Origin of the sequence: Macrococcus sp. PK, from assembly GCF_022501545.1 — a bacterium.
GTDB classification, from domain to species: Bacteria; Bacillota; Bacilli; order Staphylococcales; family Staphylococcaceae; genus Macrococcoides; species Macrococcoides epidermidis.
This window is the reverse complement of the sequence record NZ_JAEPRF010000020.1, coordinates 1-56312: the sequence shown is the minus strand read 5'-3', so window position 1 is coordinate 56312 and position 56312 is coordinate 1. Positions and strand designations below refer to the sequence as shown.

Below are 56312 nucleotides of genomic sequence, written 5' to 3'. Positions count from 1 at the left end.
TAAGGTTCAACTTTAGGGGTGCACTTCAAATCGAACTTCAAGCTTTTTTGTCAAGTTATGTTTTATGCGATTATTGATTAATCATTAATTTTCATCTGTTTTTTAAGTAACGGTACTAAAGGTCTAACAATAATATAGAATAGAATTGTCAGTAATAATCCTTTAATAATATTAAAAGGAATAATACCAGCTGTTACGATAACCTGAATGTTCTTGACAACATCATTCAAATTCATAATCATGCCATACATTGGTAATAACACGAAATAGTTCAGAATACTCATCACAATCGTCATTACGATTGTAGCACTGATAAATGCTGGTATTATCTTATTAAATCTTCCTTTTGTAATAACATACAGTATTAAGATAAACGACGTCCCTGCTAAAAAGTTAGCAACAGGACCAACAGGATCAGTCATATTCATTACGAAGTTAAGTATGTTCTTAATGAACTCAATTAGTACTGCACCAACAGGTCCAACAGTAAAAAGTGCAATAATTGCCGGTAAATCACTGATGTCAATCGTTAAATACGGTGGTAAGAAAGGTACTGGTACTTTTAAAAACATCAGTATGAATGCAATTGCACTTAATAAACTGATCAGTATCAGACTTCTAGTTCTATTCAATTTTGTCATAAATTCTCCTTACTTCATCTTTGAATCAGGAGGACAAATTAACTTGACGAAACTCTGACCTCCATCTTCTCCCATCCAGACTGTACTGTCGGCTTTGGAATTACACCAAATCAGCTGCATAATGCAGGTCGCGGGCTTTTACCGCCGGCTCGGAATTTCACCGACCCCGAAGATGAATGTGTATTATTGGCGTTTGCCATAAATCATTGTACCAAACTATTGCGTCGTGTCAACTAACGGAATCGAAATAGTGAATGTTGTGCCAACACCCTGCTCACTTTCAACATTAATTTCGCCATGATGTTTTTCAATAATAGCTTTTACGATAAATAATCCTAATCCAGTACCGTGCTTACCACGTGTTCTCGCCTGATCAACTTTATAAAATCTATCAAATATATGATTGATATGTTCTTTAGCAATCCCTACGCCAGTATCAGAAACTTTGATATACAGGTTATTTGTATCATTGTATGTTGAAATTTTTATAGTGTCCCCACTCTTTGTATAACGCATTGCATTATCCAGCAGGTTTGTAATGACCTGGAATATCTTATCATAATCAATTGCTACATCTTTTGTATGCTGTAAATCTAATTGCAATGTTGTTTTATGTTCTATAGCACTCTGCTTAAAGTTCTGAATATTTTTTTCAAGTAAAGGCGAAATATCCATCATTTCTTTATTTAACGTTGTTTCTCCAGCATCAATACGCGCAACATTTATTAACTCATTAACCAGCCTGTTTAATCGTTTAGATTCATCGAGAATAATATTTAAAAACTCATCAACATCTTCTTTTTCCACCACTATGCCGTCTAAAATTGCTTCAGTATATCCTTGCAACATTTGAATCGGTGTGCGTAATTCATGAGAAACATTTGCGATAAACTGCTGTTTCATTATATCTATCTTTTTCTCTTCACTCATATCACGAATAATTGCGACAGCACCATTATTTTGTCCCTGTGTCGTATTTTTGACGGGTGAGATGATGAGTACATAATGCTTATTAAACGTAGAAATTTCATGATATATTGTTTCATCAGATTGCATTACCTGATTCACGAGTTTACTTAATACATCTGTGTCTTCTTGTGAAATATCATCTAAAAATTTCTCTGCCATCGGATTTTCCAGTTGTTTTTCAAGATCCATATTAAAGCTTAAAACGCCGTCTTCCATTGCATTGATTAAGCGATCTCTTAAATTACGTTCCTGTGAAATTTTACTGATATTTAATGTAATCTCCTGTTCCATCTTATTAAACGCAAGTGCTAATTCACCAATCTCATCTCTGGAATATACAGCTATTTTATTATTACGCTCACCTCTTGCGAGATTAAAAGCAGCTGACTTTAATTGTAACAATGGTTTTGTAATCTTATTGGATAAGAAAAAAGCAAAGATTGTAGTGAGTATCAGTAATAACATAGCCACGATAAAAATAATGAAAGTAATATAATTTTGTGCATCATCCATAGAATTAGCATCTTGATAAATAAATATACCGCTATCTTCATGATTAAAAGCTTGAGAAGGATAGCCAATCAGAATAAACTCATGTCTATTATCCTGATAATTTACTTTAATATCTTTAACAACATATTCATCTTTAACAAAAACTTTATCGAACGCATCATTTTCCTTGATTTCATCGACCATTAATTGTTTTAACGGATCTTCATATGTAACATCTAAATCAGATTTATTCTGAACAATAATAATACCTGCAGGATTTTCTATTAATTCTTTCACATAAGTTAATGCATCACTTTGATCGTGATGACTCGTTAATACGAGCTCAGCTTTTTCAGCTTGCTGCTTAAGCGTATGGCCAGACTCGCTTTTCAAATACGAATTAAAGAATCCCATTAAAGAAACAGATAATATAATTAAAACTGCAGTCACTATAAATAATATAGTTAACCACAGTTTAATTACTACGCTATTAAAATAGCGCATTATTCTTTCACCTCAAACTTATAACCAACACCCCATACAGTGTGAATCATATCAGCAGCTTTCGGTGAAACTTTATTTAATTTTTCTCTAAGACGTTTAACATGAGTATCTACTGTACGTAAATCTCCGTAAAACTCATAATGCCAAACATCTTTCAGCAATTGTTCACGGTCAAAAACTTTATCCGGACTTTTTGCTAAAAATAATAATAATTCATATTCTTTTGGTGTCAATTTAACTTCCTGATTTTCAGCCATAACACGATGTGAATCATTATCAATCACTAAAGAATCAAATACAATTAAATCTTTCGCGTGTGAATCTTGTTTTAAATACATCGTTGGCTGTGCACGTCGTAATATCGCTTTAACACGTAATACTACTTCACGAGGTGAAAATGGTTTAACGATATAGTCGTCAGCCCCTATTTCAAATCCTTCAACGCGATTATGTTCTTCACCTTTAGCTGTTAGCATAATAATTGGTGTTGTTTTTTCCTCACGAATTCTTCTGCATACTTCAATACCGTCCATTCCCGGCAGCATTATATCAAGTAATATACAATGAAAATTCTGGTTTAAAGCGAGTTCTAAAGCTGTTTCACCATCACTTGCTTCTACTGTCTCAAAACCTTCACGTTCAAGATACATTTTAGCTAGTTTTCTGATTCTGTCTTCATCATCAACGATCAATATCGTATGTTTCATGTCGATTACTCCTTTAATTTAAGCGTATGAGTGCAGTCCTGCAATAATAAGGTTTACTGCAATCACATTGAATAAAATGATTGCCATACCTACAACTGCAAGCCAGGCACTTTTCTTACCTTCCCAGCCTCTACCTAAACGTAAATGCAGGAAGATAGCATAGAATAAGAATGTAATCAATGCCCAAACCTCTTTAGGATCCCATCCCCAGAACCTACTCCAGGCAATTTGAGCCCATATACTCGCAAATAACAAGCCACCTAAAGCAAATAATGGGAAACCAATAATTACTGATCTATAGCAAATTTCATCCATTAACTGAAGCGATACTTTATTCGTTAAAGGTTTAACTACAGCAAATAATGTTTTTCTTAACACTAATCTTAACAGTCCATATAAAATTGTACCAATGATAATAGACCATGCTACTGTATTTAATTTTTGAGCGTTAATTACGGGCGGTAATTCAATCCCTGTATCGAATCGTTTAACTTCTTTATAATCTTGTTTCGTGCCTTTAATTCTCTCAACAGGAATACTATCTTTAAATGTCACTAATCCGGGTAAATGATATTCAGCAATTGTATTATTATCATTTTTATCATAGTAATAATAATCTTCCTGATAATGAACAATACCTTTCATAACGATCGTTGTTAATATAAAAGCTATCACTAGGGTTATGAAGTACATTACAACCTCTAACCAAAAAGCATCTTTTGACTTTTCATTCGCATCAACATAACGTAATAAATAGATTAATCCTGCTACTGAACTTACAGATAAAATACCGTAACTGATTGTTACAGTAATAACATGAATCGCTAACCAATTACTTTGTAATGCAGGAATAAGTGGTGAGACATCACGCGAGAACATACTCGCATAAACAATTACAAGCATAGCGATTGGCAATGAGAACAATGCTAATATTGGCGTATGATATAAGAAATATAGTACTAAAAATCCACCGACCATCATGATACCGAACATCGTCAGGAATTCATACATATTACTTACCGGGGCATGTCCTGCCGCCATCCATCGTGTAACAAAATATACGAGCTGCATAATAAACCCTATAATCGTTAAGATTACTGCAATTTTTTCACTTTTCTTCGATTTCGCTTTAATACTTGCTGAGAATGGTAATATCGCGATTAAATATAAAATAAATGCAGCATACAGTGAAGTACTACTGATATTTAATAAAGCTTCATTATTCATTTTCTTCCTCCGTATCCGCATATTTATCGTTAACTTTCGGTAAATTGAAAGGTTCTAACATACTGTTAATGTCTTTAGAATACCCATAATAATTTCTATTTGTATGTGCTGCTAATTTAAATCCATCTTTCGTTTCAATCCAGATACGACGATGGTGAATATAAGATCCAATGGCAAGACCTATTAAAAATATTGAAAAACCAATAAATAGAATAGGTAACGTTAAATCTTTCTTTACTGTTAAATAAGTACTCGTTTTATTCGTCGCACTCACAAATTTTACAGCATATTGATTATTTTTAGTGATGTCCTGTGAAGAACGTATTTTTAGTAGGCTATATTCTGGTTGTTTATCTTTATCTTCAACTCCAAAGACGAATGCAGGATTATTTGGAATCGGTGAACTTGTTAATAACGTTCCGTTATCTGCAATACCATTGAAATCTGGTGCATAGTTTTTCAGACTGACTGTTAAGTCTTTACTAACTTTGTATGCCTTGTCTGGATTATCAAGAGCTACTTCAAATGTCTTGCCGATCGATTTACCTGTCTTAATGTTTTCCACTTTAAACGTCATTGTTTTGAGCTGTGATTGATCAAAACTATTTTGATACAATGCAAAATTCGAAAACTTAACCGGATGATTTACCTTAACGCTATCATCTTTAATTTGTTCTAGTTTCGGTTCTGCTCCAACAACAGATTTATCAGCTTTATTTTCATAGATGGTAACTTGTGATTCATAATTTTTAGCAATTTTGTTCATTCTGGCATCTGCTGATTTACCATTAATGTTTGAAATAGATTCTGCATCGTATTGTTCAAAAATAAACTTATTATTTTTGATATAATACGTATTTTCTGTTCCTGGGATACTTTTTGTCTCACCTTCAGCAACACCTACAAATTCATCAACGTAAAGCGCTGGAATAAATCGAAGCATTGCACCTGCTAACAAAATTATAAGCCCGGTGTGGTTAATGTATGGACCATAACGACTTAAACGGCCTTTTTCAGCTAATATTGCTGTACCGTCAGTTCTAACTTTATATTTCCTCTGCTCTAAAGCATTTACAAGAGCCGCCTGATCAACCGTTGTCGGTACATCTAGTGTCAACCTTTGACGTTTAAAGTACGTTGGGTGCTTCTTAACAGTCTGACGTGTAAGCGATTTATGTAATGGAATGCCTCGGTCTATACTTGCTGCAATAATTGAGAATGCTACAAGCGCAAGTAGTATGAGATACCACCAAGATGTATATAGGTTATCTAATCCAAGTTTATAATAGATATATCCTAAAGTACCGTATTTATCTTTATAGAATGTCGATGGATCTTCACCTACGGGAATAAAATATTCCTGAGGAAACATTGTCCCTAGTGCAGATGCTAAAACCGTTAATACAAGTAATATTACACCAACTTTAACGGAACTGAAAAATATCCATACTTTATCCAGCAATGTTTTATGCTTTGTCTTACTTCTCACTGCTTGACCGTCATATCGCATAACATCTGTTGTTTTCTTTTTATCATAGCTGTCATTAATCAAACGTCCGCAGTTTTGACATAATTGAGTACCAGGAGGGTTTACATGACCACAAACACATTTAATCGATTGTTCCTGCATCGTCATCCTCCTTTTAAGGTTTAACCATTTCCATATATTTCTGAATATCTTCTTTTGACATTTGGCCTTTATGGTGTGCTACAATCTTCCCATCTTTATCAATGATATAAGTATTCGGTAGATCATTCGCATTATATGCTTTCATTACATCACCATTATCTAAACCTACTGGTAAAGTTACTTCTTCGTCTAATGCACTGAAGAACTGTTTAATTTGTTGCGGACTGTCCTTAACGTGAATCGTTAATACTTCAACACCTTGATTTTTGTACACATTATGTGCACGGTTTAAATCCGGCATCTCTTCTAAACAAGGCTCACACCAAGTCCCCCAGAAATTAAGTACTAGTCCTTTACCACGATAATCTTTTAAATTTACTTTATCGCCATCTAATGTTTTCAATTCAAATACTGGCGCATCATCACCGATTTTTACAACTTTTTCACCATCTTTTGTTACAGAAACATAGATGATAAAAATAATTGCGAGCAATATGAGAAAAGTCACTACATATTGAATCCATTTTTTTTGCTGTTTCGCCATTCTTAACCCCTTCTCTATTCAAAATGTCACATTACATTATATCATTTACGCAATGATTATCTGTGACAACTATGTGAATTTTATGATTTATTCAAACTCATATTACGTAATGTTTTGACTTCATGCGGTGTAAGTTCTCTGGCATCTCCTGCATTTAATCCTTTAAGCGTCAATGGTCCATATTCAATACGAGATAATTTCACAACCTCATGTCCGAAATGGGCAAACATACGACGTACTTGGCGATTACGTCCTTCATGAATTGTTATTTCTACTAAAGTAGTATCCTTTAATTTGTCCTGGGACTTCACTTTCACAATTGCCGGAGCCGTCTTTCCATCTTCAAGCATAATACCACGTTCTAATTCTTTAACTTGTTCTCTTAACAGAAATCCTTTTAATTTAGCAACATATTTTTTCTTCATCTTGTATTTCGGATGGGTCATCTGATTGGCAAAGTCACCATCGTTTGTTAGTAATAATAAACCACTTGTCTCATAATCAAGACGACCAACAGGAAATATTCTTAAGTCCAGCTGCGGAAAATAGTCAGTTACAACTGTACGACCTTTATCATCAGAGACACTCGTAATCACACCTGTTGGTTTGTGGAACAATAAATATATCTTTTCTGGATTTTCTAAAGGAATGCCTTCTACTTCAACACGGTCTTTTGAACTTACCTTTGTACCAAGTTCAGTTACAGTCTCGCCATTAACGGTAACTTTACCTTCTGTAATCAAAATTTCTGCTTTACGACGTGAAGTCACACCACTTTTAGCGATGACTTTTTGTAATCTTTCTAATTGTTCTCCCATTTTATTCATCCTCTTCATTTAAATTTTTAAAGAATAATTCCATTTCACTTGCATCACTTGTCATCATCTCATCTCTCGGTAAATCATCTAAAGATGTAAGACCAAATGTCATCAGGAAGAATTCAGTCGTTGCTAATTGTCTTGCACGCTCACCATGTACTTCTATACTTTTTACCAGACCTCTTTCAATCAATGTTTTTACAGGTCCATCACTATTCACACCACGCATCATTTCAATATCATGACGCGTTACAGGTTGATTATAAGCAATTATTGCTAAAGTTTCGAGTGAAGCCTGCGTTAATTTCTTTTCATTTGTAGCAGTAACCAGATCTTCCAGGTAAGGATTTAAAGTCTCATTGGTCATCAAAAAGTATTTTGATCCTAACTTTTGTATTTCAAAAATTTCATGATTATACGCACTTACAATATCAGATAATTGTATTGGTGTAAGTTCCATAATCTCTGCAAGTTGTTCAATTTCAACACCTTCATCACCTACTGCATATAATAGTCCTAGTATGATATTAATTTTTTCATTCGACATAGTTTTTTCCTCTTTCAATCTCAATTTCACCAAAATCATTAGATTGATATACATTGATCTTATTATTTTTTATAAGTTCCAGAATGGCCAGAAACAAAGTTACAACCTGTGTTTTTGTTTCAGAAAATGAAACAAAATCATCAAAAGTAATTTTCTTTTTTTGAGATAATGCATGTGTCACTGTCTCAATCGCTTCTTCCATGGAGTAAGTATCTCGGGCTACACTAACAGATTCACTGGCAATCTTTTTACGACGTTGCTTTGCTTTCTGATATGCAGTGATTAAATCGGTAAGTTCAATGTGTATCGGTGTTTGTTTTGCATTCTCGAAATGAGACAAATCATTGCTACGTTTGACAAAATATTTTTCATGTGACTCCTTTTTCGTTTTTAAAATATCAGCATATAAACGGTAATTTTGATATTCTAATAATTGTCGCATCAAATCTTTACGTGGATCTTCGATGATTTCACTTTCATCTACATTTGTATCGGGTAATAATGTTTTACTCTTGATTCTTAATAACTCACTTGCCATTACTAAATAATCACCATGTTGATTAATATCTAGATCGTCAACATTTTTGATATAATTAATATATTGTTCAGTTAAAACTTTCATTGATATATCATAAATATCTATTTCATATTTCTGAATGAGATGAAGGAGTAAGTCTAACGGACCTTCAAATGAAGCTAATTTTACTTCGTACATATATTCACCTTACTTCTGGAGGATTTCTTATGCATGCATTATTCAAACAAGCATTTTCTGATTATATTATTCAATTTCATATGCATCGGGATTATTTTGAATGTCATGAAATTATGGAGGATGCCTGGAAACAAAAATCACCTTTCACTAAACAGGATCCTGAAGTGGCACTTATAATGCTCGCAACTGCCATGTATCATTTAAGACGTCAAAATAAACGTGGTGCCACTACATTAATCAAAAAAACGATACTGTTACTTGAAATGAATTCAAACTTCTTATCTGAATATCTCAATATTTCTGTTTTAATAGAGCAATTATCTGCTATTCAACAGAATTTAACTTATCAACCTATCACACTGCCTGTTATTGATGCAATAGATACTAATTATTACTGCGAACCTACACAAGCAATCATTCATAAGCATAAACTGCGTGATAGATCTGAAGTCATTCATGCGAGACAACTTGCTTTAAACGATAAATATCCAGTACAGGATACCCCAAATGATACACATCAAAGCGATAAAACCAAATAATATCCAGTTATTTTTATTTTGCTTTGGATCATTTTCCTGATTAATCTGAGTATTTATTTCATGCGTGTCTTTTGGCGCAAAAACTTGTTTTTTTCTATCATTTTCTGATTTATGTTTCTCTTGATTTCTTTGAATTTGTCTTTGTTTACTCATATTTTCTCCTTATGCTCTAGGATGTGTATTTTTATACACTTCCCTTATTTGTTTCTTACTGATATGGGTATATAGTTGTGTTGTTGAAATATCTGCATGACCTAACATTTCCTGAACAGCACGTAAATCTGCACCATTTTCTAAAAGATGTGTTGCAAAAGAATGGCGTAATGTATGTGGCGTTAATTTTTTGTCAATACCTGCTTCAACTTTAATTTGGCGCATTATCTTCCAGAAACCTTGTCGTGTAAGTCGTTTTCCATGAAAATTTAGAAATAGACTGTCTGTCATTTCTTTTTTGAGCATCTTATAGCGCGTAGACTGGATATACGTCTCCAACAATTTAATCATGTGATCTCCAATAGGAATAATACGTTCTTTATTACCTTTACCGAACACACGAACAAATCCCATGATTGTATTCACATCATCTACGTTTAAATTTATTAGCTCTGATACACGCATACCAGTAGCATATAACAGTTCAAGCATTGTCTGGTCACGCTTTCCGGTAAGCTTTGATGTATCTGGTGTCGATAAAAATTTATCAACCTCTTCTATAGAAAGAATATCAGGTAGATTACGTTCATATTTTGGTGCTTCAAGAATAACAGTAGGGTCTTTAACCGCATATTTTTCTCTCAAAGCAAACTGATGAAATCCTCTAATAGTCGCTGAAACGCGAGCTAACGTTTTTGCAGATTTGCCCTGATCTTTTAAATAACCTAAAAATAATGTGATTGTATATCGATCGATGTTATCAATATTACCAATTTTCTCTTCTTCTAAAAAAGCTTGATAATGATTTAAATCTCTACGATAGGCTGCTATCGTATTCTTACTCAATCCCTTTTCGATCATTATAAAATGTAGAAATTCGTCTATTATTGTTTGCATATCAACACCTCAACTCCTAGTTTACCATAATAATTATATAATCAACTAAAAATATAAAAAAATACAGATGAAATTATCATCTGCATTTCAATTTATTCTGTTATTTTTTTATCAAGGTCTTCAGGTTGAACGCCTTTTTCAGTACATTTTTTACAAATACCATGGAAAGTTAAACGATGATCCATTATTAAGAAATGATAATCCGATTCTACTTTCTTTTCAACTTCATCCAGTAAATCTTCTTCTATTTCATCCACGTCTCCACAACTCATACATACAAGATGATGGTGAAAGTGTTTTGCACCTTCTTTTCTTAAATCAAAACGTGCAACGCCATCTCCAAAATTAATCTTATCAACAATCTTCAATTCAGCTAATAATTCTAAAGTACGATATACAGTTGCAAGACCAATTTCAGGTGCACGTTCCTTTACTTTTAGGAAAACATCTTCTGCACTCAAATGATCAGCTTCATTTTCTAATAATACGGTCACTGTCGCTTCCCTTTGAGGGGTTAATTTATAAGAAGCATCATGTAATTGCTCCTTTATTCTATTGATTCTCTCCTGCATTACTAACACTCCTAAAGGTTACGATTGATATATATAAAATATCAGTAATTGAGAATTAAAGCAAGAAAAATAATGCCTTTTTTAGAATTATTATAATCTAATATCATTTCATTGATAATAGCAAATATTGAATTGCTATTATCGTCTTCGCATCTTTAATCTTACCTGATTTAATCCAGTTATTAGCCTCTTCTATTGTTAACCAGTGTTTCAATACAAATTCATCTTCATCCGCTTCAAGGTTATGAGATTCTATAAGTTCACCAGCTTCAAATAGTGAAATGAACTCATTACAAAATCCGGGTGAAACATAAAACTCATTAACCAGTTCCATCGTCTTTGAAGTATAACCAGTTTCCTCTTCTAGTTCACGCAGTGCAGTATCACGTCTTGCTTCACCTGGGTCAACTTTACCAGCAGGGATCTCGATTAAATTTTCTTCAAGTGCTTTTCTGAATTGTTCTACAAGTAGTAATTTATTTTGTTTCATCGCAATCACTGCAACTGCGCCTGGGTGCAGTACAACTTCCCTTGTACTTTCCTTACCATTGGGTAATTCAACCTGGTGTCTCTCGACAATCAACACCTTACCGTCTAGTATCGTTTCTTTTGATCGTGTGCGTTCTGTTAGATCCATATTAATACACTCTCCTTTTTGTACATGTTAAACTATATTTATTATAACGAATGGAGGGAAAGACATGAAATTTAATACTACAAAAAGTGGCATAAAGTTTTCTGAATTGGGACTCGGTGCGATGAATCTCCCTCAGGATGCACTTGACAGTCAATATATTCTTGATCAGGCAGTGGATTTAGGTGTTACGTACATTGACACTGCTGACCTGTATCAAAAAGGACAGAATGAAAAAAATATCGGCCATTTCATTAAACATTCTAAAAAGCGTGATCAGATTACTTTAGCGTCAAAAGTGGGTAATCGATTTAATATGTTAAATGATGAAGTTGTGTGGGATCCTTCTAAAGTTCATATTACACAAAGCATTCATGAAAGTCTTAAACGTCTTGAAACGGATTATTTAGATTTATATATGCTGCATGGCGGTATGATTGAAGATAATAAGGATGAAACCATCGAAACATTTGAACAACTAAAAAAAGATGGTCTTATTCGTGCATACGGCATTAGTTCTATTCGACCAAATGTCATCGATTATTATTTAAAACATAGTAATATTGATACGATCATGATGCAGTTTAACCTAATTGACAATCGTCCTATTGATTTAATTGAATCTATACAATCAAAAGACGTGCAAGTTTTGGCTCGTGGACCATTGATGAAAGGATTATTAACTGAAAAATATGATGAAATATTAGAGAAAAAATTTGAATCAGGTATTTTAGGATTAACTCAGGAAGAATTAAGACAAAGTCTTGATGCAGCTACTACAATTGCGCCGTTACAACAGGCTGTATATCAATATTTAACTTCATACCCTGTTGCTTCAATTGTAAATGGCGCATCGAGTGTTGATCAGTTGCAGGCAAATGTTAAAGCATATGATACTTCAATTAAACATCCCATTGACAAACAAAAGCTTAACAAAATAGTTGAGGCATTCAAAAACTTACACTACGAGGATCATTTAGTATGAACAATAAACTACTAACAAGAACGTTACTCGGTGTATCACTCGCATCAGGTATTACTTCTAGCATCGTTGGATTGGTCGCTTCAAACTATGTCTTAAATTTTAAATTGCGTGACGTTGAAGTCATACGTCGACGTGAAATTAAAGCGAAACGATTAGATGTTGAAGCATTTAACGCAAAGCAACCGCTTAACGTTACTATCCCTTCACGCAATGGCTACAACTTAAGTGCTACTGTTGTAAAGCCATATGAACATAAGCACTGGATGGTATTCTGTCATGGTGTAACTGAAAATAAAATTACGAGCATAAAATATCTAAATATGTTTAATGAGCTAGGATTTAATGGTATTATCTTTGATCATCGCAGACATGGGGAAAGTGGTGGTAATCACAGCACATATGGCTATTACGAAAAGACAGATTTAGAATCTGTTATTGCATTTTTAAAAGAACAATATGGTTATGACATTACTTTCGGTGTCCATGGTGAATCAATGGGTGCAGTTACAACACTACTTTATGCTGGAGAATTAGCGAATGAAGCAGCATTCTATGTTTCAGATTGTGCATTTTCTAATTTTGCTCGATTATTGACACAAATCATAGAACAGAAATCATCATTTGGAAGTGGCTTTGTATTAACAGCCTTAAATCAGGTACTGAAAATGAGAACACATTTTTCACTGAAACAAGTATCACCGATAGATGTCATCCAAAATGTTGAGCAGCCTATCTTGTTTATCCATTCTAAACCAGATGTATTTATTCCTTATACGCACTCTGTCGATCTTTATAATAAGAAAAGTGGCCCTAAGATGCGCTGGTACCCAGAACATGGCGGACACGCTGCAAGTTATAACGTTAATCCAATTTCATATAAGAACAAAGTGGAACATTTCTTAACAACGTTTGACTTATTGCCACCGAAAAATGACAATACGCACATTAAAGCGAATGAAAACCATAAAATAAAAAAGAAGAAATAATAATGACATAACAAAAAAATAAAGACAAAATAACAAGTGTAGCTTACACCTGTTATTTTTTTGTCATAAAATATCTTTTAAATATTTTTTCAAATCTTCTTGGCGCAAGTGCGTAAGCCTTTAGACAAAAATCCAACCAAACTGGTAGATTAATTTCTGCTTTTTTATCAATCATTGCATTTACTATTTGCTTACTTAACTGATCGACATCAAGTTGTACCTGCTCTGCTAACTGATTCATTGGTTTACCCTTATTTGCCTTCTGAATAAATTGTGTATTTACTGGTCCCGTATTAACAGTTAAAAAATGAATATGACTTTGTTCCAGTCGTAATGCGTTCATTACATGATTTATTCCTGATTTTGAAGCGGCGTATATAGCACCAAATGGTGTCGTTACTTTGCCAGAAAGACTACCAATCGTAACAACCATGCCTCCTGGATTCATTTTATGTAGAACATGTTTCGTAAGAATAACGGTCTGCGTTAAATTGACATGTATCATATCTGCAATAATTTCGTCACTTTGATCAATTAATGATCCGTATTCTGCAAATCCAGCGCAATTGATTAGATAATCAAATGATCCCTGCCCATCAATCCATTTTAAAAATTGTGCGTACTCATCATCGTTAACCAAATCTACTCTGTGCACCACCAGATTATCATACTTATTTTTTAGAACATCTAGTTGTTCTATACGTCTTCCAACAGCAGTTACATGGACGCCACGTGATAATAAAATCTCTGTTAACTTCAAACCTACTCCACTTGTAGCACCTGTAATCAATGCATTTTTTCCAATCAATATGTATACCATCCTTTTATTTTAACAATTTATTTTGTGTCAAAATTGTGTTTTATCCACTACAATCTTATAATAATACTAACAAAGATTCCAGGAGGCATGTGACATGAAAATCGTATTTTACGGCTCAGGTAATATGGCGAGCGCAATTTTTACAGGCTTGATAGAAAGTAATACAGTAAAAGGTGAAGATATATACTTAACAAATAGAAGTGACATTGAAGAATTAAAAAGATTAAACAGTACATTAAATACACAATATAGCTATGACGATGTTGAATTATTATCAAATGCTGATTTTGTATTTTTAGCTGTTAAGCCTCATGACTTTGATTCGCTTGTTGAGCGTATTCAACCTCATCATAATGCACACAATAAATTTGTTTCTATGATGGCTGGTGTACCAATAAATCAAATCAAGACAAAGCTTCAGACATCAAATCCAGTTGCACGTATCATGCCGAATACAAATGCGCATGTACAGCAGTCTGTGACTGGTATATCTTTCTCTGATAATTTTGAGGAAAGTGATAAACAGCTTTTATTTGATTTACTTGATGCTTTTGGTACTTCAATTGAAGTTGAAGAAGATTCATTACATGATGTTACTGCAATCACAGGTAGTGGCCCTGCCTTTTTATACTATATGTATGAACAGTATATCAATGCAGCTAATCAACTTGGCTTATCACATGAAGACACTGATATTGCGGTACGTAAATTGATTATCGGTACTGCAAGAATGCTCGAAAATAGTGAACTGTCTCTAGATCAGTTACGTGAAAATATCACTTCAAAGGGTGGTACAACGAAGGCAGGACTGGATGCCTTAGCGAAACACCCTATCGAAGCAATTTTTGTAGATTGCTTGAACGAAGCTTTAAATCGCAGTAAAGAATTAGGAAAATAATTATAAGGATACATATAAATAATGCGCGCTCAGCTAATTGAGTGCGCATTATTTATATTTCAAAACTATCAAAGTCTTTCACAATTTCAAATACCATATCTGGATATTTATGCTGTATTACATCTTTCAATAATGCAATATCCTGTAAATCATAACGATTACTTACATGATTGATCAATACTTTTTTTGCATGCGATTGTGCAACAAGTTTTGCTACGTCATCAATATGACTATGGTAATATTTATGACTCAAATCCAGGTCACCATCTAAATATGTACTTTCATGTACGATAACATCTGCATTTTTTGCCAGAGCTATTTCTGCTTCACATGGCATTGTGTCACCAAATATCGTAATAATCTTACCAGGTTTATTGGGATTTCGGTAGTTTTTCGTTTCATAAATGATACCATCTACCTCAACGAATTCCTGCATTTTAAAATGTTGATAAATTGGACCCGGCTGAATGCCTGCTTCAATCAACTTATCCGAGATTAAATTACCCTCTGTGTCCGGAAACTGGATACGATATCCAAATGAATCTATACCATGTTTTAACATTCCTACATTCACCTTTATCTGATTGATATATAAGACGTCTCCATCAGCAATTTCGATGATTTCAAGCGGATAATTCAAGTGAGAACCTGAAATTAACAGTGTCGTTTCGATGTATGCTTTAATTCCTTTTGGACCAAATACTTTTAAAGGTTTATTTTCTCCACCTTGAAAGCTTCTTGACGTGAGAAGACCCGGTAATCCAAAAATATGATCGCCATGCAGATGTGTAATAAAGATATGATCCAATTTTCCAAGTTTAATATTTGTATGTAATATCTGATGTTGACAAGCTTCACCCGCATCAAATAACCAGAACGTATTATTTAACGGTGCAAGAGAAAGTATGATCGTTTGTGTATTTCTTTCTTTAGTTGGTAAACCTGCACTCGTCCCTAAAAAAGTTATTTTCATTTTTCTACCACCTTTTATTTCATCACGTCATTATAGCATGTTTTAATTGTTTTTTTAGGCATTGTATGAAAAAATAAAATAGACTTTAATAGAATCGAGGTATTTATTTTGGATATTGAAAAGCAAAATATTCCCTGTTTAATAACAATTTTCGGTGCAACAGGTGATTTAAGTCACCGCAAGTTATTCCCATCGTTATTCCACCTTTATCAGCAAGATAACTTGAATGAGCATGTTGCAATCATTGGTATTGGACGACGTGACTGGACGAATGAAAAATTCAGAGCTGAAATTAAATCATCTATCGAAAAATTTGTTAAAGATACACATAAAATCGATGAATTTATGGAACATGTTTATTACCAGTCTCATGACGTTAATAATAAAGAAAGTTATGACGCGCTGCTGACACTCACCGAATCTTTAGATGCACAATATAACTTAAATGGTAACCGTCTATTCTATTTAGCAATGGCACCAGAATTTTTTGGTACTGTATCAGATTTCTTAAAATCTAGCGGACTGACAAAAACAAAAGGATTTAAACGCTTAATTATTGAAAAACCTTTCGGTAAAGATCTTGCTTCTGCTGAAAAACTAAATAATCAGCTAAGAAAATCGTTTAAAGAAGAGGAAATTTATCGAATTGACCATTATCTTGGTAAAGATATGGTGCAAAACATCGAAGTAATTCGATTTAGCAATGCAATGTTTGAACCGTTATGGAATAATAAATATATCTCAAATATTCAAGTCACTTCTTCAGAAATTTTAGGTGTTGAAGACCGTGGTGGCTATTACGATAATAGTGGCGCATTAAAAGATATGGTACAAAATCACATGTTACAAATTGTTTCACTTCTTGCAATGGAGCCTCCTATTTCATTATCATCTGAAGATATTCGGAATGAAAAAGTAAAGGCACTTCGTTCTATCCGTAAAATTCAGCCTGAACACGTAAGAAGCTATTTCGTTCGAGGACAATATGATGTCGGTGAAATAAAGGGTGAAAAAGTAAAACGATATCGTGATGAAGAAAATGTAAATCCAGAAAGTAATACACCTACATTTGTTGCTGCTAAAGTTATGCTCGATAACTTTAGATGGGCAGGTGTGCCCTTCTACATTCGTACAGGTAAACGTATGAAGGAAAAAGAAATACGTGTGGTTGTTGAATTTAAAGAGATGCCGATGAATCTTTATTATCAAAAGGATAATCAGCTAGATTCCAATTTACTTGTTATTAATATTCAACCAAATGAAGGTATTGAACTACATTTAAATGCACGTAAATATATCGAAGGTATCGATACTGAACCAGTTAAATTATCATATGCGATGACGACACAAGATAAGATGAATACAGTCGACGCATATGAAGGATTAATTTATGACTGTCTGAAAGGCGATGCCACTAACTTTACACACTGGGAAGAATTAAAGGCAACATGGAGTTATGTGGATACTGTTGCTGAATACTGGGATGCACATCCTGCTCCATTCCCAAATTATCAGGCTGGATCTAACGGCCCTGTAAAAAGCGATTTGTTATTAAGTCGAGATAATTTCCACTGGTGGGACGTTTAATATTTAAATCAATAAAAACCTTTGAATCATAATGATTCAAAGGTTTTTATTGTGCCATAATTGTGTTAATATTTGAATTATGAATAAATTTATACAATCATCATTTGAACTTTACTCAGAGCAGGATTTTGATACATTGCTCAATATAAAGACTCAACCTTATCTTGAAACTTTTACAAATCATCATTCTAATCGTTATGAACCAACGATTTATCGTGATTTATTATCATTATTTAACATGATTAAAGAAGACTTAACTGAAGATGCATTGTTAGTAGATTTTGGCTCTGGATTAATGCGCGTTCCAATCTTCACTAACTTTGTATTCAAAATAAAAACGATAGGCATTGAATTGAATAAGCAGCTATATTTAAAAAGCCTTGAAAACATTAAAAATTATAACTTATTGCATCATCAAGAAAATGATGTTCATGCTCAAAATATTAATGCATTACAGTATCAATTTAGTGGTGAAGAGACACATTTATTTTTCTTTAACCCATTTTCAGTGTTCGTATTTCAAAAAGTGATGGAAAACTTAATGACATCATCTATAGAAAAATGTGATATCATTCTTTATTATGCAAAACCAGAATATGAAGTATATCTACAGGATATCATTCATTTCAATCTAAAATATCATATGCCTTTGCAACAAATAAATAATGATCCATCAGAAAAAATAAATATTTATGAATACACGAAATCTATTTAAAACATACTTTAAGGAAGATGTGAATTATGAATAATATTGACTTAATGCAGAAAACAATCGTATATATTGAAGATCATTTATTCGAACCATTTAAATATGAAACAATCGGAACATATTTAAATGAAAATCCAATGCATATAAATCAAACATTTACTATGATTACCGGCATGAATTTAGAAGAATATATATATCATCGTAAAATGACCGAGGCCGCTAAAAAGTTGTTAAATGGTAATTACCGTCTTGTGGATATCGCCAATCAGTTCGGTTTTTCAACTGCACATGAATTTAGTACTGCATTTAGCAATCACCATCAAATTTCACCGATTCAGGTTAGAACTAACCCTGAACAATTAAGAATGGTAGAACGACTCTACATTCAGCTTTCTGTGACGACGAAACCTCCGATGCCTTATAAAATGCAGACGATGGATAGTTTCAGAATAGTAGGCATACAAGAAATCGTTTCATTTAATGAATTAGGTAATCATTTTCTAGTGCCGGATATTGTCTATGAGTTAAAAGAAAAGGAAGAAATTAAATCATTATTATCATTTAGCTCAGACAAAAATATTTATGTAGTTGTTCAGCCTAATCCAAATGATATAGAAATATTTGTAGGTGTAAAGTCAGAACGTACTTTTGATTATGAAAGTAAACAAATCTATAACGGTGATTACGCTAAATTTGAGGCTCGTGGAAAGCTTGATTATGTATTTAATGAAATTTGGCAATCTGTCGAAAAACAAGTAGACTTTAATATACACTACGAACGTAATAGTCAGTATATTTATATTTTTCCTGATGATATGGATTTTGATAATAGTTTCAATAAAGTTGAACTTTGGATACCAACATTATAAAAAGCGCGCAAGACGTTTGTCTTACGCGCTTTTTGATATAAACAAAATTATTTCCAGTCTGTATGGAATACGCCTTCCTTATCTTTACGTTCATAAGTGTGCGCACCGAAGTAATCACGTTGTGCCTGAATTAAGTTTGCAGGTAAATCTTTTGATGTATAAGAATCAAAATAATTAATTGCTGCTGCAAAACTTGGTGCCGGTGTACCTGTAGTGATTGCAGTAGCTGCCACTTTACGTAAACTCGTTTGATACTTTTCTACAACTTCTTTGAAGTATGGGTCTAATAATAAGTTTTGTAAATCTGCGTTATTATCATATGCTTCTTTAATCTTTTGTAAGAATTGTGCACGAATGATACAACCTTCACGCCAGATCATTGCTAAATCACCTAACTGTAAGTTCCAGTTATAAGCTTCACTTGCAGCTCTCATCTGTGCAAAACCTTGTGCATAGCAACAAATTTTACTCATATATAATGCTTCACGAATTGCTTCTAAAAATTCAGCTTTATCCCCTTCGAAGTTTGTTTTATTTGAGTTGATATTTTGACTCGCAACAATTCTTTCGTCTTTTTGACTAGAGATGAAACGTGCAAATACACTTTCTGTGATTATTGTTAATGGCTGACCTAAGTCTAATGCGTTAATTGATGTCCATTTACCTGTTCCTTTTTGACCAGCTTTATCCATTACTTTTTCAACGAGTGGCGTACCATCTTCATCTAATTTCTTGAAGATATCAGCTGTGATTTCGATTAAGTAGCTATCTAATTCGCCTTCATTCCATGATTTAAATGTATCAGCGATTTCTTCATTTGACATAGCTAATACATTTTTCATTAAATCATAACTCTCAGCGATTAACTGCATATCTGCATATTCAATACCGTTGTGTACCATTTTAACGTAATGACCGGCACCATCCGGACCAATATAAGCAACACATGGTTTGCCGTCTTCAGCTTTAGCAGCAATAGATTCTAGAATAGGTCTAACAAGTTCATATGCCTCTTTTTGACCACCTGGCATAATTGAAGGGCCATGTAATGCGCCTTCTTCACCACCTGAAACACCAGTACCGATGAAATTGAATCCTTTTTCTGAAAGATATGCATTACGACGAATCGTATCGTTGTAGTTAGTGTTACCACCATCGATTAAAATATCACCTTGATCTAATAATGGAATCAAGCTTTCGATTGTTGCATCTGTTGCTTCCCCAGCTTTAACCATCATCATGATTTTACGTGGCTTTTCAAGGCTATTTACGAATTCTTCCAGAGAGTATGTTGGGAAAATATTTTTACCAACTGATTCTTTCATCATCTCTTCAGTTTTTTCCTTTGAACGGTTAAATACTGAAACAGTATTTCCGCGTGATTCTATATTCCACGCTAAATTTTTACCCATTACGGCTAAACCGATTACACCTATTTGTTGTTTACTCATAATATACCTCTTTCAAATGAATTTTCATGATTATTATAGCACATGTCTATATTGTTTTAACTAAACAAGCTTAATGATTTCAATTACTTGTTCTGTTAATTTATTTAATTCATCAATCGGCATCTTTTCATTTACCGTATGAATATCCTGATAGCCGACAGCTAATACAACAGTTGGAACAAACTTGTTAATAAAGTTAGCATCACTACCCCCACCGTTAGATACAACTTCTGGTGTTCTACCTACACGTTCAGCTGCTTGACTTGCAATCTCGATAACCTTGCTTGTTTTTTCAACATTGAATGAAGGATAATTAACTTTAACCTCAACATCAGCTTTACCACCAAGTTCTGCTGCAGCAGTTAGGATCGCTTCTTTCATGTGTGCAACTTGTGCTTCCATTTTACTATCAACTAAACTACGCGCTTCAGCAACAATATAACATTTTTCAGCGACGATATTTGTTCTTGAACCACCTTCAATCGTACCTATATTAGCAGTCGTTTCTGCATCTATTCTACCTAGTTTCATATTACTGATTGCACGTGAAGCAATGTTTATCGCACTCACGCCGTTTTCTGGGGCCACACCCGCATGTGCCGTAACACCTGTAATTTCAATGTTAAGCGTTGCGTTTGTTGGCGCCTGGTTTACAATTGTACCAACTTTACTACCAGCATCCAATGCATAGCCAAGTTTCGCATCAAATTTAGATCCATCCAATACACTAGCACCTATTAAATGAGATTCTTCTCCAACTGAAATAACAACTTCAATATCACCATGTGGGATTTGTTCTTCATTAATCGTTCGAATTGCTTCAATCATTGCAGCAATCCCCGCTTTATCATCTGCACCAAGAATCGTAGAACCATCTGTATGAATGACATTATCTGTAATAATCGGGTTTATGCCATTACCAGGTGTAACAGTATCCATATGACAAGATAGCAAGATTGTCTCCTGATCTGTTGTCCCTTTTAATTTCATAATCAGATTGCCCGCACCAAAACCTGTCTTGCTTTGTGTATCATCTTCAGTGACTTCAAAGCCAAGCTCTTCATATAATGTTTTTAAATGATTTGCAATCTCACGTTCATTACCACTCTCGCTATCAATCTTTACAAGTTCAATAAAAGTATCCACTAATCTTTGCTGGTTCATTGACAACACTCCTCAAAATATTATTTATATTTATCGTACCAAACAACTGTTCATCAATAAAGGATAAGACGTAAAATCAATTATTTGATATAATTAATAAAACGCACTTAAGAAAGGAAGTACAGAATGAATAACAAAACAGCACGCAAAGTCTTTATCATCGTCTTACTTGTATTAATTGTTGCAGCTTTAGTACTTAGCGCTGTATTACCATATCTTAATATGTAAAAAACGTTGAGAATAATTTCTCAACGTTTTTTAGTACATCTTTAAAGAACCAAATTTAGATTTAATCATTAAATAACTTTCAATCTCTTTTAGCAGCTGGATTGCAGCTGAACGAGATTTTAGTCGCTCATGTGAATCCGGTAATGGATAATTATCAAGATCCAGCATTATCTCATATAAATCATGTAATCTTATTGCAGTAAAATTATTACTTGTAATATTATTTGATAGATCCTCTAATAATCCGCTACACTGCATATGTAGCTTATCTTTACAGCTTATATCATTGATCAGATGTGTCATGCGTGCCAAAAGTTCAAGTTGAGATTCACGCATATCAAAATAATGATAATACGAATTATCATTACGTGAAAAATGATTCTCGACTTCCATATAGGCAAGTGACTTTGCACGTTCAATCGTTTCATGCAGCTTATCAATATCATTTGTGTTCAATACAATTTCAGGATGCTTTAACGCATCGCTCAATCGGCTGACAATAACCTGAAATTCCATCTCTATCGCACGTTTATAACCATTTAATGCATTGTTGTGATTCGGCATATAAAGATTTAAAATTAAAGCGATGCCCATACCTACACAAAGTAATAGAAATTCATTAACAGCTAATGCCCAGTCGATATGACCTGAATTAAAGCAATGTAGAATGATAACGATACTTGTGACAACACCTTCTTGTATACCGAACATTACTGTAACAGGAATAAACAGTAAGACGAGAATACCGAGGACAACCGGATTAAAGCCTAAATTCATAAAGAAAATATATGAAAACAAAATACCAAGCAAGCACGAGAAAAATCTCGCACTTGCAGCTTCTAAAGATTTTACTTTTGTATTCTTCACACAAAGAACGACTAAAATAGCAGCAGATGAGAAATTCTCGAGACCCATCATCTTACAGATGATTACGCCGAGAGACATACCGAAAGCAGTCTTAATCGTACGCGAACCAATCTTATAAGGCTTAATCTTCATGAATGAATTAACGTTCCTCACAATGCTCTTCAAATAAAGCTTGAATGTTTGTAATAACACTCATTGGATCGTGACCTTCTATTTCATGTCTTTCGATCATTTTTACAATCTTACCATCTTTAAGTAAAGCAAATGATGGACTGCTTGGTGGATAACCTTCAAAGTAATCACGAGCTGTTTCAGTCGCTTCTTTATCCTGACCAGCAAATACAGTTACTAATTGATCAGGTAATTTATCATAATGTAATGCATGCGCAGCAGCAGGACGAGCGATACCGCCAGCACAACCACATACAGAGTTGATCATAACAAATGTTGTACCAGGTTTATCAAACGTTTCTTTAACCGCTTCAGGCGTTGTTAACTGTTTGTAACCCGCAGTTTCGATTTCTTGACGTGCATTGTTTACGAAATCTTCCATAAACATATTAAAATTCATATCCATTGATAAAACACCTCTTCTAAATTGATACAACTATCATAACGAATAAAGACCGTTAAATCTAGTGATTAATTCGTGAAATATAAAAAGATGTAGATAATATATAGCTTATTGATTGCTAGGATCGTATAATATAATATTTCATATTCGCGGTTGTTCGTTTGCTAACTTACTCAATGATATATAACAGTTGTATAATTGAAATAATCTAGGATTAATTAATAAGCATCCCTATTTTATTGACATACACACCGCGCTTCATTACTATTTACAGTAATCTTAAAGGAGGTATCCTTATGCCTAATACAATTCAAATCAGATCAATCCAACAAAAAGATAATCCCATCATCCATAAAATCATTCAAACGTCTCTTGAATCGTTCAACTTAGATATCCCTGGATCAGCATACTTTGACCCAGAACTAGCACAACTATCATCATATTATGGTGAACGTAAATATGCCCAATACTGGATAGCAGAGCAAAATGGAGAAGTTTTAGGTGGTGTTGGCATTGCTCCATTCAGTGAAGATGGGACGATATGTGAACTTCAAAAACTCTATCTCTTAGAATCTTCACAAGGTAAAGGTATCTCTAAACTATTAATGGACCAGGCATTAGCATTTGCTTCACACTATTATAAGTCATGTTATTTAGAAACAATGAGTAAACTAGAAGTTGCATGTATACTCTATGAAAAGTATGGATTCAAATTATTAGAACAACCAATCGAAGGCAGTGACCATTCAGCAATGGATCGCTGGTATATAAAATCACTATGAAAAAAATAATCTCATTCTTCATTATATTATTATCATTATTTCTGCTTTTTATAAATCAAGATAGGATAATCGATAACTACAACACATTACGCATTGAACTTATGCCAGATCCGATGGCTATAAATACTTATGATAAAGGACAATGTACTTATTATGTATTTGATAAAGTAAAGAAAGACGGCAACATGATAGAACGATCCTGGCGTGATGCCAAGCACTGGGCGAAACTTGCTAAACAAGATGGATATAATGTAAACCATTCGGCACGAAAAGGTGCGTTACTTCAATCACCAAGAGGCACGCAAGGTCATGTAGCATACATTGAACATGTATATCAAAACGGTAATGTAAAAGTTTCAGAGATGAATTATACACAGCCATATGAAATAACAGAGCGTATTATTTATAAGAAAGATCTATCGAGATATCAAATTATCCATCCAAAGATAAATCCAAAAAAGTCACCTCAATCTAAAATCGATTGAGGTGACTTTTTCAATGTAATCTTTTCAATTTCAACATTAAATAAATGCATATCATATAAACTATTCCTGAAGTGATATACACCCACTGAATAGGAACTACTTCTGCATAAACTCCAATTAATATAATTGAAAGCAAGTATCCAAATTCTATAATCGTTGATTTAAATGCTGTAAGTAGCGTGATATGTTCTTTTGGGATCTTTGAAATGATTAGTGTTTCCTGCAAAATATCTTTAGTTTGAAATACGAGTCCCATAATAAAAATTAGCAAAACAGAAATAACAGGTATTTTTATAGTACCAAAAATTATGACTGTTATGACATATACGATTTGGCAAATGATAATGGTATATAAATTTAGCGTTGATAACTTCTTAAATTTATATATTACAATTGCTCCTATCATCGTTCCTGCAAAGTATGCAGCATTAAAGTAACCCCACCAAGATGTATCCTCATTCAAAAACTCTTGTATAAACGCTAATTGAATCGCACCAATCCAAATTATCCCTATTAAAGCTTCAATAAATTCAATAAATGTTAATTGCCTTAATACAGGAAAACTAAACAATAATCGATACCCTTCAACTATACTAGTAGTCGTTCGATGTTGTAATTCAATCAAATCCTTCTTGTCTATTGGAATCATCGTTATATTGATTAATGCAATGATAAAGCATACTAGTGTAAATGACATGACAAAAACTACATTTGTCATTGCGAGTATCCACCCTGCAACGATATATCCAGAAAACATAATTGCCTGGTCGAATGAAGAGATTCCTGCAATGACTTTTGCGACTTCATTTTCATCAAATACATTTTTTATTAAAGTGTTTTTTAATGGATAGAACATGCCATTAAAAAAAGAAATTAAAGTAGTAAGAATATATATGATTAATAATACTTTTAAATTCATAAACACTAACATCAATAATAAAAATATCATCTGTGCAGATGTATTTATTAATAATATTTGTTTAATCGTATATTTCTGAGTGAATTTTTGAATAAAAAACTTACTTATCATTTTAGCAATGAGATTTAAAAATGTTGTTAAACTTGCCAGAAAAGTTGATTGTGTTAATTGATAAATGAAATATGTAATTGAAACATTATAAAAAATAAATCCAGCACTAAATGAAAGCTGGATTAAAAGAATATTATAATAAATTCTCGACATATTTTCTCTCCACATTATTATTTTATCTAATAATAATTATCAAGAATATTCAGATTAATTACCATCGGTCAATGGGATGATTTACTTATTAATAGGTAAAATCTATCATAACAAGATTTTTACACATAAAGATATAAATAATAAACTACTCTTCAAACTCTCTTACTTTTACATCTTTTGTCGTTTCATCTCTTAATTGAAATAACATGATAAAACAGATAACAATTAAGCTTGCTGGTATGATAAACGGTAAATAATTTAAAAACTCATTGTCGTGAATTCTTACCAAATAATAAATGAAAAACATCCAGCATGCATTTAAAAATAGAATAAATAGTTTGTCTCCAAAATTCATAATTTCCACCTCTTTATTTAATATTGACTGTTATTGAACCCACATTACCTACTTCATGTCTAATACTGTTGTTTGATGCTGCTACAATTTCATTCCCTATCGTAATATCTAATTGCTGACCATCAATTTTAAGTGATTTATTAAAGGTTTGCATATGCTTTGATATTAATAGATCATCAACAATACGTGTTACCATACGCCCTCCACCACTATTGTGAATAACAGCTACCGCACCATATTGATTATCATCCATCTCATAATCAGCAATCATAACTTTAAGATTTTTAGGATTATATGGGGGCGTTAGAGTTACTACAGCCATTTCTAATGCATTCAGACTTTCAATATATTCATTTGAAATAATATCATCTAATCTTTGTGTATTATGTATAATCTGGTCTGTAAATTTAACCGTAAGATTTGTTGCTTCATCGATCACGCCAGATTCATATTTTTCAAGTTTATCATCTTCGTTATGCCCAGCATAGAATGTCGAAACAGTATTGCCAATGACAGTTTTCTTTGTTATACCTGTCATACCTTCTTCTAATTGGATGCCTGTATCCACAATATCTAGATGATATGTTTTTGATTGCGAATTATAAATGGCATATCCAAAAGCGTAATTTTTGTTTTTGTCATTTTTATCTTTCTCACTAACAAATATAGAGTAAAATTTAGGATTTGATTGCTTATCTGGATTTACAATCATACCTTCACTCTTTGAATGAGGAAAAAGCTTTTCTTTAAAATCTTTCATCGCAGCTTCACCATTTGCATACGCGTTACTTTCCAATTGTTTAATCAGTAAGCTCTCTTTTATCGGTTTAGATTTAACTTCTTTTTTTGTAGACTCAGAATACAAGATTCCTGCTGCGATTAGAAAAATGATTATAACAGAAGTTATTACACGTTTTGTGAAAGTCATCTTCATCCCTCCTCGTATTTTAAATTGATATTACCATAGTTTAACACTTAATTACATATATTATATAATTAACTTAATATGACAGTAAATATATAAAAAAATCTATCCAAAACTATGGATAGATTGTAATATATATATTCTTTCGTAAAATAATTACTGAATTGCATTCCAGACTTTCTTAGCCACGCCTTATGGCGATTGTGGATTTTGTCCGGTTATTATTTTTATATTATTATCATAAAACACCTTAATTGAAATGATTAGAGTATTAAATATTATTACTTTGATATTCATACTTTAATTACACTACGAATTTGAACATACTTTCCAAAAAGTACGATTGTTATAATTCTTTAATCATTAATGTATCTTCATCTCTAACAGCAATTGGTTTAAATCCAATATTTTTATATAATTGTTGTGCATAATTTCCATTCGTAACACTTAATGAAATTCCATTAACATTATTATTTTTTAATAAATAAATTAATTGTTCCATAAGAACTTTTCCTAAACCTTGTTTTCGAAAATCTGGTAATATCGAAATATTTAATTCAACAAAATCATCCTTATAGAACCCATAACTTTTATCAGTTTCATTAAATTGTCTACACCATGCTAATCCTATTACTCTATTATTTATTACTGCTGCCATAGTATAATCATCTTTTCTTCCAAAATCTTCATAATACTTTAATAATTCTTTATTATCTACGATTGATTTATTAGGTTTTTTACTCCCTTCAGGTACATAAATTGCATGGTACAAAAATTCTTTTATAATGGAATATTCTTTTTTATCTAAAGATCGTATCCAAACTTCAGGTACATCTTTTTCCATTTTTGTATATTCTAGAATCTTCTCTGCATCTTTTACTTCAACCGATCGTATTATCATAATCTCACCTCTCTAAATTTTTTTATAATTATATCACTTTAAATTAATAATATTCTAAAAAAAAATTATAAAAAAGTTAAACTCCATAAAAAACAAACCATCCAAATATAGACAGTCTGTTTACATAATATTGTTATATTAGAATTTACTTAATTGCACTCCAAACTTTCTTCGCAACAATTTTAGGTGATTGTGGATTTTGTCCAGTAATGATATTACCATCCTGAACGACTTTCGAAGCCATCGGTAATACCGCTTTTTTATAATTCGCACCCTTCTTCTTAAGCTCATCTTCTAATAGAAATGGTACTTTATTAGTCTTTCTTACTATCTGTTCTTCTAGATTAGAGAATCCGGTTAACTCTGTATCTTTCAAACGATTGTCCTCAAAGTTCAGTAAAGCTGCTGCACCATGACATACAGATGATATCACTTTCTTTTCTTTATCTATTTCTTTAAGAATTCGAGAAATATCTTCGTTATCAACGAAATCAAACACAGTACCATGTCCACCAGTAAAGTAAACTGCGTCGTAATCACTTACATCCTCTTCATGTATAGACTTTGTATTATCTAATAATTTCATAAACTCAGGATCTTCCATGTAATTCTTAGTCTTATAATCTAACATCAAAGTACTCACGCTAAATGGATCAATCGGTACTTTACCACCATTAACACTGTATAAATCTATCTCAACGTCTTTGTCTTTAAAATAATCATAAAAATGAACAAGCTCACCTAACCATAAACCTGTCTTTTCCTCTAAACCTTTATAATGATCTGTATTTGTATTAATAATCATAATTTTTTTCATTTAAATTCACCTCATACTTTTTATAAAAGTATATACCCTATAAATAATGAAATAAATTGTGGCTTTCAAATATTATTCTATAAAATTTCTCTCAGCTTATCGTAATCAACTTCTAATCCTTTTCGTAATAATGCTTCATCGACGAGTTCTAATAATTCTTCATAACTTTCATCTTCATCTGACATATCTAGAACACCATTTTCAATCATTTCATAATATTCATCTTCTCCCTGTACAATCACAAAACATCTGGCATACAAAAATAAGTCAGACGACATATTATCATCAATTTCATCATCGATCATTGCATTTATTTCTATAGATTTTGAAAGAACTTCAGCTAACGTATTATTAAACGCTAAAATTTCTTGTTCTTTATATTTTGAAAGTTTTTTTATCGCTTTTTCAATATCTAATCTTCGTTTAAATAATTTGTTAAGTACTTTCCAGAATTCATCTTCATCCATGTACTCATATACAATACTTTCTCTTTTGGCTTCAAATTGTTTTTGTTCTTCATCCATCTGCTTTTGAAATTCATCAGGATGAGTATTTCTAAACCATTCATAATAAATCTCTACTGAAGATAACAATCCAAATCTAGGATAAGAAGTTGGTTTAATGAAATCCGTATCAATATTTCCTATGAGTGTATACATTTCATCTGACTGTGCAAAACTTTCAGCACCATATGTCGCATCAAATTTCCAAAATCTATCATGTTTTTTTATTTGATATACATCTTTATCATTTAAAGATGGTGGAATTTCCTTTAGATACGTAGACATTGCAACAATTACTGACTTTTCTTCTATATCATATCCATCAAGTACTATCATACATCCATATTTGTTTTTTGGTAGTTTCTCTGCAATAACATCGCCTTTTTTTAATGATTTAAACATAGCTACACCTCATATCGGTTTTTATATATCCAATATAGTAAATATATTTGTAACATATATTTACTTTTTTATTTATTCCATTATAACACACCCTTTTTTGACTAATTTTTACACATAGTATAGTATTATTGTTAATAAATTTAGATCGGAGTTATAAAAATGATAAACATCACCGGAAAATATACACATGCGGTTATCATGACAGATAACATTGAAGACGCTGCCAGGAATAGAGTTCAGAATATGACGAACCTTGATTTTCTATCTGGCACTAATATTGTGATGATGCCTGATGTACATGAAGGAAAAGGTTGTGCGATTGGTACATCTATTCTAATGAACAAATCTAATGCCAAGATTCCACCTGCATTTATCGGTGTGGATATTGGTTGTGGGATGATGAGTTATCCATTAGGTAAACTTGATAATATTAACTTTCCTGAACTTGATCAGTATATAACTGATAATATTTCAACATATCCAAGAACCGATGAACTAAAAAATCCTGTATTTAATAATATACCTCAAGAAATTAAAGCAATTATTTTAGATAATTTAAAAGAAATTCAAACATCTTTACTATTTCAAAATGTAAATATGATTCAATTAATCAATTCAGTCGGAACTTTAGGGGGTGGTAATCATTTTGTTGAGATTGGAAAGAACAAATCTGATGAATATTACCTTACGATTCATTCTGGTAGCCGCTTCTTAGGGGCTAAAATAGAAAAACACTATCAGAATTTAGCTAGAGAGAGTCATAAAAATATTGATGTTACTCCTATTATCAATGTTCTAAAGGAACAAGATAAACATCATGCTATTCAACCAATGATAAAATTTGTAAAACAACTGAATCAGGAAAATCATTATGATGAAGAAGTTAGCTATCTTAAAGGTGAAAGTTTATTGCATTACATTAATGACATGACAGCTGCTTGCCGCTTCGCAGAAACGAGTCGTTTAATGATGACAGCCGTTATCCTCAATTACTTTGGAATACAGATGGACAATGCAAAAATCATAAATTCACCTCATAATTTTATAGAGGTAAAAGATAAAGAATATTTAATTCGTAAAGGTGCATGTGATGCGAGTCTTGATAGAGATGTTGTTATTCCAATCAATATGCGTGATGGCATCATCATCGGAAAAGGTAAAGGCAATCCAGAATGGAATTATTCTGCGCCACACGGTGCAGGACGCGTATTATCTCGTTCAAAAGCTAAACAGACGCTCAACTTAGAAACATTTGAAAAGCAAATGGAAGGAATATATAGCAGTACGGTTGTGGAGGATACTTTAGATGAAGCACCTGATGCATATAAACCGATTAATGAGATAATTAAACATATTCATGACTCAGTTGAAATTATTGACATCATTAAACCAGTATATAATCATAAAGGTATTGAAACACCTAAATGGTGGCAGAAGAAAAAGTAAATACTTATTTAGGAGATGTTATTATCAAACATTTAAGCTATAACAATCCAAATTTAGATAAAATGAATTTAGTACCACCTATATTTTCACTCATTATCTCACTTGCATTCGTCTTAGTTAATATTCGTACACTAAGCATACGCGATGAATTATGGGTTAAAATTGCAGTTACTATTTCGCTAATAATCTTTGTAGCTTTTACAATTGTCAATATAATAACGATCTATCTCATTATTAAAAGAAAAAGTACTAATAAAAAATAAAGTAAGTGTCTGTCATTATACGACACTTACTTTATTTTTTGTATGAAATGATATAATTTTTCGATGTCATCTAAATGTTGATTACACACATTACTATCATGACAAATATAATCACCCTTTTTCGTATATGTTCCGTCACTATTCGCTTTTGTCTTATTTAAGAATAATGAAACATCAGATTCATGGTGACAAATCGAACAAAATCCCTTCACTTTAGTTGGAGCTAATTCCCCGTATATACTTTGAAAAGCACCTTTACTATCTTTATAGACAATATACTTTCGATTTGCAGAATGATCATTCCATCCGAGATAGCTCATCACCTGAAGATCATATTGATCACTTGGTGGTGTCTTTAATTTCTTTACCTTTTTGAATAACTTCTCTACTTGTTTAGCGGAAGGCATTTCAAAAGGTTCAACAAACTGTTTCATTTCTGAAAGAATCATAGTAGCTTTCGTCTTGGAAAGCCGAATATCATCAAGTTGAGTAATATACTCACTTGCATCTATACCATTCACAATGTAAATCGCTCTAATTTCGTCTAATATAATATTTTTTTGTGCTTTATTCGTCGTTGGATCATTTGTTTTATAAATCTTAAGTAACTGATTCACATTATTCATAACTTGCGCAAATTCATATGCTTTTATCATTATATCTATACCTCACTTTAATGATTTGAGTATAGCATAATATTAAACTGATAGTAAAAGTTAAAGTTGATGTGTGCATCTCCAATTTCGATAAGAAATGTTAGTTCGAATTTGGAGTTCTACCAATTTCAGATTGAATTTGTCTACCGAAATTGGGGTTTCACCAATTTCAAACTCTATTTCTTTTTATTAATTGTCAAAAAAATAATTCTCATTATAAAATTTGAATAATAAAAAATTAATATTGTAATTTTCACAATTATCTTATATATTATATCTAATAATAAAAAATAGCATTGATGAGAAGATTTAATTCATAAAATAGAGAGCTTCGGTAGCTGAAAAGAAGTAACGAATTAAAGGATGACTCTAAGCTTCGCAAAGAAAGTTTGTATGAGTAGATTGCGACGTGCCCAGCGTTAATGGATTAAAGTTATTAACTTTATGAGGTATATTATGTGAGTAATATACGAACTTAGGTGGTACCACGAATATTATATATCGTCCTAATCGCATTTTTGCGATTGGGACTTTTTTTATGGAATTTAAGGGGGAGATTTAGAATGACAGTATTTATTGGAGGAGCATGGCCGTATGCAAATGGTTCTTTGCACATTGGTCATATCGCAGCACTATTACCTGGAGACATTATTGCAAGATATTACAGACAGACTGGTGAAGAAGTATTATATGTGTCTGGAAGTGATTGTAACGGAACACCTATTGCAATACGTGCGAAACAAGAAGGAAAGACCACTCGAGATATTGCTGATACTTATCATCAGGAATTTCAAAATTGCTTTACTCAATTAGGGTTTACTTATGATTTATATACTAGAACAGACTCAAACGAACATCATGAAGGTGTAAAGTCATTATTCTTAAAATTATATGGTAATGATATGCTTTATCAAAAAACGATAGAGCAAGCGTATTGTGAACATGATAAGCAATTTTTACCTGATCGATTGGTTGAAGGTGAATGTCCTAATTGTGGCGCAAAAGCACGTGGTGATCAGTGTGATCAATGTTCAGCAATACTCGATCCACTAGATTTAATCAATAAGCGTTGTAAATTGTGTGGTAACGAACCGGTAATAAGAGAAACAAATCATTTATATTACAAATTTAGTAGTCTTCAGGAACAACTTGAAAAGTATTTTAAAGAAACGAGCACGAAATATCACTGGCGTCAAAATGCATTGGCACTCACTGAAAGATATTTAAAAGAAGGTATTCCTGATCGTTCTGTGACACGTGATTTACCTAATGGTGTGGATGTGCCAATCAAAGGATTTGAAGATAAAAAGATATATGTCTGGATTGAAGCGGTAGCTGGATATTTAACGACATCAGAAGCATGGGGAAAAATAAATAATCAGAATTACCAACAATTTTGGATGAAAGGAACAAAATCTTATTATATTCATGGGAAAGACAATATTCCGTTTCACACTGTAATTTGGCCATCAATTCTAATGGGCGCAAATATTGAAGGATTTCCACAATCAATCGTATCAAGTGAATATATGACTTTGGAAAAACGAAAAATATCAACCAGCCAAAATTGGGCTGTCTGGATACCGGATTTAATAGAACGATATCACCCTGATACGATTCGCTACTTCTTTACAATCAATGCACCAGAAGCACGAGATGCAGATTTTTCTTTTAGAGAATTTATTTATAGTCATAACAGTGAACTTCTTGGTGCATTTGGTAATCTGGTTAATAGAACATTTAAGTTTCTGGAAAAATCATATGATTTAGAAGTCCCACAAACTGAAATTGATAAAAGTTTTAAAAATGAATTACATTCACTTTATCAAAAAGTAGGGAAATTAATAGAAGCAACTAGAATTAAAGAAGCATTAGAATTAATATTTGAATTTATAAGAACATGTAATAAATACTTTGACGAACAACAGCCATGGATTACATTTAAAGAAGTAAAAGAAAAATGTGATGAAACTTTAGCTACATGTGTATTTATTATTCAAAATTTAAGTCAATTATTGAATCCCTTCCTCCCATTTAGTGCAGAAAAACTAAAAGATATGCTGGGAATAGAAACATTAGAATGGCATGTAATCGAGGATTTACCAAAAAGACTTGCATCTGTTTCACCATTATATGAACGAATAGATGTTAAGCAAATTGATGAAGAAATAGAAAAATTAAATGAATCCAACACGAACTAAGGTTCGCAGAAAATAATTTTACCTATTATAATATATCATGTAGTTTAGTTTATGATGGTGGATAGCCATAAAGGGTGATGCCTATCGTTTTACTTTTGGTGTTATCTCCAGAAAGGATAAGCATGACTATTTATGAAGCATTGATATTTGCACTACTTTTTGCAGATATCATGCTATGTGTCATAGAAGTCAGTAAAAACGATAAAAAATAACCACTCATAAGCTTTGACCGAGCTGAGTTGTAGTAGTTTGATATCACTATAAAGGCTAGTCACCGTCTAAACGGATCTAAAAGAGGAGTGTTGCTGCACTCCTCTTTTCATTTACATATTAATATGAACTAAATGATAAATCAAAAGATTTAAATCCTGTTGACATGTAAAAGGAAATTCTATCAATAACTAAATGTAGTGTTTTCATGAATCACATTAATTTGAGGGTATTTTTGATATAGTATTTCTTTATAATATTTTTCAATATATTTATCTTTATATTCATTTGTCTGATATTCTATGTTACCATCTGAATCTGGATTAAATTTAAAATTAGACATATCAATATCAAGAAACTCAAAAAGTTGTGTCGATCCTTTTTCAACTGCCAAATGATGTGCCAACCCCTCAATATCTGAAATTAATTCTTCATTACTGAATAAACTATCTTTTGGGATATCTGTAATTGTTAAAATATAAATTTCATTTTCTTCAAATATAAAAACTTCTAAAAATGTATTCATATATTCTGTACCTTCAAATACATTACCAGGATACATATACCATCGTTCTAAATTAGCAAGTCTTAAATTTCTTGTAAGAGTCATAATATTCTACCAACCTCATCTGATTAATATTCATTTCTTTAGCCTTCCTATTTAATTTTTATTTTCCATCCATCTTAATTTATCCTAATCGAACAACTATAGGATTTATTTTTTGTAAGCATATCATCCAAAATATAAGTTACGAAATTAAACTTATATTTTGGATCTTTCATCTTAATAATCTATCAATTCAAAATCGCATTCAACTTTGTTTTTTATAACTAAACGTTAGCACTACTATAATTAATTCTATCTATATGCTTTTTGCTATCTCCAAACCTATAAAGAATTTATCCATATTATGATTTGCGTCATTTAAGCCGTCAACATTGTATTCATTTTCTACAAGTACATCACCCGTTACCAAAAAGTTATAAAGTTCAAACCCATGGAAGTCACTAACCGCTTGAACACCTGCAAGTTCCATTTCGACTGCAATACATCCATCATTTTTGCGCATTTCAACATTATTTTTAGTTTCTCTCATCATAGCATCAGTTGTCCATACCTTACCTTGCACAAAGGGTAATTCTAATATATCAAATATTTCAGCAACTTTATTACTATTATTAATTTCAATATAATCATTTGCTTTTGCGTAATGATAAGACATACCTTCATCTCGATAACTTTCCGTTGGAATCACAAATTTATTATCCGTCTTTTCTTTATCTAAACTACCTGCTGAACCTGACATTATAAACTGAGTAGCACCAGTTAACCAGTTAGCTTCTATACAAAATTGAGACGCTAGAGTTGATCCGATACCACTTAAATAAAATCCAATATCTTTACCTTCATGAATAAATTTATATATTGGATAACTACCGTTACAAGCATGGATCTCTGCAATTTTTTCACATTTATATATTTCAAAAATATTGTCATAAATATTTTTCGATAAAATAATCATACATATATCTAAAATCTTTTTCTGCTCCCCATAAAAACTTTTCAAAGTAACAATTGGTTCCGAATTATTATCGAAAGCATCTATTATCATAAAATCACCTCATATTTTTTCAAAAGTATAGCAATATTCCTGAATAAGAAAAATAGACAAATTTATGATTTTGTCCACAATTAAGGTTTAAATAAATGTAAAATACTTTTGACATTTCAAGAATGACTTGCTATATTATAAATGTAAAAAACATTTTACATTTGGAGGTTTGATTTATGATTATTCAACTAATTTTTGCTTTTTTGTTAACAATCATTGCTTTTATGTTTATCGTTAAATTTTTAAATTTTGGACCTAGTCATAGTGAATATGATGAAAGAACTCAAAGAATAGGAAATGAAGTATTTACAACAACTTTAACCTATCTTATTGCTTTCTGGATTTTCAGTTTAATTATGAAAACCATAGATTTTAATAATATTAAATTTGATTATTTAAATGAATATCCAGAATTAATTAATTTAGCATTAGCTACTATTTTAATTATTTTCAATTACATTCGAATCAACAAAAAATATAGTGTCTAAAGGAGAAATTGTTATGAAAGTACTTGGTTTTATATGTATATTTTTATTTGCTGGTCTATGGGGATTTGTGATTAAAAAAGTTTTACCTAAAGATATGATTGAGGGTAACAATAACAAAATTGATGAAAGATCATCGAAAATATTATTAGAAGTTTTTTCAAATACGTTAGTTTGGGTGGTATACGCGTTATTATTAAGTATAATATTAAAAATATTTAAACTGGGAAATCCAGAAAAAGCTATTCTACCTGAATTTCCTGAAGTATCGTATTTGCTAGTAATTATAGTTATATTTTTCATGAGTTTGATTTATACTAAAAGTAAGTATAGTGCTAAAGGTTGATGCTATTTGAAAAATAAAATCAAAGAGTTAAGAAAAGAGCTTGGTATGTCACAAGCTGAACTTAGTGACAAAACAAACGTTTCAAGACAAACGATCAATGCCATTGAAAATGATAAATATGATCCTACCCTATCTCTCGCATTTAAATTAGCTAAGTGTTTGAATGTCACGGTTGATGAGTTATTTTCATAAAAACGGAAATATAGTTATATTTCCGTTTTATTTTGTTCTAAAATAACTTAAAGCTCTCTTCTCCAATGCTACAACGTAATCGCGTTTAGCATTTCTATATTCAGGTGTTTCATCATATGATTGTGCAAGTTTTGTCTTTAAATCACTATAAGCCGTTACTTCCTCTGGATGTTCAAGTAAATAATCTCGAACAGCTAAATGTCGATATATCTCAGGATGACCTTCTTGATAGATATGTATATGATGCGTTCTATCATCTCCACCTTTTCTTAATAATCTTCTACCTGTGATTCCCCATTCTCCGGCCACATCGTATCCTTCTTTTATAAATTTCGAATTATAACTATCAATTTGATTTATGTCTTTAACCAATACCATCATATCTATTACAGGTTTAGCTTTCATACCAGGAACCGATGTACTACCAAAATGTTCAAATCTTACAACTTCATCAGGAATCATATCAGAAATTATTAGACATTCATTTTTAAAACTATCTTTCCACTTAGGATTATAATCAGATAATCTTACTTTCATAAAATTCCTCCTCAATTAACACTTAAACTTTCAACATTATATCTAATTTTTTAAAAAGAATAAAGTCTTGAATTTTTTATTATTGAAGTAACAAAATAGAAATTTTTGCAACTAATTAAAACATTGTCTACTGATTATCCTATTAATGATAAATTAAATATAAGGAGGAACCTGATATGAAATTTAATGTAAACTTTAATAATCATCTTAATAAGGATATTATCCATTTAGAAAGTCACGAAAGTAACAAAGATCTTGTAAATAACCTAACCAATTTTTTTGAGACTAAAATTACATTGATTGATATTAAATCTAATAAATCTATAAAAGTATCTGTAAATCATATCGAGTCTATTGAAACTTTTACACATTTGTCCAAAGTAATTTTAGTTGATAATTCACTTTTTTATATCAAAGGTAGGATAAAAGAATTGAAATATTTAACTAAGTATAAAATAGTTAAAATCAATAATACACAGATGTTTAATCTAAGACATTTAAATCAATTCTCTTCAGATAAAGCATCAAGACTATTAATACAAAGTAATTCTAATAAAAAATACATCGTCAGCAGATACTATTCTAAAGAGATCAAGGAGATGTTATTATGATAAAAGAACTAACTCAAAACTTCTTTCAAACATCATTTTTAAGCTTAATTTGGGTAATGGTTATTACTTCAATGTCCAACACTGATAACTTAATTTATTATAATTACTTTTGGAGATTGATTTTGATTTCTATATTATTCGGACTTTCTTTTGGCGTACTATACCCTTATTTATGGAAGTATTCAACTACTAAATCTAATTTTAATGTTATTGTTTGTTCAACTGATAATACTATAATTATTTTATGCTCTATTTATTTGTATTCTCCTCATCTATTTAATCAAATCTCACCATATTTATTTGCCCTATTAGTGATAAATTTGATTTTACATTATGTAATCTTCAAGTTATATTCAGATTATTTAAATCAAAAATATATTATGGAAATTCAAAATAGAAAAAGGTTATAATTATTAAATTATTTACTTTGAATGTTATAAATAAAAAAGCAAAGGAATACATCTTATCACTCCTTTGCTCAATAATTTATTAACATTATTTAATTCTCTCTATAATTACTTCGACAATAGAATCTAAATTCATAACATTTGTGTCAATTCTAGTTCCAAAATCAATGCTACCAAAAGCTTTAATACATTGATTTATTTGGTCATATGGCCATCTGTCGGATTCATTTCTTGAATTAAGTCTATCAATTAAAGTATTATCATCCGCCAACAATAAAAATTGACGAATTATTTTAGAATCTAAACCTGACACAATTTCTTGATAATAATTTAAGTTTGTAATTGTCATTGGGATAATAATAATTTTATCAGTTCTCTCAATTAATATTCTTAGAATTTCATTATTAATATTTCGCCATTCTATATAATCCTGAAAATTATCTTTCTTTATTTCCTCAGGGTAAATTTTATTCAGCATAGTTCCTGCAATCTCAGGATCAAAAATAATACTATTTATTATCTTTGCTTTAAGTAAATTTGCTACTGTCGTTTTTCCTACACCAAAAGCTCCATTTATCCAAATAACCCTCAACTGATTATTTAATATCATACTTATATCTCCAATATTGAATTTCATATTTGATTTTTTTAAAAGAATTACTTTCTACCTATGTACATTTTATTTTATTCACTTTTAAACGCTTTATAAAATCTAACAGTTTCTTCGTAGTCTTCTTGAACATTATATAAGTCTAAGACTTCTAACATTTTTATCGCAAAATCCACATATTTATTAGGTGGAGTTACAAGTAAATTATCATGTAAAGTAACTTTCTCTGTATTAAGCTTATCAAATTCAATTTCTTATAACACACTTAAAATATATACACCACCACAAATAATAGTGCCGTTAATGTTTAATTTAAATAGAAAAATATCTACATTTTTATACTGGTAGGTGCATAACATTCTATAAATCTTTACTTTTCATTTTATTTAATTCTATTACTTGTTTTTTATTATATGCTTTTCTTGCAGCATCATATTGACCACCTAAAATAACCATACCAATCACATACAATACTAACAGCGCCCATAAAGGCCATTGATTGTCATTCATATAAAAGTTTATTGCATATACTGTACATAAAAGAGGAACAACTAGTCCTAACCATTTAAATTTTGTTGAAGATAATATATATTGAGCACCACAAATTGAAGCAAATATTAAAATTCGTATTATATAATCTGCCATACTATTTCTCCTTTTCACTTTTATAAAGACTTATCAATTTCTTAGCTTCTTCCAAACTAATCTTTTCGTCGATTGCTAGCGATTTAATGTAACTCACAAGTCCTGAATTTTCTTCTTTAGATGCTAATTCCACTTTCTGTATTAAACTATTAAGTCTTATTCTGACTGTCGGATAAGATACATCATACATCTTTGCAATACTTTTTAAAGATCCTGATTCTAAAACAAAATTTTTCATAAATTCAATATCTTCTTTATCTAGTTTTAATAACCATTCTGGAATTTCATTTTTGTCCATAAGCAACCTCCTATAATGATTTTAATATTATTTTTATCATAATTCAATAATAAAATAACTTTATTATCAATAAAATTAAAAAATTCTTTAACTTTATTAAATTATAGTGTAGTATAAATTATGAAATAAATAAAAAATATACAAAAGGAGAATTTTTATGATAGCTATAGTCGAATTAATAATTCTTATTGCAGTATTATTTGGAGCACAAAAATATTTATCAACTTTGGAACCAGGATGGATAGGATTAATCACTCCTATAATTTTCACCCTTTATATGTTTATTAAATTTTATTATCTCGATCAAGACATTGAATTCTTTTGGTTGAAATTAGGATTAGGTAATCTTGTTTTATTATCTGATTTTAATTTTGGTCAGAAGAAGAAAAAAGAACGTTATAAAAAAGAATTAGAAAATATGAAATCAAAAGACTTATAAAAGGAGAATATTATGATTGCCATTGCATTGAAAGAATTTACTAATTTATTTAAAAGTATTAAGAGTATTATAGTAATTTCAATGATATTTAGTGCAGCAATAGGCATTGCAAAATTACTAAATATTTTCAAAGATCAATTAAAAGATATGGGATTAGGTGAAAATCCAAATAGTTCAGGTTTAATGTTAATCATATTTATTTTTGGACCTATCTTTGTATTTATACTAAGTCACAATATTATAAATGAAGAAATGAAAACACGTACTATAAGATTTTTAGTTACTAAAACCTCAAGAAACAAAATCATTCTTGGTAAATTTTTAGGGGTTATAGCATTTTGGTTTTCCATCCTACTTATAACAATCATTGCCCTTGCCTTTTATACTAAATCATTCTACTTTATTCATATGTTGCAATGTTTAACTTTTTTATCATATTTTATTGCACTTGCTTTATTGTTATCGGTATTAATCGACAACCCAATAATGTCTAACTTTATTGGACTTGCTTTATCAATCATTATTTCTGGTCTAGGTTTTTGGAGTATACTGTCTGATAAATTAATATTAAAAATATTTAGTTATATAACACCTTACTATTTCATAAGTCAAGGTGATGGAATGGTATTTTGTACTATCATACTTACTATAATTTTATTAATTACTTCTTTAATTATATTTAAAAGGAGAGATTTATAATGTACGCTCTAAAAACAAATAAACTAACAAAAATGTACAAAGATAAAGTTGTCGTTAATAATATAAATTTATCTGTACCCAGAGGTTCTATTTATGGATTTTTAGGTAAAAATGGTGCAGGCAAATCTACGTTTATTAATATGGTAACTGGTATTATTATCCCAACTAGTGGAGAATTTAATATGTATAGTCCTAAAGATAAAATTGGGGTCTTACCAGATTATTCTTCATTTTATGACAATTTAACTGCAATAGAACATTTGAATTATTTTTCTCACATACTTGGACATAAATTATCAAAAGAAGAAATGGTGAATATTCTTAATAATGTTGGACTAGAAAAATCTAATAAAATTAAAGTTAAAAATTATTCATTTGGTATGAAGAAAAAACTAGGAATAGCACAAGCACTGATTAATAATCCAGATATTATTTTCTTAGATGAACCAACTTCAGGCGTAGATCCTAACTCAATATTAAACATACATAATTTAATTCGAAAGTTATCTGAGGAAGGTAAAACAATTTTTTTAACTTCACATAATTTAGACGAAGTCGAAAAATTATGTGATACAATCGCGATAATGGATAACGGCAAAATTATTATCGAAGGAAATTTAGAAGAAGTAAAAATGAATTATCAAAATGTGATTGAAGTAACTTACAAAATTCAATCTAAAAATAATGATATCAATGAACTGATAAATAATAAATTAAAAAAATATGCTTCTAATATAAATTATAATAAAAACACTATTATTTTGGAAACCACAGATAATGAGAATATCGCAAAGATAAATGAAATATTAGTAAATCATAATATAAAAGTTTATGGTATTAATGTTTATGAACCAACATTGGAAGAAATTTTTATTAATATAGGTAGTAAAAATTAATATTTAAAATAACACTAAATATAATTTTCATAATGAATAAGCACCTACAAAATCATTTGTAGGTGCTCATCATTTATTACCCTCTACGTCTAGAGATCAAAGAATGTTCATTTAAACTAAATGTACTACGTACACGCATCATTTGATCAATACGTTCTTCTGCTAAACGTTCAGCTGCTAAAGCTGTAGAAATGTTATCACGTTTCGCGATTTCAAATACTTTATCCATCTGATCATAGATTTCATTAACTTTCTTTGTTGCACGATCTTCGTTATAGCCATTTAATTCATCAGCTACATTAATTACCCCACCAGAATTCACGACAAAGTCAGGTGCATAGATGATGCCACGTTCCTGCAACATCGCTGCATGTTTTTCCATGTCTTTCAACTGGTTATTAGATGATCCACATACTGCTTTAACTTTCAATTGTGGAATTGTGTCATCATTAAGAATCGCACCTAATGCACATGGTGCAAAGATATCCGCTTCTACACCGTAAATTTCATCAGGCTTCACTGCTGTTGCACCAAAGTCATTTACTGCTCTATCAATTGATTCCTGGAAGATATCCGTAACGATTAATTTCGCACCTTCTTCATGTAAATATTTACATAAAGTATAAGATACATTTCCTACCCCTTGTACAGAAATTGTCTTACCTGCTAAACTATCATCACCGAATGCTTCTTTCGCCGTACGTTTCATCGCACGATATACCCCTAATGCTGTCATTGGACTAGGATTTCCACTAGATCCGTAGCTTTCTGATAATCCTACGACAAAGTCAGTTTCTTCATGCATAATATCCATATCAGTAACTGTTGTACCTACGTCTTCAGCTGTAATATAACGTCCGTTTAAACTTTGAATATAACGGCCTAATGCTCTAAATAAAGCTTCTGATTTATCTTTTTTTGGGTCACCGATAACAACTGTTTTCGCGCCACCTAAATTAAGTCCTGCTGCTGCATTTTTATATGTCATTCCACGGGCTAAACGTAATGCATCTTCAATTGCTTCTTCTTCTGTTTCATATGGCCACATTCTGCATCCCCCAAGCGCAGGGCCAAGTGTTGAATCATGAATCGCGATAATCGCTTTTAATCCACTTGCATTATCCTGGCAGAATACAACTTGTTCATAGTCATATTGTTCTAAAGTCTTAAAAATCATTTTATTTCCCCTTTTCATAAAATAATTATTAGATTAACACTTCCTATTTTACATTAAATATTATGTTTATAGAACAAAAATATTCAATTTTAAATTTATTTCTGTATATTTTAGTTCGATTTCCGATATATTATTATTATATTCTATTGAATATTTATGTACTTCAACAAACTAAAGCGCTTACAACATGCTATTTAAGCGTATTTTAGATTCTTTTATTTATTCATCATTTTTATCTATTATTATATTTATATAATAATTTATTTATTATTAATATTGTGATGTTTTTTTGTTATAATGCTATTGGTAGGTGAATTTATGAAAAAGATAATCGCACTTCTTGTATTAGTTATTCCAATTTACTTTGCAGGTTTAGGTATCAAATGGATGAGAGATGCTGTTTTTGGTATTCTTGTCCCAGAACTCCATTTTATTTGGCTGCAATTTTTAATTGGATTTATCTTAATGGTACTTGGTGTTAGTTTTGTAGGCGGCTATATTCTGCATATCGAAAAGAAAAGTAAACGTGCACAAGAAAAATTTTATAAAAAACAAGAGAATCAATCCTAATAATGGATGATTCTCTTATTTTTTATATTTTAATCAATGTTGTTTTAACAAATAATCATTTTTTAGTTTAACCGCTACTTCTACTTCATCTGTTATAATGGCATCGATTTTTTCTTCCAGCCAATACTGTATTTCTTTTGCGCGATTAACGGTATAAACACGGGCTGGTAAATTATATCGTACTACTTCTTGTCTTTTCGCGTCGTTCATATAACTTTTTCCGTAAGGATGCACTGATTTAATACCATGTGACTCCATATATATCCACGGCTCTCCTAATTCTTTATCCGTAAGTAATGCTGTGTCATAGCTCGGATCAATCTTTTCTATGTACAATAAACTTTCAAGATTAAAGCTTGATATAATAATACGCTCTTTCATGTCATATTGACTTAATAATTTAATGAGTGTTTCTTCAAGGACACCTTCCGTAACACCTTTTATTTCAATATTTAACGTCATATCGGTTGTAATGATCCAGTCCATCACTTCTTTTAACGTCGGTACTTGTTCATCAGTTACTTTAAATAAACCATTCTTATTACGTGCAATTTTGATTTCATCTAATGTTAATTGATTGACACGACCTTTTTGATTGGTAGTACGATTTAAGGTTGGATCATGGATGACAATAATTTCATTATCGACAGTCATATGTATATCAAGCTCTATACCATCTGCACCATGTTCATAGGCTTTTTTAAAGCTTAGCATCGTATTTTCTGGATAAAGTGCTGCATACCCTCTATGTCCAATTATTTTAGTCATGATAACCCTCCATAAGGTAATCAATCAGTTCGCCACTCGTCGGTCGATTTAATTTGCCACGTTTGTTAAAGACTTCCTGTAAACCGTTGTCCCATGCTTTTTCAATTGCATGTCGAATAGAACGTTCTACATTCGCGTTCTTTACATTGTTTCTCTCTGCAATCTTTGGATATAAATCAATTGTTAAATGTACTTTCTTTGCTCGTTCCTGCTCGCTTCTGGCAGATAATATTTCAATGGCATCCTGTATATATCGCGTACCTTTATGTTTTTCTTTAAATCCTAACTGTTCTAATTTATTTTGTCTGAGGACAGATTCATCAATATTACAGATCTGACAAATACGATTGACAAAATTATCAAAATTAATCGGTTTTAAAATGAAATAATCAGCACCGGAATCCATTGCTTCTGACAGTACAGAATCTTTTCCAAACGCACTTAAACAAATAATTTTAAAAGGATGATTCGTTGGAATATGCTCTTTTAACAGCGTAATTCCATCGATATGTGGCAATATCAGGTCAAGTAACAGTAAATCAAATTCAATATCATTGATCATATTAAGGGCATCCTTACCGTTATGACACATTCCGACGACCTGCAAATTATGTTTTTCCAGATGTGTTTTTATTGTTACTGCGAGTTCTCGTGAATCTTCAATAATTGCAACTTTAAGTACCATACTTCTTCATCCTTTTTTACTTCTTATTTTGATTGATTAATTCAGCTGCATGTTCTAATGTGAGTGGCGTCACTTCAACACCTGAGATCATTCTTGCAACTTCTTTTATGCGTGATTCTCCATCGAGTTCAGTTACGCTTGTAGTCGTTCTGTCATCTTGTTCTTTCTTCTCGATATAAAGATGATGATCGCTAATTGCAGCAACTTGAGGCAAATGTGAGATACAGATAACCTGTATCTGCTGTGAAATATCATACATTTTCTCAGCCATTTTTTGAGCGACCTTCCCAGAAACACCTGTGTCTACTTCGTCGAATAAAATTGCTGTCTTGCCTTTAGATTCTGCAAATATACTTTTTAAAGCAAGCATCATACGACTTAGTTCTCCACCGGATGCTATTTTCTCAAGTGGTTTCAATGGTTCACCTTTATTTGGGCTAATCATAAATTCTAAAGATTCAATACCAGTTGCAGTTGGTTCTGTCTTTGTAAATGCCATTTCAAAGTTTGCACTTTTCATCTCTAAATTATGAATTTCATCCAAAATTTCATTGCGCAGTGTTTGAGCTACTCTACGTCTTGCTTTGCTTAAATCATTACCTAGTGATAAAAGTTTTGACTTTGTCTGTTGTATTTCGTTCATCAATTGAGTAGTGGATTCTTCAATATTTTCAATCGTATTAATTTCTTTTTCTAACTCATCAATAAAAGGTATCAGTTCATTTAGAGGTTTTCCATACTTACGTTCCAGAAATTGTATTTCATTCATACGCGTCTCTAACTGATTAAGTTCATTCTCATCATATTCATTTTGAGTCATTGCATCATGTAATGCATGTTTCGCATCATCTAATATATAATATAGTCCTTCAGAGTCTTCTAATGTCTTACTAAACTTGTTCGGAATAATTTCATCCACTTCTTTAAGTGATGCATTAAATTCAAATAGTAAATCTAATATTTGATTCTCTTCGCTTAATAGATTGACTGATTTCGTTAAAGCATCATTAAGTTTCTCATAATTCTGCAGTCGATTAATTTCTTCTGTTAACGTTTCTTTTTCTGAGGCGATTAATTTCTTCTCACTTAATTCTTTATGCTGATATTTTATTAAATCTAACCGTTGTAACAATTCTTCATCTTTTTGCTGTAAGTTTTTCAGTTCATTCGTTTTCTCAACATATTGTTTAAAGGTTGTCTTGTACTCCGATAGTAACGTATCATAATTACCTTTTGCATAATCATCTAATAATGTCAGATGATATTTTGGTTTTAATAGTGTCTGTGTTTCGTGTTGGCCATGAATATCCAAAAGCTCCTGCATGATACTTTTTAATTCTGTTAATGTTACGGTCTGATTATTGATCTTACATATGCTTTTACCCGTCTTTAAAATTTCACGTTTAACCAACATAAAATCATCTAATGGAATATCTTTTTCAATGAGCATATCCTTTACACGAGGATTATGGTCTATATCAATTATACCTTCAACAATCGCCTTATTCTCACCATGACGCACTAAATTCTGACTTGCACGCATTCCGATAAGTTGTCCGATTGCATCGATAATGATTGATTTACCTGCACCAGTTTCTCCACTAAGTACTGTTAAACCATCTTTTAATTCAATTTCTAATGCTTCGATTATTGCAAACTGTTTAATAGATAACGACAAAAGCATATAAAATCCCCCAATTAAAGCATGTTAAAAATACGTTCAGTAATCACTTCTCCTGCTTTTTTATCTTTACAGATTAATAGACAAGTATCATCCCCACAAATCGTACCGATGACTTCTTCCCATTCTAACTGATCTAAAATAGCACCGATTGACTGTGCATTTCCAGGTAAAGTTTTTAAGATAAGTAAATTGTCAGCACTATCCAATTTAACAAATGAATCCATTAAATAGCGTCCTAATTTATCAAGTGGATGGTATTTTCTATCTCGAGGTAATGAGTAGATATATTGGCCACTAGGTGTGGGTACTTTAATTAATTGTAATTCTTTTATATCTCTAGAAATAGTTGCTTGTGTTACATTTAAATTATATTCATTTAATTTCTCAACAAGATCTTCCTGTGTTTCTATTTGTTGATTGGAGATGATCTCTCTGATTTTAATTTGTCGGATGGTTTTATTCGCCATACCTACGCCCCCTTGTTCCTGTATAATTATACAAATTATTTTAGCATACATACAATTTATTGTATACGAAAAAACCACCGAATTTCCCCCGGTGGTTTAATCATTTAATATATTAAATGCTTGTTCTACAATCATTGCTGTTGATTGTGACTGATTTTTATCAAAGGTAACATCGTTAATAATTTTATCATTATCAGCAATAACTTGACCATGTAATAAATATTCAATATTTCCTTTTTGACCTGTAATTGGTGAAAAGGTAATACCATTGACTTGAATATTCAGTTTCTTACATAGCTGAATCATTTCATCTAATACCCAGATATGTTCATCTTTATCGTGAACAATTCCTTTATCAACAAATTCATATCTTGCTTCAAATTGAGGCTTAATGAGTGCAATAATTGTCGCTCCGGGTTCTACTATTTCAACAAGTTTATTGAGAATCATCGATAAAGAAATAAAACTTACGTCTATCGTAATAAAATTCGGTAAAGGATCAAACTGTACTTTCGTCACATATCTAAAATTTGTCTGTTCCATAACTGTAACTTTATCATGAATGCGTAAACGATAGTCTAATTGATTCGTACCGACATCCAAAGCATATGAATGACGCGCGCCATTTTGTAATGCACAGTCTGTAAATCCACCAGTTGAAGATCCGATATCAAGATGAATGACATCAATTAAATTTAAATCAAAATAGTCAATTGCTTTTTCAAGCTTATATCCACCACGACTTACATATTTTTTTCGGTTATCTTTCACGCGGATTTTTGCAGTTATAGGATTAATTTTCTCACCTGCAGTGTCAATGCGGATATTATCATTATAAATAAGCCCTGCCATGACAGCACGCATAGCGGCATCTTTTGTTTCATAATAGTCATGTTCAACGAGCCAATCATCAATTCTAACTTTTTTCATATTTACGCTTCAGTGATTGTTTTATTTCATTGATAATATTCGCCTTTGAAATTCCGATATCGTTCAGCAATAATTCTACATCACCATGTTCAATATATTCATCGTCAATACCGATTCGTTTAATATCTATATACTGATGTTTATCATTGAAGTAATTGACGATTAATGATCCAAAACCACCACTCAACATTGACTCTTCAACTGTAATTATCGCTTTATCTTCCTGTGCAATCTTATCCAGATAGTCTGTATCCAGTGGTTTAATAAATCGAGCATTAACCACCTCAATAGTGATACCTTCTTTTAATAGTTCATCACGCACTTCTTCAATAAGTTGTAATGTCGGTCCGAAACTTAGTACTGCGACATCCTCACCATCATGAAGTGTTTCCCATTTACCATAGGGTACGGGTTGCAAATTATCATCAACCTCTACACCAATACCATTTCCTCTTGGATAACGTATCGCAATAGGTCCTGAGTATTCATAAAATGCACTATGCAGCATATGAGTTGCTTCATTCTCATCTTTTGGCATCATAATTGTAATATTTGGCATATGACTTAAGAATGGTATATCAAAGACACCTTGATGTGTCTCACCATCTGCACCAACAAGACCTGAACGGTCAATACCAAATACAACATGTAAGTTTTGACGATCAACGTCATGTAACATTTGATCATAAGCACGTTGTAAAAATGTTGAATAAATTGCAACATAAGGTTTCATGCCATTCGCAGCTAGTCCAGCCGCCATCGTCACTGCATGCTGTTCTGCAATACCAACGTCAAAGAATTGATCCGGTAATTCTGCCTGAAACCTCGTCAACTTACTTCCTACAGGCATCGCTGGCGTAATTGCAACAATATGTTTATCATTTTCTGCAAAACTTTGTACCGTGTCACTGAAGATTTGACTCCATGCGGGTGCTTTTGAGCTACCTTTTACCTGTTCACCAGTTTCTAGTTTATATGGTCCTAATCCATGCCAAGTCCCTATTTTATCGTTCTCAGCAGGTCGATAACCTTTACCTTTTTTAGTAATAACATGAACGATAACCGGACCATTAATACGTTTAGATGTCTCAAAAGCTTCTTTAAGATCATTAAAATTATGCCCGTCTACCGGCCCAACATATTTAATGCCAAGTTCTTCAAAGAATACACCTGTAACAACAAGATATTTCAGACTATCTTTAATGCGATCAGCTGAATCTCTTAACTTATGACCACCCGGTAATTTACTCAAGAAACCATCAATATCAACTTTTGCTCGATTATAATTTTGATTTGTACGTAATCGACCGAACATATTGTGCATTGCACCAACATTTGGTGCTATACTCATCTCGTTGTCGTTTAAGACAATCGTCATATCTGTTTTATCATGGCCGATATGATTTAATGCTTCTAGTGCCATACCACCCGTTAAAGCTCCGTCACCGATAATCGGCACGACATCATAATCTTCACCTAGAATATCACGCGCTTTCGCCATTCCAATTGCTGCTGATAATGACGTTGAAGAATGACCTGCTTCCCATACATCATGTGGACTTTCATTTAGTTTTGGAAATCCACTTAAACCTTTGTATTGGCGTAAAGTATCAAATTTCTCTCCACGGCCAGTTAAAATTTTATGAATATATGCCTGATGTCCTACATCAAAGATAAGTTTATCCTGTGGACTGTTAAAACTTCTATGCATAGCGATTGTTAATTCTACAACACCTAAATTTGCCCCGATATGTCCCCCGGTAATTGCACATTTCTCTATAAGAAACTGACGAATATCGCTACTTAATTCAACTAACTCATCATCTGTTAAATTTTTAATAAACGATGGATCTTTTATTTTCGATACATCCATGAATTCCCACCTACATCTCTCTTACTTTAATATGTTTCCTATTATATCATTGTTTACGAATGCATGAAAAATAAAAAAAGCCCTGCAAAGGCTTTTATTTGTTTCTATTGACAATAAAATCAATTAATTCTATAAGCGGCGCTTTGTTTAAAGTAATATTGCCAACAATTTCTACCGTCTCATTATAGATTTCATTTAGTCTTTGTTTAGATACTTCTAGACCAATTAGAGAGACGTATGTGCTTTTTGCATTTTCTACATCACTTCCAACAGCTTTTCCGATTGACTCGAAATCACCTTCTACATCTAAAATATCATCTTTTATCTGAAACATTAATCCAATATTTCTTCCTACTTTATCTAGTGACGACAGAAGATCATCTTTTTGTTCCAGAATAATACCAGCAGCATAGATAGATGCGTGAATTAAATCTCCTGTTTTATGATGGTGAATGGTCTCTAAAGTCATCATATCAATTGATTTATTTTCGCTCTCCATATCAAGCATCTGTCCTGCGACCATACCTTTTGACCCGGCAGCATCTGATAATAACGTTAGCAGTTTTATTTTAGTTACGTCTGAATAATTGCTTGATATTATTTGATGGAAACTATCCGTTAATAATGCATCTCCTGCTAATATCGCAGTCGCCTCACCGTACACTTTATGATTTGTGAGCTTACCTCTACGATAATCATCATCATCCATTGCTGGAAGATCATCATGAATCAATGAATAAGTATGTATCATTTCAACCGCCAAGCCAAATGCTAATCCATCATTAGGATTACCACCTAGACTCTCAAGCGTAGTCATTAACAGTAACGGACGTACACGTTTACCACCCGCTTTAAGCGAATAGACTATCGAATCATTTAATTGTGAAGACACAGCTTTTTCTTGATAGAGTTTATCGATTGCATCATTAATCGTATCAATATATGCCTTATTCATTAGTATCTGCCTCTTGAAGCTTTGCAATTTTCTCCTCTGCTTCTTTCAGTTTATCCTGACATGCTTTAGATAATTTCACACCTGCTTCATAAAGTTCTATCGATTTTTCAAGAGACACATTTTCATTATCAAGTTGTTTAACTATCGTTTCTAATTCATTCATCATCGTTTCAAAATCTTTAGCCATGAAAGACACCCCTAGTTATTTCTTTTCAATTATTTCACTGATTAGCTTACCATCCTTGATTTCAACTTCTAACATATCACCAATGTTAACATCATCTACAGAACGCACAATCAAATCATTATGACGTGTAATACTATATCCTCGTAATAATGTTTCTGTTGGACTTAAGCTGCTAAGCAGTGCCAATCGAGATTGAAATGCTGTTTGTTTCATTGACATCATATATTGAATTGTTCTATTCATTTGAAGATGTTTATTCTCAATATCTTTTTGAAGTTGACTGACTTTATCCTGTAAAGTTTTAGGCGTAATAAATTGTGTCAATGTTGATGTACCATGCTTTTGTTGTTGCAGCATCGTATTCACCAGGTACTTCATATTATTCTGAATTTCATCGATTCGCTGAACCTTTTGTTCAACAAGCATATATGGATTCTTAAAAATATAATAATTCTCAAGCTGATTTAAGTGCTGCATTTGATGACGTAATATATTGTTCATTTTATGATTCATGAATTCACGTGCTTTATTAATCTGCGCATCTAATTCACGGACGTCTGGCGTTGCAAGAACGGCCGCTCCAGTAGGCGTTGGTGCACGTAAATCTGCTACAAAATCTGATAATGTTGTATCCGTTTCATGTCCTACTGCTGAGATGATTGGTGTGCGTGCATTATAGATGGCTTCAACAACAATGGATTCGTTAAAAGCCCATAAATCTTCGATTGATCCTCCACCACGTCCAAGAATAATTACATCAGCATCGATAGCATCTGCCTGTTCAATATTTTTTACGATATCTTCTTTAGCACCTGCACCTTGTACAAGTGTTGATATATACGTTACTTCTGCTAGAGGATATCGATTATTTAAAGTAGTACGTATATCCTGTACAGCCGCTCCTGTACTTGCTGTAAGAACTGCAATATGTTTCGGATATTTTGGTAAAGCCTGTTTATGTTCTCTATTAAAATATCCTTTTTCCTGAAACTCTTTTTTAAGTTGTTCAAATTTCTCATATAATAACCCAATACCATCAAGCGTCATCGTATTAACATACAATTGATAGTTGCCTCGTGCTTCATAAGATGAAACGCGACCGGTAATAAGTACACTATCTCCCTCTTTAGGAGTAAAAGATAATTTACTGGCATCACGACTAAACATCATACATTGAATAATGGCACCATTATCTTTTAATGCAAAATAATGATGTCCACTGGAATGACGCTTATAATTTGAAAGTTCACCTTTAATATAGACCTCCTGTAAATAAGGGTCTCTATCAAACTTTACTTTTATATATTTACTTAACGCACTTACCGTTAAATACTTTTCCATATCATCACTACGCTTTATTTTTTATTATTTCACTTAAAATACCGTTGATAAATTTATAGCTGTCATCATCACTATAAGTTTTCGCTAAATTTACCGCTTCATTGACAACTACTTTTTCAGGTGCATCAGTGTATAGCAATTCATAAGTACTCATTCTTAATATGATACGATCTATCTTATTGATACGGTCAAGCGTCCATTGTTTAAGATGCGGTGATATTTTACCATCGATTTCTGTTTCCTGAGCTTTCACACCACGAACGATTGATTCACAAAATTCATCCTTTAGAGGCGGTTCAATAATAAATGCTGTTGCTTCTTCAATTGTAATATCATGTTCTTTTGTTTCTAATTGAAATAATATTTGTACTGCATGTTGTCTTGATTCTGTTCTTGACATATGTTTCTCCTTCAAAAATTTAGAGGATGCAAGCATCCTCTAAATTAATTTTCTTTAAATTTTACATTAATGATATGCACATTGATTTGTTTCGGACTAATCGCAGTCATATTACCTAATGCATTTTTTATAGATTGCTGTACTTGTGTTGCCGTCTTAGAAATTTTTGTACCATAGTCGAAAGCACAGTATGCATCGATAATGATATCTTCACCCTTAACTTCCACGTTAACACCTTTTTGATTTTTAACGCCTAATTTATCGAGAGATTTGTTCTTTTGAACAAGTGATACACCTTTGACTTCAGATACAGCGATTGATGCGATGACTTCAATTACACTCGGTGCAATTTCAACTGTACCTAAATTGCCTTTTTTATTTGTTTCAATCATTGATATATGCCTCCCATCTCATATTAATACTATAACATGTTTTAAGTATAATATTAAATGCAAAATAAAAAAACGCATAAGCGCTTTTTTATGAAAGTATTTCATTTTGTTCTAAAAACTTCGTACTATATTTATTAGATTTAAAAATATCATTTTCCATTAATGCAAGATGGAAAGGTATCGTCGTATCCACACCGGTTACAACAAATTCATCTAGTGCACGTTTCGCGCACTCAATCGCTTCAGCGCGTGTTGGTTGATGTACGATTAATTTGGCCACCATCGAATCATAAAAAGGTGGGATTTTATAGTTCGTATAACACGCTGAATCTATTCTTACACCGTACCCACCTGGCACAACATATTGTGTAATTTGACCTGGAGATGGCATAAAATTCTTATAAGGATTTTCTGCATTAATTCTAAGTTCAATGGCATGTCCTGACATCTTAACATCATCCTGTTGTATTGTGAGTCTTTCCCCTGCGGCAATTTTTATCTGCCATTTCACCAGATCAATGCCTGTCACCATTTCAGTAACTGGATGTTCAACCTGAATACGTGTATTCATTTCCATAAAATAAAATGCTTTCGTTGCTAGATCATAGATAAATTCAACTGTACCAGCACCTTCATAGTTTACAGCTTCAGCTGCACGCACTGCTGCCTGACCCATTGCCGTTCTTGTCGTGTCATCTAAAATCGGTGAAGGTGATTCTTCTACAAGTTTTTGCATACGACGCTGAATGGTACAATCTCGCTCTCCGAGATGTATTACATTACCGTATTGATCGGCTAATATTTGGATTTCAACATGACGAAATTCTTCAATAAATTTCTCTAAATATAACCCTGGATTACCGAAAGCTGTAGCAGCTTCTTGTTCAGTCATCATATAACCATTGCGGAGTTCTTCATCATTTCTTGCTACACGAATCCCTTTTCCACCGCCACCAGCAGTCGCTTTTAAGATAACCGGATAACCCATTTGATTCGCAAGTGTCAATGCATCTTCAACACTTTCTAATAATCCGTCACTGCCAGGAACAACCGGAACATCAGCTTTTATCATTTCTTTCTTGGCTACGTCTTTGATACCCATTTTAGAAATAGAATAGTGGCTCGGTCCAATAAATTTAATTTGACATGCTTCGCACATTTCTGCAAAATTTGCGTTCTCAGCTAAAAAACCATATCCAGGATGAATACCATCGCAACCTGTAGAGCTTGCGATCATTAAAATATTCGGAATATTTAAATACGAATCTTTCGATTGTTTCGGTCCGATACAATAAGCTTCATCAGCAATTTGAGTATGTAAGGCATCACGGTCTGCCTCTGAATAGACAGCTACTGACTGTATATTTAACTCTTTTAACGCACGAATGATTCTTACTGCTATCTCGCCACGATTTGCGACTAATACTTTCTTCATATTATTTCACCTTAAATAACGGTTGTCCGTACTCAACCATTTGTCCATCTTCAACAAGAATTTCTACAATCTCTCCTGAGATTTCAGCCTGAATTTCATTAAATAATTTCATTGCCTCCAGAATACATACTGTACTGTCAGCATTGACTTTATCACCGACACTCACGTATGGTGCACTTTCAGGTGAAGGTGATTTATAGAATGTTCCGACCATTGGTGCGTTAATCGTCTTGCTAGTATCTATATGTTCTGCCTGTGTTATAGCGTTTGTTTGAGGTTGAGATTGTGTTTGTGACTGTATTTGCTGTGTAGGCATAACTGGTGCTGATGGTACTTCATATGTTGTAGTAATTGGTGTCTGTACTATTTCTTTTTCTTTTTTGATAACAATTTTATATTCATCCTGCTCTAAATTTAATTCAGTTAATGTTTTTGATGCGTCTATTAAATCTACAAGTTTTTTAATATCTTCAAATTTCATGATGTACCCCTTTTTTTATACAAGATTTTATGACTAGTTACTAATTTATTTTATCCTAGTGGTCAGACCAATACAAGAAAAAAATAAAAGACATGCAATATTGTAGTGAACCCAAAAAGTTGAACTTTTTATTAAGCTACTTTCATTAAAGCAAGATTTCTGTATTCTACAGGAGTCTTGCTTTTTAATTTTCTCTTCTTTCTGACGAAATTATAATATTCCATATAATCATTAATTTCCTCTTCTAACTCATCATACGAATCAAATGATTCACCATAAAACATTTCTTGTTTCAATATTCCAAAGAAATTCTCCATTGGAGAATTATCTAGACAATTACCTTTTCTAGACATGCTTTGA

69 protein-coding genes and 1 riboswitch are annotated in these 56312 nt (G+C 31.9%); of the genes, 22 read left to right on the top strand and 47 right to left on the bottom strand.

Features of this window, described 5'->3' with window-relative positions; translation table 11 throughout:
• Positions 1-77: 77 nt before the first annotated feature.
• From JJJ02_RS13035 to JJJ02_RS12995, 9 genes are all read right to left on the bottom strand, one after another.
• Positions 78-641 (bottom strand): ECF transporter S component, encoded by a 564-nt coding sequence (locus tag JJJ02_RS13035; protein ID WP_239243039.1) that lies wholly within the window; start codon positions 639-641, stop codon positions 78-80.
• 59 nt (positions 642-700) lie between these two features.
• Positions 701-819: riboswitch (FMN riboswitch) on the bottom strand.
• A gap of 38 nt (positions 820-857) precedes the next feature.
• Positions 858-2606, bottom strand: coding sequence for an ATP-binding protein (locus JJJ02_RS13030; protein ID WP_239243040.1), 1749 nt, complete (start codon positions 2604-2606; stop codon positions 858-860).
• Positions 2606-3313, bottom strand: a complete 708-nt coding sequence (locus JJJ02_RS13025) for a response regulator transcription factor (RefSeq protein ID WP_239243041.1) — start codon at positions 3311-3313, stop codon at positions 2606-2608. The genes JJJ02_RS13030 and JJJ02_RS13025 overlap by 1 nt, the downstream gene beginning before the upstream one ends.
• Before the next feature lie 18 nt (positions 3314-3331).
• Positions 3332-4540, bottom strand: a complete 1209-nt coding sequence (gene ccsB / locus JJJ02_RS13020; RefSeq protein WP_239243042.1) for a c-type cytochrome biogenesis protein CcsB — start codon at positions 4538-4540, stop codon at positions 3332-3334.
• Positions 4533-6170, bottom strand: a complete 1638-nt coding sequence (gene resB, locus JJJ02_RS13015; RefSeq protein WP_239243043.1) for a cytochrome c biogenesis protein ResB — start codon at positions 6168-6170, stop codon at positions 4533-4535. Before resB ends, ccsB begins: the two co-directional genes overlap by 8 nt.
• 13 nt (positions 6171-6183) lie before the next feature.
• On the bottom strand, positions 6184-6714 hold the full coding sequence (resA, locus tag JJJ02_RS13010; protein WP_240839328.1) for a thiol-disulfide oxidoreductase ResA: 531 nt from the start codon (positions 6712-6714) through the stop codon (positions 6184-6186).
• 80 nt (positions 6715-6794) lie between these two features.
• Complete coding sequence (locus JJJ02_RS13005) at positions 6795-7532, bottom strand: pseudouridine synthase (protein ID WP_111715058.1); 738 nt, start codon at positions 7530-7532, stop codon at positions 6795-6797.
• Position 7533: 1 nt separating this feature from the next.
• The gene (gene scpB, locus JJJ02_RS13000; protein ID WP_239243045.1) at positions 7534-8079 is read right to left on the bottom strand and encodes an SMC-Scp complex subunit ScpB; all 546 of its coding nucleotides are present in this window, start codon (positions 8077-8079) and stop codon (positions 7534-7536) included.
• On the bottom strand, positions 8069-8794 hold the full coding sequence (locus tag JJJ02_RS12995; RefSeq protein WP_240839327.1) for a segregation and condensation protein A: 726 nt from the start codon (positions 8792-8794) through the stop codon (positions 8069-8071). Before JJJ02_RS12995 ends, scpB begins: the two co-directional genes overlap by 11 nt.
• A gap of 29 nt (positions 8795-8823) precedes the next feature.
• On the opposite strand from JJJ02_RS12995, the gene JJJ02_RS12990 reads away from it, so the two are divergent.
• Positions 8824-9333 (top strand): DUF309 domain-containing protein, encoded by a 510-nt coding sequence (locus tag JJJ02_RS12990; RefSeq protein ID WP_239243047.1) that lies wholly within the window; start codon positions 8824-8826, stop codon positions 9331-9333.
• Here the strand turns inward: JJJ02_RS12990 and JJJ02_RS12985 are convergent.
• From JJJ02_RS12985 to JJJ02_RS12970, 4 genes are all read right to left on the bottom strand, one after another.
• Positions 9268-9486, bottom strand: a complete 219-nt coding sequence (locus tag JJJ02_RS12985) for a hypothetical protein (RefSeq protein ID WP_111715064.1) — start codon at positions 9484-9486, stop codon at positions 9268-9270. The two genes, JJJ02_RS12990 and JJJ02_RS12985, sit on opposite strands and share 66 nt — an antisense overlap.
• Before the next feature lie 9 nt (positions 9487-9495).
• Positions 9496-10383, bottom strand: coding sequence for a site-specific tyrosine recombinase XerD (xerD, locus tag JJJ02_RS12980; protein WP_239243048.1), 888 nt, complete (start codon positions 10381-10383; stop codon positions 9496-9498).
• Positions 10384-10475: 92 nt separating this feature from the next.
• Positions 10476-10955, bottom strand: a complete 480-nt coding sequence (gene fur, locus JJJ02_RS12975; RefSeq protein ID WP_111715067.1) for a ferric iron uptake transcriptional regulator — start codon at positions 10953-10955, stop codon at positions 10476-10478.
• Positions 10956-11058: 103 nt separating this feature from the next.
• On the bottom strand, positions 11059-11592 hold the full coding sequence (locus JJJ02_RS12970; RefSeq protein ID WP_239243049.1) for an NUDIX hydrolase: 534 nt from the start codon (positions 11590-11592) through the stop codon (positions 11059-11061).
• A 64-nt stretch (positions 11593-11656) separates the two neighbouring features.
• Between JJJ02_RS12970 and JJJ02_RS12965 the strand changes: the two genes are divergently transcribed.
• Positions 11657-12574: an aldo/keto reductase gene (locus tag JJJ02_RS12965; RefSeq protein WP_240839325.1), complete on the top strand. Its 918-nt coding sequence runs from the start codon at positions 11657-11659 to the stop codon at positions 12572-12574.
• On the top strand, positions 12571-13560 hold the full coding sequence (locus JJJ02_RS12960; protein ID WP_240839323.1) for an alpha/beta hydrolase: 990 nt from the start codon (positions 12571-12573) through the stop codon (positions 13558-13560). Before JJJ02_RS12965 ends, JJJ02_RS12960 begins: the two co-directional genes overlap by 4 nt.
• 52 nt (positions 13561-13612) lie before the next feature.
• On the opposite strand, the gene JJJ02_RS12955 is transcribed toward JJJ02_RS12960, so the two are convergent.
• Positions 13613-14368: an SDR family NAD(P)-dependent oxidoreductase gene (locus JJJ02_RS12955; RefSeq protein ID WP_240839321.1), complete on the bottom strand. Its 756-nt coding sequence runs from the start codon at positions 14366-14368 to the stop codon at positions 13613-13615.
• Between the two features lie 106 nt (positions 14369-14474).
• Here JJJ02_RS12955 and proC point away from each other — a divergent pair, with 106 nt between their 5' ends.
• Complete coding sequence (proC, locus tag JJJ02_RS12950; protein WP_111715075.1) at positions 14475-15278, top strand: pyrroline-5-carboxylate reductase; 804 nt, start codon at positions 14475-14477, stop codon at positions 15276-15278.
• A gap of 52 nt (positions 15279-15330) precedes the next feature.
• On the opposite strand, the gene rnz is transcribed toward proC, so the two are convergent.
• On the bottom strand, positions 15331-16251 hold the full coding sequence (gene rnz, locus JJJ02_RS12945) for a ribonuclease Z (protein WP_240839319.1): 921 nt from the start codon (positions 16249-16251) through the stop codon (positions 15331-15333).
• Positions 16252-16359: 108 nt separating this feature from the next.
• Between rnz and zwf the strand changes: the two genes are divergently transcribed.
• From zwf to JJJ02_RS12930, 3 genes are all read left to right on the top strand, one after another.
• Complete coding sequence (gene zwf / locus JJJ02_RS12940) at positions 16360-17838, top strand: glucose-6-phosphate dehydrogenase (RefSeq protein WP_240839317.1); 1479 nt, start codon at positions 16360-16362, stop codon at positions 17836-17838.
• 79 nt (positions 17839-17917) lie between these two features.
• Complete coding sequence (locus JJJ02_RS12935) at positions 17918-18553, top strand: hypothetical protein (protein ID WP_240839314.1); 636 nt, start codon at positions 17918-17920, stop codon at positions 18551-18553.
• 26 nt (positions 18554-18579) lie between these two features.
• Complete coding sequence (locus tag JJJ02_RS12930) at positions 18580-19416, top strand: effector binding domain-containing protein (protein WP_239243055.1); 837 nt, start codon at positions 18580-18582, stop codon at positions 19414-19416.
• Between the two features lie 47 nt (positions 19417-19463).
• On the opposite strand, the gene gndA is transcribed toward JJJ02_RS12930, so the two are convergent.
• Complete coding sequence (gndA, locus tag JJJ02_RS12925; protein WP_240839312.1) at positions 19464-20867, bottom strand: NADP-dependent phosphogluconate dehydrogenase; 1404 nt, start codon at positions 20865-20867, stop codon at positions 19464-19466.
• 60 nt (positions 20868-20927) lie between these two features.
• Positions 20928-22031, bottom strand: a complete 1104-nt coding sequence (locus tag JJJ02_RS12920) for a M20/M25/M40 family metallo-hydrolase (RefSeq protein WP_239243057.1) — start codon at positions 22029-22031, stop codon at positions 20928-20930.
• 126 nt (positions 22032-22157) lie between these two features.
• Here JJJ02_RS12920 and prli42 point away from each other — a divergent pair, with 126 nt between their 5' ends.
• A complete protein-coding gene (gene prli42 / locus JJJ02_RS12915) occupies positions 22158-22259 on the top strand; it encodes a stressosome-associated protein Prli42 (RefSeq protein ID WP_157742174.1) in 102 nt (33 codons plus the stop codon).
• Positions 22260-22289: 30 nt separating this feature from the next.
• On the opposite strand, the gene JJJ02_RS12910 is transcribed toward prli42, so the two are convergent.
• Both JJJ02_RS12910 and JJJ02_RS12905 read right to left on the bottom strand, forming a co-directional pair.
• Positions 22290-23258, bottom strand: a complete 969-nt coding sequence (locus JJJ02_RS12910) for an aromatic acid exporter family protein (RefSeq protein ID WP_111715087.1) — start codon at positions 23256-23258, stop codon at positions 22290-22292.
• 7 nt (positions 23259-23265) lie between these two features.
• Positions 23266-23703 (bottom strand): BrxA/BrxB family bacilliredoxin, encoded by a 438-nt coding sequence (locus JJJ02_RS12905; protein ID WP_111715088.1) that lies wholly within the window; start codon positions 23701-23703, stop codon positions 23266-23268.
• A gap of 293 nt (positions 23704-23996) precedes the next feature.
• Between JJJ02_RS12905 and JJJ02_RS12900 the strand changes: the two genes are divergently transcribed.
• Entirely contained in the window at positions 23997-24482 is a 486-nt protein-coding gene (locus JJJ02_RS12900; protein ID WP_255724884.1) for a GNAT family N-acetyltransferase, read from the top strand.
• The gene (locus tag JJJ02_RS12895) at positions 24479-24967 is read left to right on the top strand and encodes a CHAP domain-containing protein (protein WP_239243058.1); all 489 of its coding nucleotides are present in this window, start codon (positions 24479-24481) and stop codon (positions 24965-24967) included. The genes JJJ02_RS12900 and JJJ02_RS12895 overlap by 4 nt, the downstream gene beginning before the upstream one ends.
• 10 nt (positions 24968-24977) lie before the next feature.
• Here JJJ02_RS12895 and JJJ02_RS12890 read toward each other — a convergent pair whose 3' ends face one another.
• The 6 genes from JJJ02_RS12890 to JJJ02_RS12865 all read right to left on the bottom strand — a co-directional run bounded on the left by JJJ02_RS12890 (position 24978) and on the right by JJJ02_RS12865 (position 30053).
• Positions 24978-26150, bottom strand: coding sequence for an MFS transporter (locus tag JJJ02_RS12890; protein ID WP_239243059.1), 1173 nt, complete (start codon positions 26148-26150; stop codon positions 24978-24980).
• A gap of 145 nt (positions 26151-26295) precedes the next feature.
• Positions 26296-26505, bottom strand: coding sequence for a hypothetical protein (locus tag JJJ02_RS12885; RefSeq protein ID WP_239243528.1), 210 nt, complete (start codon positions 26503-26505; stop codon positions 26296-26298).
• A 13-nt stretch (positions 26506-26518) separates the two neighbouring features.
• Positions 26519-27433, bottom strand: coding sequence for a hypothetical protein (locus JJJ02_RS12880; protein WP_239243527.1), 915 nt, complete (start codon positions 27431-27433; stop codon positions 26519-26521).
• A 343-nt stretch (positions 27434-27776) separates the two neighbouring features.
• A complete protein-coding gene (locus JJJ02_RS12875; protein ID WP_239243526.1) occupies positions 27777-28331 on the bottom strand; it encodes a GNAT family N-acetyltransferase in 555 nt (184 codons plus the stop codon).
• Between the two features lie 145 nt (positions 28332-28476).
• Positions 28477-29148: a type 1 glutamine amidotransferase domain-containing protein gene (locus tag JJJ02_RS12870; RefSeq protein ID WP_111715096.1), complete on the bottom strand. Its 672-nt coding sequence runs from the start codon at positions 29146-29148 to the stop codon at positions 28477-28479.
• 77 nt (positions 29149-29225) lie between these two features.
• The gene (locus JJJ02_RS12865) at positions 29226-30053 is read right to left on the bottom strand and encodes a DUF4240 domain-containing protein (protein WP_239243525.1); all 828 of its coding nucleotides are present in this window, start codon (positions 30051-30053) and stop codon (positions 29226-29228) included.
• Positions 30054-30212: 159 nt separating this feature from the next.
• Between JJJ02_RS12865 and JJJ02_RS12860 the strand changes: the two genes are divergently transcribed.
• Together JJJ02_RS12860 and JJJ02_RS12855 are read left to right on the top strand one after the other, a co-directional pair.
• Complete coding sequence (locus JJJ02_RS12860) at positions 30213-31499, top strand: RtcB family protein (protein WP_239243524.1); 1287 nt, start codon at positions 30213-30215, stop codon at positions 31497-31499.
• Entirely contained in the window at positions 31478-31762 is a 285-nt protein-coding gene (locus JJJ02_RS12855) for a hypothetical protein (RefSeq protein WP_239243523.1), read from the top strand. Before JJJ02_RS12860 ends, JJJ02_RS12855 begins: the two co-directional genes overlap by 22 nt.
• Before the next feature lie 26 nt (positions 31763-31788).
• On the opposite strand, the gene JJJ02_RS12850 is transcribed toward JJJ02_RS12855, so the two are convergent.
• Positions 31789-32418: a FusB/FusC family EF-G-binding protein gene (locus JJJ02_RS12850; protein WP_239243521.1), complete on the bottom strand. Its 630-nt coding sequence runs from the start codon at positions 32416-32418 to the stop codon at positions 31789-31791.
• 563 nt (positions 32419-32981) lie between these two features.
• Here JJJ02_RS12850 and metG point away from each other — a divergent pair.
• Positions 32982-34619, top strand: coding sequence for a methionine--tRNA ligase (metG, locus tag JJJ02_RS12845; RefSeq protein ID WP_239243520.1), 1638 nt, complete (start codon positions 32982-32984; stop codon positions 34617-34619).
• Positions 34620-35013: 394 nt separating this feature from the next.
• On the opposite strand, the gene JJJ02_RS12840 is transcribed toward metG, so the two are convergent.
• Together JJJ02_RS12840 and JJJ02_RS12835 are read right to left on the bottom strand one after the other, a co-directional pair.
• Positions 35014-35439 carry a hypothetical protein gene (locus JJJ02_RS12840; RefSeq protein ID WP_111715116.1) on the bottom strand — a complete coding sequence of 142 codons (426 nt, stop codon included), beginning with the start codon at positions 35437-35439 and terminating at the stop codon, positions 35014-35016.
• 253 nt (positions 35440-35692) lie between these two features.
• Positions 35693-36442: a nucleoside phosphorylase gene (locus JJJ02_RS12835; RefSeq protein WP_239243518.1), complete on the bottom strand. Its 750-nt coding sequence runs from the start codon at positions 36440-36442 to the stop codon at positions 35693-35695.
• A gap of 176 nt (positions 36443-36618) precedes the next feature.
• Between JJJ02_RS12835 and JJJ02_RS12830 the strand changes: the two genes are divergently transcribed.
• The 3 genes from JJJ02_RS12830 to JJJ02_RS12820 are packed head-to-tail and all read left to right on the top strand — an operon-like array spanning position 36619 to position 37465.
• On the top strand, positions 36619-36930 hold the full coding sequence (locus JJJ02_RS12830; RefSeq protein WP_239243516.1) for a hypothetical protein: 312 nt from the start codon (positions 36619-36621) through the stop codon (positions 36928-36930).
• Between the two features lie 13 nt (positions 36931-36943).
• Entirely contained in the window at positions 36944-37273 is a 330-nt protein-coding gene (locus JJJ02_RS12825; RefSeq protein ID WP_239243515.1) for a hypothetical protein, read from the top strand.
• Positions 37274-37279: 6 nt separating this feature from the next.
• Positions 37280-37465 (top strand): helix-turn-helix transcriptional regulator, encoded by a 186-nt coding sequence (locus tag JJJ02_RS12820; RefSeq protein WP_133446754.1) that lies wholly within the window; start codon positions 37280-37282, stop codon positions 37463-37465.
• Positions 37466-37492: 27 nt separating this feature from the next.
• Here JJJ02_RS12820 and JJJ02_RS12815 read toward each other — a convergent pair whose 3' ends face one another.
• The gene (locus JJJ02_RS12815; protein ID WP_239243513.1) at positions 37493-38002 is read right to left on the bottom strand and encodes a GrpB family protein; all 510 of its coding nucleotides are present in this window, start codon (positions 38000-38002) and stop codon (positions 37493-37495) included.
• Between the two features lie 176 nt (positions 38003-38178).
• Here JJJ02_RS12815 and JJJ02_RS12810 point away from each other — a divergent pair, with 176 nt between their 5' ends.
• A complete protein-coding gene (locus JJJ02_RS12810; RefSeq protein ID WP_239243512.1) occupies positions 38179-38613 on the top strand; it encodes a LytTR family transcriptional regulator DNA-binding domain-containing protein in 435 nt (144 codons plus the stop codon).
• The gene (locus JJJ02_RS12805; RefSeq protein ID WP_240839310.1) at positions 38610-39023 is read left to right on the top strand and encodes a hypothetical protein; all 414 of its coding nucleotides are present in this window, start codon (positions 38610-38612) and stop codon (positions 39021-39023) included. Before JJJ02_RS12810 ends, JJJ02_RS12805 begins: the two co-directional genes overlap by 4 nt.
• A gap of 85 nt (positions 39024-39108) precedes the next feature.
• Here the strand turns inward: JJJ02_RS12805 and JJJ02_RS12800 are convergent, their stop codons facing one another.
• The 3 genes from JJJ02_RS12800 to JJJ02_RS12790 all read right to left on the bottom strand — a co-directional run bounded on the left by JJJ02_RS12800 (position 39109) and on the right by JJJ02_RS12790 (position 40573).
• On the bottom strand, positions 39109-39630 hold the full coding sequence (locus JJJ02_RS12800; protein WP_239242743.1) for an AAA family ATPase: 522 nt from the start codon (positions 39628-39630) through the stop codon (positions 39109-39111).
• 360 nt (positions 39631-39990) lie between these two features.
• A complete protein-coding gene (locus JJJ02_RS12795; RefSeq protein ID WP_239242744.1) occupies positions 39991-40275 on the bottom strand; it encodes a hypothetical protein in 285 nt (94 codons plus the stop codon).
• Position 40276: 1 nt separating this feature from the next.
• Positions 40277-40573 carry a DUF2089 family protein gene (locus JJJ02_RS12790; protein ID WP_239242745.1) on the bottom strand — a complete coding sequence of 99 codons (297 nt, stop codon included), beginning with the start codon at positions 40571-40573 and terminating at the stop codon, positions 40277-40279.
• Positions 40574-40730: 157 nt separating this feature from the next.
• On the opposite strand from JJJ02_RS12790, the gene JJJ02_RS12785 reads away from it, so the two are divergent.
• The 3 genes from JJJ02_RS12785 to JJJ02_RS12775 are packed head-to-tail and all read left to right on the top strand — an operon-like array spanning position 40731 to position 42607.
• Positions 40731-41012, top strand: a complete 282-nt coding sequence (locus tag JJJ02_RS12785) for a hypothetical protein (RefSeq protein ID WP_239242746.1) — start codon at positions 40731-40733, stop codon at positions 41010-41012.
• A 12-nt stretch (positions 41013-41024) separates the two neighbouring features.
• Positions 41025-41711, top strand: coding sequence for an ABC transporter permease subunit (locus JJJ02_RS12780; protein ID WP_239242747.1), 687 nt, complete (start codon positions 41025-41027; stop codon positions 41709-41711).
• Entirely contained in the window at positions 41711-42607 is an 897-nt protein-coding gene (locus tag JJJ02_RS12775) for an ABC transporter ATP-binding protein (protein WP_239242748.1), read from the top strand. The genes JJJ02_RS12780 and JJJ02_RS12775 overlap by 1 nt, the downstream gene beginning before the upstream one ends.
• A 76-nt stretch (positions 42608-42683) precedes the next feature.
• Here JJJ02_RS12775 and JJJ02_RS12770 read toward each other — a convergent pair whose 3' ends face one another.
• Positions 42684-43784, bottom strand: coding sequence for a Glu/Leu/Phe/Val dehydrogenase dimerization domain-containing protein (locus JJJ02_RS12770; RefSeq protein WP_239242749.1), 1101 nt, complete (start codon positions 43782-43784; stop codon positions 42684-42686).
• Between the two features lie 318 nt (positions 43785-44102).
• On the opposite strand from JJJ02_RS12770, the gene JJJ02_RS12765 reads away from it, so the two are divergent.
• Positions 44103-44354 carry a DUF2627 domain-containing protein gene (locus JJJ02_RS12765; protein WP_240839308.1) on the top strand — a complete coding sequence of 84 codons (252 nt, stop codon included), beginning with the start codon at positions 44103-44105 and terminating at the stop codon, positions 44352-44354.
• A 33-nt stretch (positions 44355-44387) separates the two neighbouring features.
• Here the strand turns inward: JJJ02_RS12765 and JJJ02_RS12760 are convergent, their stop codons facing one another.
• The 14 genes from JJJ02_RS12760 to JJJ02_RS12695 all read right to left on the bottom strand — a co-directional run.
• Positions 44388-45122, bottom strand: coding sequence for a glycerophosphodiester phosphodiesterase family protein (locus JJJ02_RS12760; RefSeq protein WP_240839306.1), 735 nt, complete (start codon positions 45120-45122; stop codon positions 44388-44390).
• Positions 45115-45807: a response regulator gene (locus tag JJJ02_RS12755; protein ID WP_240839304.1), complete on the bottom strand. Its 693-nt coding sequence runs from the start codon at positions 45805-45807 to the stop codon at positions 45115-45117. The genes JJJ02_RS12760 and JJJ02_RS12755 overlap by 8 nt, the downstream gene beginning before the upstream one ends.
• A 16-nt stretch (positions 45808-45823) precedes the next feature.
• Positions 45824-47491, bottom strand: coding sequence for a DNA repair protein RecN (gene recN / locus JJJ02_RS12750; RefSeq protein WP_240839302.1), 1668 nt, complete (start codon positions 47489-47491; stop codon positions 45824-45826).
• Between the two features lie 14 nt (positions 47492-47505).
• On the bottom strand, positions 47506-47958 hold the full coding sequence (gene ahrC / locus JJJ02_RS12745; protein WP_099578398.1) for a transcriptional regulator AhrC/ArgR: 453 nt from the start codon (positions 47956-47958) through the stop codon (positions 47506-47508).
• Between the two features lie 96 nt (positions 47959-48054).
• Entirely contained in the window at positions 48055-48888 is an 834-nt protein-coding gene (locus tag JJJ02_RS12740) for a TlyA family RNA methyltransferase (RefSeq protein WP_239242752.1), read from the bottom strand.
• Positions 48875-50761: a 1-deoxy-D-xylulose-5-phosphate synthase gene (gene dxs, locus JJJ02_RS12735; protein WP_239242753.1), complete on the bottom strand. Its 1887-nt coding sequence runs from the start codon at positions 50759-50761 to the stop codon at positions 48875-48877. The genes JJJ02_RS12740 and dxs overlap by 14 nt, the downstream gene beginning before the upstream one ends.
• 94 nt (positions 50762-50855) lie before the next feature.
• Positions 50856-51716, bottom strand: a complete 861-nt coding sequence (locus JJJ02_RS12730) for a polyprenyl synthetase family protein (RefSeq protein WP_111715140.1) — start codon at positions 51714-51716, stop codon at positions 50856-50858.
• The gene (xseB, locus tag JJJ02_RS12725; RefSeq protein WP_255724882.1) at positions 51709-51903 is read right to left on the bottom strand and encodes an exodeoxyribonuclease VII small subunit; all 195 of its coding nucleotides are present in this window, start codon (positions 51901-51903) and stop codon (positions 51709-51711) included. The genes JJJ02_RS12730 and xseB overlap by 8 nt, the downstream gene beginning before the upstream one ends.
• Before the next feature lie 15 nt (positions 51904-51918).
• Positions 51919-53244, bottom strand: coding sequence for an exodeoxyribonuclease VII large subunit (gene xseA, locus JJJ02_RS12720; RefSeq protein ID WP_240839300.1), 1326 nt, complete (start codon positions 53242-53244; stop codon positions 51919-51921).
• A 7-nt stretch (positions 53245-53251) separates the two neighbouring features.
• Positions 53252-53644, bottom strand: coding sequence for a transcription antitermination factor NusB (gene nusB / locus JJJ02_RS12715; protein ID WP_239242754.1), 393 nt, complete (start codon positions 53642-53644; stop codon positions 53252-53254).
• 44 nt (positions 53645-53688) lie between these two features.
• Entirely contained in the window at positions 53689-54036 is a 348-nt protein-coding gene (locus JJJ02_RS12710; protein WP_111715147.1) for an Asp23/Gls24 family envelope stress response protein, read from the bottom strand.
• A gap of 88 nt (positions 54037-54124) precedes the next feature.
• Positions 54125-55471 (bottom strand): acetyl-CoA carboxylase biotin carboxylase subunit, encoded by a 1347-nt coding sequence (accC, locus tag JJJ02_RS12705; RefSeq protein WP_099578411.1) that lies wholly within the window; start codon positions 55469-55471, stop codon positions 54125-54127.
• A gap of 1 nt (position 55472) precedes the next feature.
• A complete protein-coding gene (gene accB / locus JJJ02_RS12700) occupies positions 55473-55952 on the bottom strand; it encodes an acetyl-CoA carboxylase biotin carboxyl carrier protein (protein ID WP_111715150.1) in 480 nt (159 codons plus the stop codon).
• Positions 55953-56083: 131 nt separating this feature from the next.
• Positions 56084-56312: IS3 family transposase (locus tag JJJ02_RS12695; protein ID WP_240837646.1), on the bottom strand; the 229-nt coding region annotated here is incomplete at its 5' end.

Excerpts from the sequence above, each read along its gene's own strand:
- JJJ02_RS12995 (WP_240839327.1), bottom strand. The coding sequence starts at position 8,794 with ATGTACGAAGTAAAATTAGCTTCATTTGAAGGTCCGTTAGACTTACTC.
- JJJ02_RS12930 (WP_239243055.1), top strand. The coding sequence starts at position 18,580 with ATGAATAATATTGACTTAATGCAGAAAACAATCGTATATATTGAAGAT.
- ccsB (WP_239243042.1), bottom strand. The coding sequence starts at position 4,540 with ATGAATAATGAAGCTTTATTAAATATCAGTAGTACTTCACTGTATGCT.
- resA (WP_240839328.1), bottom strand. The coding sequence starts at position 6,714 with ATGGCGAAACAGCAAAAAAAATGGATTCAATATGTAGTGACTTTTCTC.
- resB (WP_239243043.1), bottom strand. The coding sequence starts at position 6,170 with ATGCAGGAACAATCGATTAAATGTGTTTGTGGTCATGTAAACCCTCCT.
- JJJ02_RS12895 (WP_239243058.1), top strand. The coding sequence starts at position 24,479 with ATGAAAAAAATAATCTCATTCTTCATTATATTATTATCATTATTTCTG.
- ahrC (WP_099578398.1), bottom strand. The coding sequence starts at position 47,958 with ATGGCGAATAAAACCATCCGACAAATTAAAATCAGAGAGATCATCTCC.
- metG (WP_239243520.1), top strand. The coding sequence starts at position 32,982 with ATGACAGTATTTATTGGAGGAGCATGGCCGTATGCAAATGGTTCTTTG.
- JJJ02_RS12740 (WP_239242752.1), bottom strand. The coding sequence starts at position 48,888 with ATGAAAAAAGTTAGAATTGATGATTGGCTCGTTGAACATGACTATTAT.
- JJJ02_RS12770 (WP_239242749.1), bottom strand. The coding sequence starts at position 43,784 with ATGATTTTTAAGACTTTAGAACAATATGACTATGAACAAGTTGTATTC.
- JJJ02_RS12885 (WP_239243528.1), bottom strand. The coding sequence starts at position 26,505 with ATGAATTTTGGAGACAAACTATTTATTCTATTTTTAAATGCATGCTGG.
- JJJ02_RS12965 (WP_240839325.1), top strand. The coding sequence starts at position 11,657 with ATGAAATTTAATACTACAAAAAGTGGCATAAAGTTTTCTGAATTGGGA.
- JJJ02_RS12900 (WP_255724884.1), top strand. The coding sequence starts at position 23,997 with ATGCCTAATACAATTCAAATCAGATCAATCCAACAAAAAGATAATCCC.
- JJJ02_RS12865 (WP_239243525.1), bottom strand. The coding sequence starts at position 30,053 with ATGTTTAAATCATTAAAAAAAGGCGATGTTATTGCAGAGAAACTACCA.
- JJJ02_RS12870 (WP_111715096.1), bottom strand. The coding sequence starts at position 29,148 with ATGAAAAAAATTATGATTATTAATACAAATACAGATCATTATAAAGGT.
- JJJ02_RS13025 (WP_239243041.1), bottom strand. The coding sequence starts at position 3,313 with ATGAAACATACGATATTGATCGTTGATGATGAAGACAGAATCAGAAAA.
- JJJ02_RS12855 (WP_239243523.1), top strand. The coding sequence starts at position 31,478 with ATGGTGGCAGAAGAAAAAGTAAATACTTATTTAGGAGATGTTATTATC.
- accB (WP_111715150.1), bottom strand. The coding sequence starts at position 55,952 with ATGAAATTTGAAGATATTAAAAAACTTGTAGATTTAATAGACGCATCA.
- JJJ02_RS12880 (WP_239243527.1), bottom strand. The coding sequence starts at position 27,433 with ATGACTTTCACAAAACGTGTAATAACTTCTGTTATAATCATTTTTCTA.
- JJJ02_RS13035 (WP_239243039.1), bottom strand. The coding sequence starts at position 641 with ATGACAAAATTGAATAGAACTAGAAGTCTGATACTGATCAGTTTATTA.
- JJJ02_RS12825 (WP_239243515.1), top strand. The coding sequence starts at position 36,944 with ATGAAAGTACTTGGTTTTATATGTATATTTTTATTTGCTGGTCTATGG.
- JJJ02_RS12815 (WP_239243513.1), bottom strand. The coding sequence starts at position 38,002 with ATGAAAGTAAGATTATCTGATTATAATCCTAAGTGGAAAGATAGTTTT.
- JJJ02_RS12785 (WP_239242746.1), top strand. The coding sequence starts at position 40,731 with ATGATAGCTATAGTCGAATTAATAATTCTTATTGCAGTATTATTTGGA.
- JJJ02_RS12985 (WP_111715064.1), bottom strand. The coding sequence starts at position 9,486 with ATGAGTAAACAAAGACAAATTCAAAGAAATCAAGAGAAACATAAATCA.
- JJJ02_RS12890 (WP_239243059.1), bottom strand. The coding sequence starts at position 26,150 with ATGTCGAGAATTTATTATAATATTCTTTTAATCCAGCTTTCATTTAGT.
- xseB (WP_255724882.1), bottom strand. The coding sequence starts at position 51,903 with ATGGCTAAAGATTTTGAAACGATGATGAATGAATTAGAAACGATAGTT.
- JJJ02_RS12805 (WP_240839310.1), top strand. The coding sequence starts at position 38,610 with ATGATAAAAGAACTAACTCAAAACTTCTTTCAAACATCATTTTTAAGC.
- JJJ02_RS12875 (WP_239243526.1), bottom strand. The coding sequence starts at position 28,331 with ATGATAATACGATCGGTTGAAGTAAAAGATGCAGAGAAGATTCTAGAA.
- JJJ02_RS12795 (WP_239242744.1), bottom strand. The coding sequence starts at position 40,275 with ATGGCAGATTATATAATACGAATTTTAATATTTGCTTCAATTTGTGGT.
- JJJ02_RS12830 (WP_239243516.1), top strand. The coding sequence starts at position 36,619 with ATGATTATTCAACTAATTTTTGCTTTTTTGTTAACAATCATTGCTTTT.
- dxs (WP_239242753.1), bottom strand. The coding sequence starts at position 50,761 with ATGGATGTATCGAAAATAAAAGATCCATCGTTTATTAAAAATTTAACA.
- JJJ02_RS12910 (WP_111715087.1), bottom strand. The coding sequence starts at position 23,258 with ATGAAGATTAAGCCTTATAAGATTGGTTCGCGTACGATTAAGACTGCT.
- proC (WP_111715075.1), top strand. The coding sequence starts at position 14,475 with ATGAAAATCGTATTTTACGGCTCAGGTAATATGGCGAGCGCAATTTTT.
- JJJ02_RS12710 (WP_111715147.1), bottom strand. The coding sequence starts at position 54,036 with ATGATTGAAACAAATAAAAAAGGCAATTTAGGTACAGTTGAAATTGCA.
- nusB (WP_239242754.1), bottom strand. The coding sequence starts at position 53,644 with ATGTCAAGAACAGAATCAAGACAACATGCAGTACAAATATTATTTCAA.
- rnz (WP_240839319.1), bottom strand. The coding sequence starts at position 16,251 with ATGAAAATAACTTTTTTAGGGACGAGTGCAGGTTTACCAACTAAAGAA.
- JJJ02_RS12840 (WP_111715116.1), bottom strand. The coding sequence starts at position 35,439 with ATGACTCTTACAAGAAATTTAAGACTTGCTAATTTAGAACGATGGTAT.
- JJJ02_RS12760 (WP_240839306.1), bottom strand. The coding sequence starts at position 45,122 with ATGACTAAAATAATTGGACATAGAGGGTATGCAGCACTTTATCCAGAA.
- gndA (WP_240839312.1), bottom strand. The coding sequence starts at position 20,867 with ATGAGTAAACAACAAATAGGTGTAATCGGTTTAGCCGTAATGGGTAAA.
- JJJ02_RS12810 (WP_239243512.1), top strand. The coding sequence starts at position 38,179 with ATGAAATTTAATGTAAACTTTAATAATCATCTTAATAAGGATATTATC.
- JJJ02_RS12755 (WP_240839304.1), bottom strand. The coding sequence starts at position 45,807 with ATGGTACTTAAAGTTGCAATTATTGAAGATTCACGAGAACTCGCAGTA.
- xerD (WP_239243048.1), bottom strand. The coding sequence starts at position 10,383 with ATGCAAACAATAATAGACGAATTTCTACATTTTATAATGATCGAAAAG.
- JJJ02_RS12860 (WP_239243524.1), top strand. The coding sequence starts at position 30,213 with ATGATAAACATCACCGGAAAATATACACATGCGGTTATCATGACAGAT.
- JJJ02_RS12800 (WP_239242743.1), bottom strand. The coding sequence starts at position 39,630 with ATGATATTAAATAATCAGTTGAGGGTTATTTGGATAAATGGAGCTTTT.
- JJJ02_RS12765 (WP_240839308.1), top strand. The coding sequence starts at position 44,103 with ATGAAAAAGATAATCGCACTTCTTGTATTAGTTATTCCAATTTACTTT.
- JJJ02_RS13005 (WP_111715058.1), bottom strand. The coding sequence starts at position 7,532 with ATGGGAGAACAATTAGAAAGATTACAAAAAGTCATCGCTAAAAGTGGT.
- JJJ02_RS12850 (WP_239243521.1), bottom strand. The coding sequence starts at position 32,418 with ATGATAAAAGCATATGAATTTGCGCAAGTTATGAATAATGTGAATCAG.
- JJJ02_RS12835 (WP_239243518.1), bottom strand. The coding sequence starts at position 36,442 with ATGATAATAGATGCTTTCGATAATAATTCGGAACCAATTGTTACTTTG.
- JJJ02_RS12960 (WP_240839323.1), top strand. The coding sequence starts at position 12,571 with ATGAACAATAAACTACTAACAAGAACGTTACTCGGTGTATCACTCGCA.
- JJJ02_RS12775 (WP_239242748.1), top strand. The coding sequence starts at position 41,711 with ATGTACGCTCTAAAAACAAATAAACTAACAAAAATGTACAAAGATAAA.
- prli42 (WP_157742174.1), top strand. The coding sequence starts at position 22,158 with ATGAATAACAAAACAGCACGCAAAGTCTTTATCATCGTCTTACTTGTA.
- xseA (WP_240839300.1), bottom strand. The coding sequence starts at position 53,244 with ATGGAAAAGTATTTAACGGTAAGTGCGTTAAGTAAATATATAAAAGTA.
- JJJ02_RS12935 (WP_240839314.1), top strand. The coding sequence starts at position 17,918 with ATGAATAAATTTATACAATCATCATTTGAACTTTACTCAGAGCAGGAT.
- scpB (WP_239243045.1), bottom strand. The coding sequence starts at position 8,079 with ATGTCGAATGAAAAAATTAATATCATACTAGGACTATTATATGCAGTA.
- fur (WP_111715067.1), bottom strand. The coding sequence starts at position 10,955 with ATGCAGGAGAGAATCAATAGAATAAAGGAGCAATTACATGATGCTTCT.
- JJJ02_RS12730 (WP_111715140.1), bottom strand. The coding sequence starts at position 51,716 with ATGAATAAGGCATATATTGATACGATTAATGATGCAATCGATAAACTC.
- JJJ02_RS12780 (WP_239242747.1), top strand. The coding sequence starts at position 41,025 with ATGATTGCCATTGCATTGAAAGAATTTACTAATTTATTTAAAAGTATT.
- JJJ02_RS12905 (WP_111715088.1), bottom strand. The coding sequence starts at position 23,703 with ATGGATATGAATTTTAATATGTTTATGGAAGATTTCGTAAACAATGCA.
- accC (WP_099578411.1), bottom strand. The coding sequence starts at position 55,471 with ATGAAGAAAGTATTAGTCGCAAATCGTGGCGAGATAGCAGTAAGAATC.
- JJJ02_RS13030 (WP_239243040.1), bottom strand. The coding sequence starts at position 2,606 with ATGCGCTATTTTAATAGCGTAGTAATTAAACTGTGGTTAACTATATTA.
- JJJ02_RS12790 (WP_239242745.1), bottom strand. The coding sequence starts at position 40,573 with ATGGACAAAAATGAAATTCCAGAATGGTTATTAAAACTAGATAAAGAA.
- recN (WP_240839302.1), bottom strand. The coding sequence starts at position 47,491 with ATGCTTTTGTCGTTATCTATTAAACAGTTTGCAATAATCGAAGCATTA.
- JJJ02_RS12920 (WP_239243057.1), bottom strand. The coding sequence starts at position 22,031 with ATGAACCAGCAAAGATTAGTGGATACTTTTATTGAACTTGTAAAGATT.
- JJJ02_RS12970 (WP_239243049.1), bottom strand. The coding sequence starts at position 11,592 with ATGGATCTAACAGAACGCACACGATCAAAAGAAACGATACTAGACGGT.
- JJJ02_RS12990 (WP_239243047.1), top strand. The coding sequence starts at position 8,824 with ATGCATGCATTATTCAAACAAGCATTTTCTGATTATATTATTCAATTT.